Origin of the sequence: Psychrobacillus vulpis (assembly GCF_006861825.1) — a bacterium.
Lineage (GTDB): Bacteria > Bacillota > Bacilli > Bacillales_A > Planococcaceae > Psychrobacillus > Psychrobacillus vulpis.
The window spans coordinates 129,660-187,330 of record NZ_VDGI01000003.1; the positions used below are offsets into that span (position 1 = coordinate 129,660).

63 protein-coding genes (2 of these 63 cut by a window edge) are annotated in these 57,671 nt (G+C 36.5%); 62 read left to right on the forward strand and 1 reads right to left on the reverse strand.

Features of this window, described 5'->3' with window-relative positions:
* The 5 genes in view from pknB to spoVM are tightly spaced (at most 16 nt apart) and all read left to right on the forward strand, a layout consistent with a single transcriptional unit that may run on beyond the window.
* Positions 1 to 774: the final stretch of a Stk1 family PASTA domain-containing Ser/Thr kinase gene (gene pknB, locus FG384_RS04590; RefSeq protein ID WP_142641411.1), read on the forward strand. It extends 1,182 nt beyond the left edge of the window; 774 of the gene's 1,956 nt are visible here — the last part of the coding sequence; the start codon falls outside the window, past its left edge; the stop codon is at positions 772 to 774.
* An 11-nt stretch (positions 775 to 785) separates the two neighbouring features.
* Positions 786 to 1,667 carry a ribosome small subunit-dependent GTPase A gene (gene rsgA, locus FG384_RS04595; RefSeq protein WP_142641412.1) on the forward strand — a complete coding sequence of 294 codons (882 nt, stop codon included), beginning with the start codon at positions 786 to 788 and terminating at the stop codon, positions 1,665 to 1,667.
* A gap of 2 nt (positions 1,668 to 1,669) precedes the next feature.
* Positions 1,670 to 2,338, forward strand: coding sequence for a ribulose-phosphate 3-epimerase (rpe, locus tag FG384_RS04600; RefSeq protein WP_142641413.1), 669 nt, complete (start codon positions 1,670 to 1,672; stop codon positions 2,336 to 2,338).
* Positions 2,335 to 2,991: a thiamine diphosphokinase gene (locus FG384_RS04605; protein ID WP_142641414.1), complete on the forward strand. Its 657-nt coding sequence runs from the start codon at positions 2,335 to 2,337 to the stop codon at positions 2,989 to 2,991. Before rpe ends, FG384_RS04605 begins: the two co-directional genes overlap by 4 nt.
* A 16-nt stretch (positions 2,992 to 3,007) precedes the next feature.
* Positions 3,008 to 3,100 (forward strand): stage V sporulation protein SpoVM, encoded by a 93-nt coding sequence (spoVM, locus tag FG384_RS04610; protein WP_142641415.1) that lies wholly within the window; start codon positions 3,008 to 3,010, stop codon positions 3,098 to 3,100.
* 156 nt (positions 3,101 to 3,256) lie between these two features.
* On the opposite strand, the gene rpmB is transcribed toward spoVM, so the two are convergent.
* Entirely contained in the window at positions 3,257 to 3,445 is a 189-nt protein-coding gene (gene rpmB, locus FG384_RS04615; RefSeq protein WP_093263405.1) for a 50S ribosomal protein L28, read from the reverse strand.
* A 712-nt stretch (positions 3,446 to 4,157) separates the two neighbouring features.
* Between rpmB and FG384_RS04620 the strand changes: the two genes are divergently transcribed.
* The 57 genes from FG384_RS04620 to flhB form a co-directional block, all read left to right on the forward strand.
* Positions 4,158 to 4,520 (forward strand): Asp23/Gls24 family envelope stress response protein, encoded by a 363-nt coding sequence (locus tag FG384_RS04620; RefSeq protein ID WP_142641416.1) that lies wholly within the window; start codon positions 4,158 to 4,160, stop codon positions 4,518 to 4,520.
* Positions 4,521 to 4,537: 17 nt separating this feature from the next.
* Entirely contained in the window at positions 4,538 to 6,193 is a 1,656-nt protein-coding gene (locus FG384_RS04625) for a DAK2 domain-containing protein (RefSeq protein ID WP_142641417.1), read from the forward strand.
* Positions 6,194 to 7,152: 959 nt separating this feature from the next.
* On the forward strand, positions 7,153 to 7,815 hold the full coding sequence (gene sdaAB, locus FG384_RS04630; RefSeq protein ID WP_142641418.1) for an L-serine ammonia-lyase, iron-sulfur-dependent subunit beta: 663 nt from the start codon (positions 7,153 to 7,155) through the stop codon (positions 7,813 to 7,815).
* A gap of 12 nt (positions 7,816 to 7,827) precedes the next feature.
* On the forward strand, positions 7,828 to 8,727 hold the full coding sequence (gene sdaAA, locus FG384_RS04635) for an L-serine ammonia-lyase, iron-sulfur-dependent, subunit alpha (RefSeq protein WP_142641419.1): 900 nt from the start codon (positions 7,828 to 7,830) through the stop codon (positions 8,725 to 8,727).
* On the forward strand, positions 8,717 to 10,765 hold the full coding sequence (recG, locus tag FG384_RS04640; protein WP_142641420.1) for an ATP-dependent DNA helicase RecG: 2,049 nt from the start codon (positions 8,717 to 8,719) through the stop codon (positions 10,763 to 10,765). Before sdaAA ends, recG begins: the two co-directional genes overlap by 11 nt.
* 96 nt (positions 10,766 to 10,861) lie before the next feature.
* The gene (gene fapR, locus FG384_RS04645) at positions 10,862 to 11,428 is read left to right on the forward strand and encodes a transcription factor FapR (RefSeq protein ID WP_142641421.1); all 567 of its coding nucleotides are present in this window, start codon (positions 10,862 to 10,864) and stop codon (positions 11,426 to 11,428) included.
* 15 nt (positions 11,429 to 11,443) lie between these two features.
* Positions 11,444 to 12,439 (forward strand): phosphate acyltransferase PlsX, encoded by a 996-nt coding sequence (gene plsX, locus FG384_RS04650; RefSeq protein ID WP_142641422.1) that lies wholly within the window; start codon positions 11,444 to 11,446, stop codon positions 12,437 to 12,439.
* Positions 12,432 to 13,382 carry an ACP S-malonyltransferase gene (gene fabD, locus FG384_RS04655; protein WP_142641423.1) on the forward strand — a complete coding sequence of 317 codons (951 nt, stop codon included), beginning with the start codon at positions 12,432 to 12,434 and terminating at the stop codon, positions 13,380 to 13,382. The genes plsX and fabD overlap by 8 nt, the downstream gene beginning before the upstream one ends.
* The gene (gene fabG, locus FG384_RS04660) at positions 13,375 to 14,121 is read left to right on the forward strand and encodes a 3-oxoacyl-[acyl-carrier-protein] reductase (RefSeq protein WP_142641424.1); all 747 of its coding nucleotides are present in this window, start codon (positions 13,375 to 13,377) and stop codon (positions 14,119 to 14,121) included. The genes fabD and fabG overlap by 8 nt, the downstream gene beginning before the upstream one ends.
* Positions 14,122 to 14,176: 55 nt before the next feature.
* Positions 14,177 to 14,413: an acyl carrier protein gene (gene acpP / locus FG384_RS04665; protein WP_142641425.1), complete on the forward strand. Its 237-nt coding sequence runs from the start codon at positions 14,177 to 14,179 to the stop codon at positions 14,411 to 14,413.
* A 181-nt stretch (positions 14,414 to 14,594) separates the two neighbouring features.
* The gene (gene rnc / locus FG384_RS04670; RefSeq protein ID WP_142641426.1) at positions 14,595 to 15,353 is read left to right on the forward strand and encodes a ribonuclease III; all 759 of its coding nucleotides are present in this window, start codon (positions 14,595 to 14,597) and stop codon (positions 15,351 to 15,353) included.
* Positions 15,354 to 15,355: 2 nt separating this feature from the next.
* Entirely contained in the window at positions 15,356 to 18,910 is a 3,555-nt protein-coding gene (smc, locus tag FG384_RS04675; protein ID WP_142641427.1) for a chromosome segregation protein SMC, read from the forward strand.
* Positions 18,911 to 18,922: 12 nt separating this feature from the next.
* Positions 18,923 to 19,945 (forward strand): signal recognition particle-docking protein FtsY, encoded by a 1,023-nt coding sequence (gene ftsY, locus FG384_RS04680; protein WP_142641428.1) that lies wholly within the window; start codon positions 18,923 to 18,925, stop codon positions 19,943 to 19,945.
* 237 nt (positions 19,946 to 20,182) lie between these two features.
* A complete protein-coding gene (locus FG384_RS04685) occupies positions 20,183 to 20,512 on the forward strand; it encodes a putative DNA-binding protein (protein ID WP_420849941.1) in 330 nt (109 codons plus the stop codon).
* 13 nt (positions 20,513 to 20,525) lie between these two features.
* Complete coding sequence (gene ffh / locus FG384_RS04690; protein ID WP_142641430.1) at positions 20,526 to 21,881, forward strand: signal recognition particle protein; 1,356 nt, start codon at positions 20,526 to 20,528, stop codon at positions 21,879 to 21,881.
* Positions 21,882 to 21,984: 103 nt separating this feature from the next.
* A complete protein-coding gene (rpsP, locus tag FG384_RS04695; protein WP_053590001.1) occupies positions 21,985 to 22,257 on the forward strand; it encodes a 30S ribosomal protein S16 in 273 nt (90 codons plus the stop codon).
* Between the two features lie 14 nt (positions 22,258 to 22,271).
* Positions 22,272 to 22,505 (forward strand): KH domain-containing protein, encoded by a 234-nt coding sequence (locus FG384_RS04700; RefSeq protein WP_142641431.1) that lies wholly within the window; start codon positions 22,272 to 22,274, stop codon positions 22,503 to 22,505.
* 53 nt (positions 22,506 to 22,558) lie between these two features.
* Positions 22,559 to 23,074 carry a ribosome maturation factor RimM gene (gene rimM / locus FG384_RS04705; RefSeq protein ID WP_142641432.1) on the forward strand — a complete coding sequence of 172 codons (516 nt, stop codon included), beginning with the start codon at positions 22,559 to 22,561 and terminating at the stop codon, positions 23,072 to 23,074.
* Complete coding sequence (gene trmD / locus FG384_RS04710) at positions 23,074 to 23,808, forward strand: tRNA (guanosine(37)-N1)-methyltransferase TrmD (protein ID WP_142641623.1); 735 nt, start codon at positions 23,074 to 23,076, stop codon at positions 23,806 to 23,808. The genes rimM and trmD overlap by 1 nt, the downstream gene beginning before the upstream one ends.
* A gap of 130 nt (positions 23,809 to 23,938) precedes the next feature.
* Positions 23,939 to 24,283, forward strand: coding sequence for a 50S ribosomal protein L19 (gene rplS / locus FG384_RS04715; RefSeq protein WP_142641433.1), 345 nt, complete (start codon positions 23,939 to 23,941; stop codon positions 24,281 to 24,283).
* Between the two features lie 179 nt (positions 24,284 to 24,462).
* The gene (lepB, locus tag FG384_RS04720; RefSeq protein ID WP_142641434.1) at positions 24,463 to 25,023 is read left to right on the forward strand and encodes a signal peptidase I; all 561 of its coding nucleotides are present in this window, start codon (positions 24,463 to 24,465) and stop codon (positions 25,021 to 25,023) included.
* A gap of 331 nt (positions 25,024 to 25,354) precedes the next feature.
* The gene (gene ylqF / locus FG384_RS04725) at positions 25,355 to 26,203 is read left to right on the forward strand and encodes a ribosome biogenesis GTPase YlqF (RefSeq protein ID WP_142641435.1); all 849 of its coding nucleotides are present in this window, start codon (positions 25,355 to 25,357) and stop codon (positions 26,201 to 26,203) included.
* Positions 26,204 to 26,308: 105 nt separating this feature from the next.
* A complete protein-coding gene (locus FG384_RS04730) occupies positions 26,309 to 27,076 on the forward strand; it encodes a ribonuclease HII (RefSeq protein ID WP_142641624.1) in 768 nt (255 codons plus the stop codon).
* 9 nt (positions 27,077 to 27,085) lie between these two features.
* Positions 27,086 to 28,930 (forward strand): hypothetical protein, encoded by a 1,845-nt coding sequence (locus tag FG384_RS04735; RefSeq protein WP_142641436.1) that lies wholly within the window; start codon positions 27,086 to 27,088, stop codon positions 28,928 to 28,930.
* On the forward strand, positions 28,927 to 29,223 hold the full coding sequence (locus FG384_RS04740) for an EscU/YscU/HrcU family type III secretion system export apparatus switch protein (protein WP_142641437.1): 297 nt from the start codon (positions 28,927 to 28,929) through the stop codon (positions 29,221 to 29,223). The genes FG384_RS04735 and FG384_RS04740 overlap by 4 nt, the downstream gene beginning before the upstream one ends.
* A 129-nt stretch (positions 29,224 to 29,352) precedes the next feature.
* Positions 29,353 to 30,513, forward strand: coding sequence for an ADP-forming succinate--CoA ligase subunit beta (gene sucC / locus FG384_RS04745; RefSeq protein ID WP_142641438.1), 1,161 nt, complete (start codon positions 29,353 to 29,355; stop codon positions 30,511 to 30,513).
* A gap of 18 nt (positions 30,514 to 30,531) precedes the next feature.
* Positions 30,532 to 31,434, forward strand: coding sequence for a succinate--CoA ligase subunit alpha (gene sucD / locus FG384_RS04750; RefSeq protein ID WP_142641439.1), 903 nt, complete (start codon positions 30,532 to 30,534; stop codon positions 31,432 to 31,434).
* Between the two features lie 788 nt (positions 31,435 to 32,222).
* Positions 32,223 to 33,125: a DNA-processing protein DprA gene (dprA, locus tag FG384_RS04755; protein ID WP_142641440.1), complete on the forward strand. Its 903-nt coding sequence runs from the start codon at positions 32,223 to 32,225 to the stop codon at positions 33,123 to 33,125.
* A gap of 102 nt (positions 33,126 to 33,227) precedes the next feature.
* On the forward strand, positions 33,228 to 35,303 hold the full coding sequence (gene topA / locus FG384_RS04760; protein ID WP_142641441.1) for a type I DNA topoisomerase: 2,076 nt from the start codon (positions 33,228 to 33,230) through the stop codon (positions 35,301 to 35,303).
* 18 nt (positions 35,304 to 35,321) lie between these two features.
* A complete protein-coding gene (gene trmFO, locus FG384_RS04765; protein ID WP_142641442.1) occupies positions 35,322 to 36,632 on the forward strand; it encodes an FADH(2)-oxidizing methylenetetrahydrofolate--tRNA-(uracil(54)-C(5))-methyltransferase TrmFO in 1,311 nt (436 codons plus the stop codon).
* Positions 36,633 to 36,702: 70 nt separating this feature from the next.
* Complete coding sequence (gene xerC, locus FG384_RS04770; RefSeq protein ID WP_142641443.1) at positions 36,703 to 37,596, forward strand: tyrosine recombinase XerC; 894 nt, start codon at positions 36,703 to 36,705, stop codon at positions 37,594 to 37,596.
* 19 nt (positions 37,597 to 37,615) lie between these two features.
* Positions 37,616 to 38,164, forward strand: a complete 549-nt coding sequence (gene hslV, locus FG384_RS04775; protein ID WP_142641444.1) for an ATP-dependent protease subunit HslV — start codon at positions 37,616 to 37,618, stop codon at positions 38,162 to 38,164.
* A complete protein-coding gene (gene hslU / locus FG384_RS04780) occupies positions 38,161 to 39,555 on the forward strand; it encodes an ATP-dependent protease ATPase subunit HslU (protein ID WP_142641445.1) in 1,395 nt (464 codons plus the stop codon). Before hslV ends, hslU begins: the two co-directional genes overlap by 4 nt.
* A gap of 82 nt (positions 39,556 to 39,637) precedes the next feature.
* The gene (codY, locus tag FG384_RS04785) at positions 39,638 to 40,417 is read left to right on the forward strand and encodes a GTP-sensing pleiotropic transcriptional regulator CodY (RefSeq protein ID WP_142641446.1); all 780 of its coding nucleotides are present in this window, start codon (positions 39,638 to 39,640) and stop codon (positions 40,415 to 40,417) included.
* A gap of 313 nt (positions 40,418 to 40,730) precedes the next feature.
* The gene (gene flgB / locus FG384_RS04790) at positions 40,731 to 41,123 is read left to right on the forward strand and encodes a flagellar basal body rod protein FlgB (protein WP_142641447.1); all 393 of its coding nucleotides are present in this window, start codon (positions 40,731 to 40,733) and stop codon (positions 41,121 to 41,123) included.
* Position 41,124: 1 nt separating this feature from the next.
* Positions 41,125 to 41,586, forward strand: coding sequence for a flagellar basal body rod protein FlgC (gene flgC / locus FG384_RS04795; RefSeq protein WP_142641448.1), 462 nt, complete (start codon positions 41,125 to 41,127; stop codon positions 41,584 to 41,586).
* Positions 41,587 to 41,610: 24 nt separating this feature from the next.
* On the forward strand, positions 41,611 to 41,916 hold the full coding sequence (gene fliE, locus FG384_RS04800) for a flagellar hook-basal body complex protein FliE (protein WP_142641449.1): 306 nt from the start codon (positions 41,611 to 41,613) through the stop codon (positions 41,914 to 41,916).
* A 57-nt stretch (positions 41,917 to 41,973) separates the two neighbouring features.
* Positions 41,974 to 43,563 carry a flagellar basal-body MS-ring/collar protein FliF gene (fliF, locus tag FG384_RS04805; RefSeq protein ID WP_142641450.1) on the forward strand — a complete coding sequence of 530 codons (1,590 nt, stop codon included), beginning with the start codon at positions 41,974 to 41,976 and terminating at the stop codon, positions 43,561 to 43,563.
* A gap of 16 nt (positions 43,564 to 43,579) precedes the next feature.
* Entirely contained in the window at positions 43,580 to 44,590 is a 1,011-nt protein-coding gene (fliG, locus tag FG384_RS04810; protein WP_142641451.1) for a flagellar motor switch protein FliG, read from the forward strand.
* Entirely contained in the window at positions 44,574 to 45,353 is a 780-nt protein-coding gene (gene fliH, locus FG384_RS04815; protein WP_205961744.1) for a flagellar assembly protein FliH, read from the forward strand. Before fliG ends, fliH begins: the two co-directional genes overlap by 17 nt.
* Positions 45,354 to 45,358: 5 nt before the next feature.
* Entirely contained in the window at positions 45,359 to 46,681 is a 1,323-nt protein-coding gene (gene fliI, locus FG384_RS04820; protein ID WP_142641453.1) for a flagellar protein export ATPase FliI, read from the forward strand.
* Between the two features lie 2 nt (positions 46,682 to 46,683).
* A complete protein-coding gene (gene fliJ, locus FG384_RS04825; protein WP_142641454.1) occupies positions 46,684 to 47,133 on the forward strand; it encodes a flagellar export protein FliJ in 450 nt (149 codons plus the stop codon).
* 8 nt (positions 47,134 to 47,141) lie between these two features.
* Positions 47,142 to 47,741, forward strand: coding sequence for a MotE family protein (locus FG384_RS04830; protein WP_142641455.1), 600 nt, complete (start codon positions 47,142 to 47,144; stop codon positions 47,739 to 47,741).
* Between the two features lie 53 nt (positions 47,742 to 47,794).
* On the forward strand, positions 47,795 to 48,988 hold the full coding sequence (locus tag FG384_RS04835) for a flagellar hook-length control protein FliK (protein WP_142641456.1): 1,194 nt from the start codon (positions 47,795 to 47,797) through the stop codon (positions 48,986 to 48,988).
* A gap of 12 nt (positions 48,989 to 49,000) precedes the next feature.
* On the forward strand, positions 49,001 to 49,636 hold the full coding sequence (flgD, locus tag FG384_RS04840) for a flagellar hook assembly protein FlgD (RefSeq protein ID WP_142641625.1): 636 nt from the start codon (positions 49,001 to 49,003) through the stop codon (positions 49,634 to 49,636).
* Between the two features lie 14 nt (positions 49,637 to 49,650).
* A complete protein-coding gene (locus FG384_RS04845) occupies positions 49,651 to 50,031 on the forward strand; it encodes a TIGR02530 family flagellar biosynthesis protein (RefSeq protein ID WP_142641457.1) in 381 nt (126 codons plus the stop codon).
* 78 nt (positions 50,032 to 50,109) lie between these two features.
* A complete protein-coding gene (locus tag FG384_RS04850; protein WP_142641458.1) occupies positions 50,110 to 51,369 on the forward strand; it encodes a flagellar hook-basal body complex protein in 1,260 nt (419 codons plus the stop codon).
* A 59-nt stretch (positions 51,370 to 51,428) separates the two neighbouring features.
* Complete coding sequence (locus FG384_RS04855; RefSeq protein ID WP_142641459.1) at positions 51,429 to 51,650, forward strand: flagellar FlbD family protein; 222 nt, start codon at positions 51,429 to 51,431, stop codon at positions 51,648 to 51,650.
* Positions 51,640 to 52,071, forward strand: coding sequence for a flagellar basal body-associated protein FliL (fliL, locus tag FG384_RS04860; protein WP_142641460.1), 432 nt, complete (start codon positions 51,640 to 51,642; stop codon positions 52,069 to 52,071). The genes FG384_RS04855 and fliL overlap by 11 nt, the downstream gene beginning before the upstream one ends.
* A 29-nt stretch (positions 52,072 to 52,100) precedes the next feature.
* Positions 52,101 to 53,099, forward strand: coding sequence for a flagellar motor switch protein FliM (gene fliM / locus FG384_RS04865; RefSeq protein ID WP_142641461.1), 999 nt, complete (start codon positions 52,101 to 52,103; stop codon positions 53,097 to 53,099).
* Positions 53,092 to 54,237 carry a flagellar motor switch phosphatase FliY gene (gene fliY / locus FG384_RS04870; RefSeq protein ID WP_142641626.1) on the forward strand — a complete coding sequence of 382 codons (1,146 nt, stop codon included), beginning with the start codon at positions 53,092 to 53,094 and terminating at the stop codon, positions 54,235 to 54,237. Before fliM ends, fliY begins: the two co-directional genes overlap by 8 nt.
* An 18-nt stretch (positions 54,238 to 54,255) precedes the next feature.
* Positions 54,256 to 54,618 (forward strand): response regulator, encoded by a 363-nt coding sequence (locus FG384_RS04875; protein WP_142641462.1) that lies wholly within the window; start codon positions 54,256 to 54,258, stop codon positions 54,616 to 54,618.
* Positions 54,590 to 55,312, forward strand: coding sequence for a flagellar biosynthetic protein FliO (locus tag FG384_RS04880; protein ID WP_142641463.1), 723 nt, complete (start codon positions 54,590 to 54,592; stop codon positions 55,310 to 55,312). Before FG384_RS04875 ends, FG384_RS04880 begins: the two co-directional genes overlap by 29 nt.
* Positions 55,305 to 55,970, forward strand: coding sequence for a flagellar type III secretion system pore protein FliP (fliP, locus tag FG384_RS04885; RefSeq protein WP_142641464.1), 666 nt, complete (start codon positions 55,305 to 55,307; stop codon positions 55,968 to 55,970). Before FG384_RS04880 ends, fliP begins: the two co-directional genes overlap by 8 nt.
* A 12-nt stretch (positions 55,971 to 55,982) precedes the next feature.
* On the forward strand, positions 55,983 to 56,252 hold the full coding sequence (gene fliQ, locus FG384_RS04890) for a flagellar biosynthesis protein FliQ (RefSeq protein WP_142641465.1): 270 nt from the start codon (positions 55,983 to 55,985) through the stop codon (positions 56,250 to 56,252).
* A 4-nt stretch (positions 56,253 to 56,256) separates the two neighbouring features.
* On the forward strand, positions 56,257 to 57,033 hold the full coding sequence (gene fliR, locus FG384_RS04895) for a flagellar biosynthetic protein FliR (protein WP_142641466.1): 777 nt from the start codon (positions 56,257 to 56,259) through the stop codon (positions 57,031 to 57,033).
* A 1-nt stretch (position 57,034) separates the two neighbouring features.
* Positions 57,035 to 57,671, forward strand: the 5' portion of a protein-coding gene (gene flhB / locus FG384_RS04900) for a flagellar biosynthesis protein FlhB (protein ID WP_142641467.1). The gene runs 449 nt beyond the window's last position; only the first 637 of its 1,086 coding nucleotides appear in the window; its start codon is at positions 57,035 to 57,037; the stop codon falls past the right edge of the window.

Here is a 57,671-nt window from a genome sequence, read left to right on the forward strand (position 1 = left end):
GTAGAAGAAAATTTCATCATTCGAACGACTCCAGAAGCTGGAAAACTCCGTGAAAAAGGAACGGAAGTTCACTTATTCGTTTCATCTGGTAAAGAGACTTCTTCAATTGGAGATTATACAGGTAGAAATATTGAGCAAGTAAAAGTATTATTGCAAAACCAAAACCTACGCTCTATTGAAGAAGATCCACAACATTCTCCTGAGCCAATTGGTACTATTTTAAAACAAGATCCACCAGGTGGAACAGAAATAATTCCATCCGAAACAGATTTGGTATTTACGGTTAGTAAAGGACTGGACCTAAGAGCAGTGTATGACTTAAAAGACTATAATGGAAAAGCATTAAGTGACTATGAAAGATCTTCCGGATTCAAGATTAAAGTAGTTGGAAGTGAGAATTCGGAGACAATTGCTAAAGGAAATGTGGTTAGACAAGCTCCGTTAGCAAATGAAAAAATCGCACCTGGAAGTACCATTGAAGTTGTTCTTTCAGATGGGCCGAAAGCTAAACCTACAAAGCTGTTTGTCAAGTCAGTAACAATTCCATTCGAGCCAGCCGTAGATGGTGAAGTTGAAGCAGAACAAATCGTTCGGATTTATGTAGATGACAAAACAAGAACGATGGCTGAACCAGTTGAAGAATTTGTGCTAACGGAAACAGTAGTAAAACAATTAAAATTAGAAATAAGTGAAGGAAAAAAAGCTGCTTACCGAATAGTAATTGGGTCAACAGTTTTTGCGGAAGAAACAATTGCATACGAAGATTTAGAATAGGGAGGTTTCGGATGCCAACAGGTCAAATTAGAAAAGCGTTAAGCGGATATTATTATGTGTACGATAATGATCAATTAATACAATGTAGGGGTAGAGGTGTTTTTAGAAATAGAGGAGAATCACCACTAGTTGGTGATTTTGTAGACTATACAGTTGAGGGTGAAAATGACGGCACAATTACTGTCATTCATGAGCGGAAAAATAGTCTCGTACGTCCTCCTATTGCGAATATAGACCAAGCCATTCTTGTCTTCTCTGTTAAAGAGCCTGACTTTAATACGATATTATTAGATCGTTTCTTAGTCGTTCTGGAGTCTTTTCATATTCAACCCATTATTTGTTTAACGAAAAGTGATTTGTTAGATGAAAAGATGGAACTAGAACTTCTTCAATATAAGAAGGAGTATGAACAGATCGGATATACAGTCTTAATGACTTATAAAGATGACCCGAAATTTGATGAAAAGATTGCTCCGATTTTAAGTGGGAAAACAACCGTGCTTGCGGGACAATCAGGTGTAGGAAAATCAACGTTATTGAATACAATATTGCCGTCATTAAATTTAAAAACTGGTGTAATTTCGGATGCATTAGGTCGTGGGAAGCATACAACAAGACATGTGGAACTAATTGAAGTTTGTGAAGGTCTACTTGCAGATACACCTGGGTTTAGCTCGTTCGAGTTTGATCTGATGGAAAAAGAGGAGCTTTCCAGCTGTTTCCCTGAATTTGTGGAAATTCAAGATTCGTGTAAATTTCGAGGATGTATGCATGTGAAAGAGCCAAAATGTGCAGTAAAAGAGGCTATAGAAGTAGGAGATATAAAAGAATATCGATATGATCACTATTTACAGTTTTTAAATGAAATTATGGATAGAAAGCCGAGGTACTAAATATGGTTAAAATTGCTCCATCTATTTTAGCAGCAAACTTTGCAAAGCTTGGAGAAGAAGTATTAGAAGTAGAAAAAGCAGGTGCAGAACTCATTCATATCGATGTAATGGATGGTCACTTTGTACCGAATATTACAATGGGGCCAATAGTTGTGGAAGCGCTAAGACCACTTACAAAGCTGCCACTAGATGTTCATTTGATGATTGAAAATGCCGACTCATATATAGAATCATTCGCAAAAGCTGGTGCTGATTATATTACAGTACACGTAGAGGCTTGTCCGCATCTTCACCGCACGATTCAATTGATTCGTTCATTTGGAGTGAAACCGGGCGTAGTATTAAATCCACATACTCCAATTGAGTCGATTCAACATGTGTTAGAAGATATCGACATGGTTCTATTTATGACCGTAAATCCAGGTTTTGGAGGTCAAAAATTTATTCATTCCGTAGTACCAAAAGTGAAACAATTAGCGGATATTATTAAAGAAAGAAACTTATCTATCGAAATCGAAATTGATGGTGGAATAAATGAAGAAACGATCATTCCTTGTGTAGAAGCAGGAGCTACTATATTGGTAGCAGGCTCTGCAATCTATAATGCTGAAGATAAAGGGAAGGCTTTACAAGCAATTAAAGAAGCTGGGTTAAGTGTAGCTGGAAAATGAAAAGCGTGATTGTTTGCTCGGGAGGTCCAGTAGAGGAAGTTGTTGATTTTAAACAACTTCCTCTTTCAAAAGAAGACACAATTTTTATCGGAGCTGATCGTGGAGCTCTTCATTTATTGGCGAGTGGAATTACGCCAGATGAAATAATAGGAGATTTCGATTCACTATTAGAGGATGAATATCGCTTTCTTGAACAATCTGTAGATAAAATGACAGTATTACAAGCTGAAAAAGATGAAACAGACACGCATATAGCAATACTTCGTGCACTAACTTATAAACCAGATGCAGTCATTTTAACTGCTGTAACTGGTGGCAGACTCGATCATTATGAAGCAGTTTTACATGATATGGTCCGTTTTCAAATGAAGTATCCTGAAATTAATTTTTACATACGAAACAAGCAAAATATTATTCGATTTTTATTACCTGGAAAACATCAAATAGAGCAAGATAAACATTTTAACTATATTTCATTTTTCTCTTTTGGTGAAACAGTCAAAAACGTTTACTTAAGAGGATTCTTATATGAAGTAACGAATGAAGATATTTCGATTGGCAATGCAAAATTCACAAGTAATGAAGTAAGTGGACGAAATGGTACTATCTCTTTTACTGCTGGCATATGTTTAATGATAAGAAGCAGCGACTAAAAGGGAGGAATTGTGTGTGAAGGTATACACATTTAGATTGCCTAAATCACTAAGTAGTTTTGTGAGAGTTTGTATTCGCATGTTTAGAAAAGAAGAAGTGAAGAAGTAAAAGTTTTTCGATGACTCCATCATTGGGGTCTTTTTTTTGTTGCATTATTGTCACTGAAGAGTTTTGGTTATGAAATAAGTAAATATAAGAATGATTCTCTAAAATGAAAAAATGCCAGGTCGACTATTATCGACCTGGCATTAATTATGAGTGCGATTAAACGCGCTCAATTTTTCCTGATTTCAAAGCTCTAGCAGAAACCCATACACGTTTTGGTTTACCGTCTACAAGAATGCGGACCTTTTGAAGGTTTGCCCCCCACGTACGCTTGTTAGCGTTCATTGCGTGAGAACGAGCATTACCAGAACGAGCTTTACGCCCAGTGATTGCACATACTTTTGGCATTATATTTCCTCCTTTAAAAAAGAAGCTGAAAGATTTTTCAGTTCGATATTTCACATACTTTAATAATTTACCACAGACACCTCGTATGTGCAACACTTATCAAGAAAAAAACCTTTACACTAAGAAATGTGGAAGACACCGTATAGCTGCGACAAGCAAATGCCAGTTCCCGAGGAGGCAGCCCCACAGCCACCGCAGGAAACTGGCATTTGACCCCGAGCGACTAAGAGGCGAAACTAGACACATAGAAATGCGCAAGCGCCTACTTCTGCCCTGACAGGCAAATGAGGAAAAGCGAGGAGGCAGTTCCTCAGCCACCACAGCAATATCCCATTTAACCCCGAGGAGCAAGTCGCTGGAGCTGGACATAAAGAAATGTGGAAGACACCGTATAGCTGCGACAAGCAAATGCCAGTTCCCGAGGAGGCAGCTCCACAGCCATCCTAACGATTTTGTTTTCGACAAGCAGTAGATCGATTTCTTTTGAAAAATTATTAGAATAAATATAACATAACAATGTTGCTATAATTAGAGATCTTGTTTGTTTCAATTGAATTTGTTAAGACTATTATTCCCTAGTATTTGTTTCCTAATTCACGAACATAACTTATACTATATGGTGATATACGATAGAATGTAATCGCTCTCTTTTATAATTTCGATGGGTGTAGTACAATTAGGGGTAGTCAAAAAGGACTTGGGAGGTTTCATCATGTCAATTGAATTGAAAAATGAATTCGGACAAATTGATATATCGCAAGATGCAGTCGCACAATTTGCAGGCGGAGCCGCGATGGAATGCTATGGAATAGTTGGTATGGCATCTAAACATCAAATTAGAGATGGTTTAACGGATATTTTAAGAAAAGAAAATTTTGCAAAAGGTGTCATCGTTAGACAAGAGAAAGAAGATTTACATATTGATATGTATATAATTGTTAGTTACGGAACAAAAATTTCTGAAATAGCTTATCAAGTGCAATCGAAAGTGAAATATACACTTCATAAATCTCTTGGTATGTCAGTGAAATCCGTAAATGTGTTTGTACAAGGAGTTCGCGTGGCAAACGTGTGAGTGAGGGAGAGAAAATAATGAAATCAATCAATGGTATACAATTTGCGGATATGATTAAAATGGGAGCGCATCATCTTTTTCAGAATGCAGATTACGTAGATGCTTTAAATGTGTTTCCTGTTCCAGATGGAGATACAGGTACAAATATGAACTTATCCATGACTTCTGGAGCGAAAGAAACAGCTGCACATACGGTAGAGCATATTGGAAAAACAGCTCAAGCTTTATCGAAGGGGTTGTTAATGGGAGCTAGAGGAAACTCTGGAGTCATTTTATCTCAATTGTTCCGTGGCTTTGGAAAGTCTGTTGAGCAACAAGGAACATTAGATGCAAAACAATTTGCGCAAGCATTAAACTATGGTGTAGAAACTGCCTATAAAGCAGTAATGAAGCCAGTAGAGGGTACTATTTTAACGGTAGCAAAAGACTCTGCAAAGAAGGCTGTTGAAGTAAGTGAAAAGGAAGAAGATATTCGTTTACTAATGGAAGCGGTTGTGAAAGAAGCAAAACAATCTTTGAACAGAACACCAGACTTACTTCCTGTTTTAAAAGAAGTAGGTGTAGTAGATAGTGGTGGACAAGGGCTTGTATTTGTTTATGAAGGATTTTTGGCAAGCTTAAAAGGTGAAGCCTTACCTGAAAAAACAGTAAATACGTCAATGGATGACTTAGTAAACGCGGAACATCATAAAAATGTCCAAGGTTTCATGGATACAGCAGATATCGAGTTTGGCTTCTGCACAGAATTCATGGTTCGATTAGATCATGGCAAAAAAGCTTTCGATGAAACTGATTTTCGAAATGTTTTAAGTGCATATGGAGATTCTCTCTTAGTTATATCTGATGAAGAAATGGCTAAAGTCCATATTCACTCGGAAACTCCTGGCGAAGTTTTAACATATGGTCAACAATTTGGAGAACTAATTAAAATAAAAATAGAAAATATGCGTCAACAGCATACTGAAATCGTTGGAGAGGGTTATTCGAAAGAGGTTCCGACGAAAAAAGCAGAAGTACATCCTTATGCGGTAGTAACAGTTGCAATGGGATCAGGTGTTTCGGAACTACTAAAAAGTCTTGGAGCATCCGTTGTCATTGAAGGCGGACAAACGATGAACCCTTCCACAGAGGATTTTGTAAAAGCAATTGAAGCTGTTGGAGCTGAACGGGTGTTAATTCTACCAAATAATAAAAACATTATTATGGCGGCAGAACAAGCAGCAGAAGTTTTAGGCATTGAAGCGGCTGTTGTACCGACAAAGACAATACCTCAAGGAATGTCTGCTATTTTAGCGTTTAATGGACAAGCTTCAGTGGAAGAAAATAAAAAGTATATGACGGAAGCATTTGCACATGTGAAAACTGGCCAAATTACTTTTGCGGTTCGAGATACATCCATTGATGGTGTTGAAATTAAAAAAGATGATTTCATGGCAATTGCAGAAGGTAAAATTATTCTTTCTAATTCTTCTAGAGAAGAAGCTGTAACGAAGCTCGCACAAGAATTGATTGATGAAGATGCAGAAATAGTTACAATCATTTACGGTGAAGATGTGACGGAGGAAGAAGCAACAAAACTAGCTGCATTTATTGAAGAACAATTTGAAGATGCTGAGATTGAATTGTATAACGGTAAACAACCTCTATATCCATACATCTTATCTGTTGAGTAAATTAAAGCCACGGGAAACAACAAGTCCCGTGGTTTTTCTATGTGATTTTTGAGATGTAGCTAATCGGAATTACTCAGAAAATAAGTCATGTATATTTCGATAATTTCCAATTGTTCTAGAGTGAATTCTATTGCTAAGCATTTTGGTAATCGTATGGCTGTAATCTGGCCATCGCAATCCACGATACAATTTTTGGCTACTTAGGCGACATGCAAATCGTGGAATCACATTACACGAACTATCTAAATTGTAAATCCATTATGTCATTAATTTGGTTAAGGATATTATCTTTTGGCACAAATTATTTAGTTCTGTATATGGGATTGTCTCTTCCACAATTTCCTCCACGCTATTTATTTATTTCTAGAAAATCGTTGAAAAGGGCAACACCCGTGGAAAGAGAGGGCCTGAAAAACTCTAAAAAGTATTTTGGTAGGAACTATTTGCTGTATTTATTTAAGAGAATTTAGCGCGACGCATGAGACTCCTGCGGGAAATCGAGACAGACGAGACCCCGCACGAAGCAGAGCGAAGGAGGAGGCTCGTCGCTCGCCCGCGGAAAGCGAATGCCAAAGCGATAAATTCTCTTAAAAACTATTTGATAGAAATTATTAGAATAAAACTTTTTCAGGACCCCGCGGAAAGGGAGCCGTTTCAACGATTTTCTTATCTATTGGGTTATTGTACAACTCCGTCTGTCAAAGCTAATTATGGAGACTTTTTCAGTACACTCTAAGTGAGGAGAGGACAGAAAAGTTGTCAATTTTTTAAGATAAACCTTTTTCATTTCTCCCAAAACGAACCGAAAACGTACATTTACAAAAGAGTCTAGCTTTTTTCTTAGAGATCTTTGATGGAATAAATTATCCAACTAAGCCTTGTAATTTAATACTTTTGTTAAATTCGTATATTAAGTGTAAAATAGAAAGTAAATATATTTTTAAATGGAGGTCTATGAATTGAAATTCAAATCCGTTTTTGACATAATTGGACCCGTTATGATTGGACCATCCTCTTCACATACAGCTGGGGCAGCTCGTATAGGTAGAGTAGCGAGAGATTTATTTGGAAAACAACCAACATGGGCTAAAATCTATTTATATGGATCTTTTGCAGAAACGTATAAAGGTCATGGGACAGATGTAGCTATCATTGGTGGATTATTAGATTATGATACATTTGATGAACGAATAAAAACTGCATTTGAAGATGCTGAAAAAGCTGGACTTTCATACGAATTTATTCCTGAAACAGCAAACACAGAACATCCAAATACAGCTAGAATTGTCATTGGCGATGGAGAACAAGAAATGTCAATGGTCGGTATATCAATTGGCGGAGGGAAAACAGAAATTACGGAGTTAAACGGTTTTCCTCTTCGTCTATCTGGTAACTTAGCCGCAATTCTAGTAGTACATGAAGACCGTTCTGGATGTATAGCAAATGTAGCTAACTGTCTAGCGAAATATGATATTAATATAGGTCATATGGAAGTTTCTCGAAAAGAAAAAGGAAATATGGCGTTAATGATTATCGAAGTAGATCAAAATGTTGATGAGAATATACTAGAAGAAATTACCAAATTACCTAATATAACGCAAGTAACAAGAATTGCAGACTAAGGAGGATTACGAATGGAAGTTTTATTTCATAATGTTCGTGAATTAGTTGAATTAGCTAATAGCGAAAATAAACTGATTTCAGAAATCATGATTGAGCAAGAAATAATGATTACAGGACGTTCGCGTGAAGAAATTATTGCGCAAATGGATCGTAATTTAACCGTGATGGAAGAAGCAGTTGAAAAAGGATTAAATGGAGTTCGATCTACTTCTGGTTTAACTGGTGGAGATGCAGTACTTCTTCAAAATTATATGAAGCAAGGAAACACGTTATCTGGTGAATTAATGCTAGATGCTGTAAGTAAAGCGGTTGCTACAAATGAAGTTAATGCGGCAATGGGAACTATTTGTGCAACTCCTACTGCAGGTTCAGCTGGGGTAGTGCCTGGTACACTCTTTGCAGTAAAAAACAAGCTGAATCCAACGAGAGAACAAATGATTCGTTATTTATTTAATGCTGGTGCATTTGGTTTTGTAGTTGCTAATAATGCATCTATTTCAGGTGCGGCGGGTGGCTGTCAAGCAGAGGTTGGTTCTGCAGCAGGTATGGCAGCGGCTGCGATTGTGGAGATGGCTGGTGGAACTCCCGAGCAAAGTGCACAAGCGTTCGCTATTACACTAAAAAATATGCTTGGATTAGTTTGTGATCCTGTAGCTGGTCTTGTAGAAGTGCCTTGTGTAAAACGTAATGCGATGGGCGCTTCCAACTCTTTAGTAGCTGCAGATATGGCGCTTGCTGGTGTTACTAGTCGTATTCCATGTGATGAAGTTATCGATGCGATGTATAAAATTGGTCAAACAATGCCAACATCTTTGAAAGAAACTGCTCAAGGCGGACTCGCTGCAACTCCTACTGGAAAATGGTTAGAAGCTAAAATTTTTGGTGGAGCTGTCTTGAATAGTGGTAACTAAGAAAGATGAGTTAGTTACTTCCTTAAAAGGAGTGGGGAGTGGAACGGCTAACGCGTTAGAAGAATTAGGGATAGTCACGTTAGAAGATTTAATAGAGACATTCCCTTATCGTCATGAAGATTTTCGGTTAAAAAATTTAGCTGAAACCGCACATAATGAAAGAGTAACAGTAGAAGGAAGGGTCGAAAGTGAGCCTTCTCTTCTTTTTTTAGGAAAAAATAAATCTAGAATGCAAGTACGTCTATTAGCAGGACAACATCTTATTAAAGCAGTATTTTTCAATCAAGCGTATTTAAAAACAAAAATTGTTCCTGGTTCCATCATTACAGTTACAGGGAAATGGGATAGAGGTAGACAAGTTATTAATGTTTCTACTTTTACAGCAGGTCCTAAAACAGATCAACAAGACTTTGAACCTGTATATTCTTTAAAAGGCTCAATTAATCAAAAGACTTTCCGAAAATTTATGAGACAAGCTTTAGATGAAATGAGTGGACATTTAATCGATCCATTACCTGAGTCCATACGAACAACCTACCGTTTACCAAATATTGCGGATTCGTTAGAAGGGATTCATTTTCCACAAAATGTGGAGCATTCCAAAAATGCAAGACGTCGTTTTGTATACGAGGAGCTACTTGTTTTTCAACTTAAAATGCAAGCTATAAAAAAAGCCCGGAAAGAACAAAACGTTGGAAACAGTATTTTGTTCCATAATGACTTATTGAAAAAGTTAATTGATTCTCTACCGTATGAGCTTACAAATGCGCAAAAACGAGTGGTCAACGAGATTTGTCGTGATTTAAAAGAACCACATCGTATGAATCGGCTTTTGCAAGGAGATGTAGGTTCAGGGAAAACAATCGTTGCAGCTATTTGTTTGTATGCTGCCATTACTGCAGGCTATCAAGGAGCTCTTATGGCTCCTACTGAGATTTTAGCGGAGCAGCATGCAAGCTCGCTAGATGAGTGGCTTTCTCCGATTGGGGTAAAAATTGCTTTACTTACTGGTTCAACAAAAGTGAAAGCAAGGCGAGCAGTTCTAGAAAACCTTGCAGCAGGGAACATAGATTTGTTAATCGGAACGCATGCACTCATACAACCTGATGTAACATTTAAACAACTTGGGTTAGTCATTACGGATGAACAACATCGATTTGGTGTCGAACAACGTAGAGTTTTAAAGGAAAAAGGGGAAAATCCTGATGTTCTGTTTATGACGGCGACCCCAATACCAAGAACGTTGGCCATAACTGCTTTTGGAGAGATGGATGTATCAATAATTGATGAAATGCCAGCTGGACGAAAAAAAATTGATACGCATTGGATGAAACATGATCAACTGCATAAACTGATCGTGCGGTTAAAAAAAGAGTTGGCAAACGGTCGACAGGCCTATATTATCTGTCCTCTTATTGAAGAGTCGGAAAAACTAGATGTACAAAATGCAGTAGATGTATACAATATGATGGCAGCTGATTTAGGAGATGGGTATAAGGTTGGGTTAATGCATGGCCGACTTCATCCTGATGAAAAAGAAGAAGTAATGAGAGATTTTTCTGAAGGAAAAGTGCAAGTTCTTGTTTCTACAACAGTAGTTGAGGTTGGAGTGAATGTACCGAACGCTACTTTTATGATTATTTTCGATGCAGAACGTTTTGGACTTGCGCAACTTCATCAACTCCGTGGTAGAGTAGGGCGTGGTGAACATCAATCTTACTGTATTCTTCTTGCTGATCCTAAATCTGAAGAAGGAAAAGAACGAATGGTGTCCATGACTGAAACGAATGACGGATTTGTTTTAGCAGAAAAAGATTTAGAGTTGCGAGGTCCAGGTGATTTCTTTGGACGAAAACAAAGCGGATTACCTGAATTTAAAGTGGCAGATCTTGTACACGACTATCGTGCACTTAATACAGCAAAAGTTGATGCGGAAAGACTTTTGAGCTCTGATGAATTTTGGAAATCGGAGGAAATGGAAGGTCTTCGAACGATATTAATAAACTCAAAAGCATTGGACGGAGAACGAATTGATTGAGGAGAATGCAAGAGTGATTATGAATCAATTCTTGCATTCTTTTTTTAATGTTTATATACTGATATTAGTACCAAGTGCTAAAATGGTGGTGATTGGATGAAATACTCAAAAAAAGAACGACAAAAACTACTTTTAGAAACGCTAGAGAAAAACCCATTTATCACAGATGAAAAATTAGCGTCCTCATTTAATGTAAGCGTTCAGACGATACGTTTAGATCGAATGGAACTAGCTATCCCAGAATTGCGAGAGCGCATAAAAAATGTAGCAGCACATAATTTTGGAGAAGAGGTTAAATCTCTTCCGATAGATGAAGTGATTGGAGAAATTATTGATATTGATTTAGACAGACAAGCCATTTCTTTATTAGATATTACACAAGACCACGTCTTTGCAAGAAATGGAATAGCGCGTGGACATCATTTATTTGCACAAGCGAATTCATTGGCAGTTGCGGTTATAAATGATGAATTAGCTTTAACGAGAAAGTCTAATATAACATTTGTAAAACCAGTAAAAGCTGGTGATCGAGTAATTGCTAAAGCTATTGTAGTTTCCAGTGATACGGAAAAGAATAGCACACTAATCGAAGTGACGAGTAAGGTAGAAAATGACACGGTGTTTGTTGGTCATTTTAGTATGTATCGAGTAACAAAGTCTTAAAAAAGGTGATGACTAATGAAAATTTCCATTGATGCGATGGGTGGAGACAATGCCCCACACGAAATAGTAAAAGGTGTATACGAAGCATTACAAGCATTTGATGATATAAACATCCAGTTATACGGTGATGAGGGGAAGTTAACTCCATTAATAACTGCGCATGAGCGATTAACGGTTATACATACAGATGAAGTAATTGAAGGGACGGATGAGCCAGTAAGAGCTGTTCGAAGAAAGAAAAATTCTTCTATGGTGAGAATGGCGGAATCCGTAAAAACTGGAGAAGCAGATGCATGTGTTTCTGCTGGGAATACAGGGGCTCTAATGGCTGCAGGATTATTTGTAGTTGGTCGTATTGACCAGGCAGATCGTCCAGCATTAGCACCGACATTACCTACACTCGATGGTAAAGGATTTGTTATGCTTGATTTAGGAGCAAATTCGGATGCTAAACCAGAACATTTGCAACAATTTGCAGTTATGGGTAGCGTTTATGCGGAAAAAGTTCGCGGCATCGAAAACCCACGAGTTGGACTATTGAATATTGGGACAGAAGATAATAAAGGAAATGAACTTACAAAAGAGGCTTTTTCTTTATTAAAAGAAGCTCCAATAAACTTTATCGGAAATGTGGAATCTAGAGATTTGTTAACAGGGGCTGCGGATGTAGTCGTAACCGATGGATTTACAGGGAATATGGTATTAAAAACAATCGAAGGTACTGCGTCTGGTATTTTTACGATGTTGAAACAAGCATTTACTGCTTCAACGAAAGCTAAAATTTCATCGCTTTTAGTAAAAGATGAACTTAGAGGTCTAAAACAAAAATTAGATTACACGGAATACGGTGGAGCTGGATTGTTTGGCTTGAAAGCTCCAGTTATTAAAGCGCATGGTTCTTCCAATGCAAATGCTATTTTTCATGCTATTCGACAAGCCAGAACAATGGTAGAATATGATGTTTGTGGCATTATACAAAGTACTTTACGAAAGGAATCTTCCAATGACTAAAATTGCATTTATCTTTCCAGGACAAGGTTCACAATCTGTTGGAATGGGTCAACCATTCATTGAAAATGATACAGAAAGTAAAAAATACTATGAACAAGCAGACGAAGTATTAGGGTTTTCCTTATCTAAGATTATGTTAGAGGGACCTGCTGAAGAGTTGACGAAAACATATCATGCACAACCTGCATTACTTACGACAAGTACTATGATTGCCAAAAAGTTATTGGCAGCGGGTATCTCTCCAGGCTATACTGCTGGTCATAGCTTAGGAGAATATACAGCGCTAGTTGCATCCAATGTATTGAGTTTTGAAGATGCGGTTTTATTAGTTCATAAAAGAGGTTTATTTATGAATGAAGCAGTACCTGCTGGAGAAGGCGCAATGGCTGCGATTTTAGGGTTAGATAAAGAATCGTTAACTGAAGTAACGAAAGAAGTTTCTAGTAAAGGTGAAACTGTACAAGTAGCGAATCTGAATTGCCCAGGCCAAATTGTAATATCAGGAACGGCTGCAGGAGTAGAACAAGCTTCCGTAAAAGCGAAAGAAGCAGGAGCAAAAAGAGCTATACCGCTAGTTGTAAGTGGACCATTCCATTCAGAATTGATGCGACCAGCAGCACATAAATTAGATGACGCCATATCATCACTTGGATTAGAAGACGCAGTAACTCCAGTTATTTCAAATGTTACTGCTAATCCAGTATCATCTGCCTCAGAGATTAAAAACCTATTAGTAGAACAGTTATATTCGCCAGTTCGATGGGAAGAATCCGTACAAAAAATGATCGAGCTTGGAGTTACTGTATTTATCGAATGTGGACCTGGCAAAGTACTCAGCGGATTAGTGAAAAAAATCGATCGCTCAGTTACTACTTATTGCGTGTACGATGAGGAAACTTTGCAACAAGTAATTACTGAAATAGGAGAGGTTATAAATGGGTAAATTAGACGGAAAAACTGCTATAGTAACAGGCGCGTCTCGTGGAATAGGAAAAGATATTGCGCTTTATCTTGCTAAAGAAGGCGCGAAAGTTGCTGTAAACTACAGCGGTAGTAAAGAAAAAGCAGAAGCAGTAGTAGAAGAAATTAAGTCTCTTGGTGGAGAGGCATTTGCGATTCAAGCAAACGTGGACCAAGCGGAGGATGTTCAAAACTTAGTAAGTGCGACTTTAGAACATTTTGGTTCGATTGATGTTTTAGTAAATAATGCGGGAATTACACGTGATAATTTATTAATGCGAATGAAAGAACAAGAATGGGACGATGTACTAAACACGAACTTAAAAGGTGTATTCCTATGTACGAAATCCGTTACTCGTCAAATGATGAAGCAGAGACACGGGCGTATTATTAATATCACTTCTATCGTAGGGGTATCAGGTAATCCTGGACAAGCAAACTATGTAGCTGCTAAAGCAGGAGTAATTGGTTTAACAAAAACGACAGCTTTAGAGCTTGCGAGCCGTAATATTACTGTTAACTCTGTTGCACCAGGCTTCATTACAACAGATATGACAGAAGCTCTACCTGAAGAAGTAAAAACTCAAATGTTAAGTCAGATTCCACTAGCTAAGTTTGGGAATCCAGAAGATATTGCAAAAGCAGTTGCATTTTTGGCTTCTGATGATGCAAATTACATTACTGGCCAAACGATTCATGTAAACGGTGGAATGTTCATGTAATAGACTTTTATTGAGCAAAGAAATTCTGTATAATCATTGAGGGGAGGTGACAAATGTGTCAACAGTTTTAGAACGCGTAACAAAAGTAATCGTTGATCGTCTAGGTGTAGACGAGAGCGAAGTAAAATTAGAAGCATCTTTCCGTGAAGATCTAGGTGCTGATTCTCTAGATGTAGTAGAATTAGTTATGGAACTTGAAGATGAGTTCGATATGGAAATTTCAGATGAAGATGCTGAAAACATTTCAACTGTAGGAAGTGCAGTTAGCTATATTGAAAGCAAACAAGGCTAATTTAAATAGCGGAAGAGACGTTCTACCTATTCCATGTGAATAGAGATAGGACGTCTCTATTTCTTTTTGCACAAAGCCATAGAAACAGGTAAACTAAAGAGCATAGATGATAATGCATGAAAGCAGAAGACACCGCCAATCTGGTGTATAAAGCTAGACAAGTTAGGAAGGCAGATTATTCATGAAAGTAAATCGTAAAAGTATTCATCCGAAAAAAATAGTTTTTCCCGATAATGTGAAGGAACAATTTGAACACTTTCAAAAGCATTTCCAAGTTCAATTTGAAAATCCCACGTTATTGTATCAAGCCTTTACCCATTCATCCTATGTGAATGAGCATCGTCGAAAATTTTTTACCGATAATGAAAGATTGGAATTTCTGGGAGACGCGGTTCTAGAATTGTCTGTATCTCAATTTCTATTTCAGCAATATACAACTATGAGTGAAGGAGAGCTTACAAAGCTTCGTGCTGCAATTGTTTGTGAGCCATCACTTGTACTATTTGCGAATGAACTTAACTTCGGAAAATATGTGTTGCTTGGAAAAGGGGAAGAACAAACAGGCGGTCGTGAAAGACCTGCGTTGCTTGCAGACGTATTTGAGGCATTTATCGGTGCTTTATATTTAGATCAGGGATTATCAACGGTTGTTTCATTTTTAGAAAAAATCGTCTTCCCGAAAATCGAACTCGGTGCTTTTTCGCATGTGATGGATTATAAAAGTCAGCTACAAGAAGTTATTCAACAACAAAACAATGGTATGCTAAGCTATGAAATTGTCGAGGAAAAAGGTCCCGCGCATAATCGCACCTTTGTTTCTCGTGTCATGTTAAACTCGAAAGAACTAGGGATTGGCAATGGTCGATCAAAAAAAGAAGCGGAACAACAAGCAGCAAGACTAGCAATTCTTGCATTAAAGGATTATGAACGGGAGGAATAATATTGTTCCTTAAAAGATTAGAAATAGTTGGATTTAAATCATTTGCTGACCGAATTGGAATAGATTTTGTCCCAGGGGTTACAGCAGTTGTTGGTCCAAATGGTAGTGGAAAAAGTAATGTAACGGATGCGATTAGATGGGTTTTAGGAGAACAATCTGCTAAATCACTTCGTGGTGCAAAAATGGAAGATGTTATTTTTGCTGGAAGTGATTCAAGAAAAGCGTTAAATTTTGCAGAAGTTACATTAATATTAGATAACTCGGATAATCGAGTTGCACTTGATTTTGCAGAGATTAGTGTAACAAGGAGGGTTTTTCGATCTGGGGATAGTGAGTACCTGTTAAATAAGCAAACGTGTAGGTTGAAAGATATCACCGATTTATTTATGGACTCTGGACTCGGAAAAGAAGCGTTTTCGATTATTTCTCAAGGTCGTGTGGATGAAATATTAAATAGCCGTCCAGAAGATAGAAGAACTATTTTTGAAGAGACTGCAGGTGTACTTAAATATAAACAGAGAAAAAAGAAAGCGGAATTCAAGCTAATTGAGACAGATGATAATTTAAATAGAGTGTTAGATATACTACACGAATTAGATGGACGTATGGAGCCACTTCAAATTCAATCATCTCTTGCATCTGATTACTTAAGAATGTCTGAAGAACTCAAAGATATCGAAATTGCAGTAATTGCACACGATTTAAGACTGTTCGTTCAGGAAAGTTCTGATTTACATACAAAACTACAAACATTGGAAGAAAAAAAACAAGTTCTTCTATCGAAAATAAAAGAAATCGAAACGAGTATTCAAAAAGACAGAAAAGTAATGTCTGAAATAGATGAGCAATTGGATTCCGAGCAAAGTGAGCTAGTAGAGGCAAGCTCCGAATTAGAGCGTTTGGAAGGTAGAAAATTGTTGCTTGCGGAAAAAAAGCAAAATGCTAGTCAACAAATTTCTCAGTTGCGAGGAGCATTGGAAGAAGAACAGGAAAGACTGGAGTTACTCAACCAGCAGCTGGAAGAAAACAATGTATCTAAATCAGAAAAACAAACTCTTCTAAAGGAACTTCGCTCGAAAAAGCTTCAAATAGAAAATGTATTAAGCAAATCAGCTTCAGAAGTAGAAGAAGAAATAGAGGATTTAAAAAGTACGTATATCGATCTTTTAAACGAAGAAGCAACTATGAAGAATGAAATGAAGCATATGGAGCAACAACTTCATCTCGAATTAGTATCTTCAGAAAAAATGATTGAAGAATATACAGAAATAAAAGAAGAACTTGAAAAACTGACGAAACGAAAAATCGAATCAGATCAGATGTTGGTTATTTGTCAGTCGGAACTTGAACAAAAATTATTAGATTTTAAAACGAAGCGGGAAGCATCTGAACGTCTAGAAAATGCATTTGAAGAGCAACAAACTATGCTTCAACAAGCTTATCAAATGAAGCATCAAATGCAAGCACGGAAGGATTCACTAGAGGAGCTTGAATCTGAGTTTTCTGGGTTCTTCCAAGGAGTAAAAGAGGTGTTGATTGCCCGAGACAAGAAAGAACTGAGTGGGATTCATGGTGCAGTAGCGGAATTAATCCAAATACCGCATGAGTATATGAATGCCATTGATACAGCAATTGGGCAACAGTCTCAGCATATTATTACAGATTCAAGTCAAGATGCGCGATTAGCGATTGAATGGTTGAAAAAGAAGAGAGTAGGAAGAGCTACTTTCCTTCCACTCCAAGTTATGAAGTCTCGTAAACTAAATGAGCAAACATTAGCGATGATTAAAGAACATCCTTCTTTTGTAAATACTGCGGATAAGCTAGTTCATTATAATGAAGGTTATCAAATTATTGTAGAAAATTTGCTCGGAAATATTGTTGTTGCAAAGGATTTAAAAGGTGCAAACGAGATGGCATCCAGAGTGCAATACAAATTTCGCTTTGTCACTTTAGAAGGCGATGTTGTAAATGCAGGTGGTTCATTAACGGGTGGTTCTGTTAAACAACAATCTTCTTTATTCACGCGTAAAGTAGAGCTTGAGCAGTTAAATGATAAGTTAGTAGAGTTAGAAAAGTCTGTATTACAAGCAGAAAAATCTGTTGCTTCTAGAAAACAAGAAGTACAGCTCTTGAAAAAAGAGTTGGAAGATACAAGGCTCGCTGGAGAAACTTTACGGGAGCAAGAACATAAATTACTTTCGGAGACAAGAGAATACGCTGCAATTATTTCCCGTCTGACAAATCAAATACTTGGATACGATGAAGAAAAAACAGAAAAAAATAATTTGCATGAGGACTTGTTACGTAAAAAAGAACAAACTGCAACAAGAAATGCAGAGATTAAGGAATCACTAGCATCTATTCAACAGACGATTGATCAGCTGCAAATGCTAAAACAGCAATCAATTGAAGAGAAAGATAAATTTCAAAATGAGCTTGGTGAGCTGTTATCGCTTATTGCAGTAGTCAATGAACAAGTCTCACAGCAAGAAAAAGAAAAAGTGCAATTTGTCAATTCCATCCAAACGAGCAATCAAAAAATAAGTTCGCTACAAAAAGAGATTGCATGGTATGAAAATGATGACTTGGGAGGCACTTCAGTAGAAGAACTAACAAATCTAATTGCTCGACACAAAACGACAAAAGATCATTTAATCGAGCAAATTCAAATTGGTAAAACAAAGCGAATAGAGCTTGTTCAAAATATTGGAAACTCAGAAGACTCACTAAAACAATTACAACATCAAGCGGGAATCCAAACAAATGAAGAACGTTCTATCGAGATAAAACTAAGTAAATTAGAAGTAGAATTGGACACTTTACAAACTCATCTAGAAGATACGTATGAATTAACTTTAGAAGAAGCAGAACGCGACTTCCCATTTGAAATGGAGGAGGAGCTTGCACGTAAAAAAGTAAAGTTACTTAAACGTTCTATTGAAGAACTTGGACCGATTAATCTAGGCTCTATCCAAGAATTTGAACAAGTAAGTGAACGTCATTCATTCTTAACAGAACAACGGGAAGATTTACTTTCCGCACAAGAAACGTTGCATGAAGTGATAAGAGAAATGGATGAGGAAATGACCATTCGATTTGAAACGACATTCAATGAAATACAGCGACATTTTAAAGTTGTTTTCCGCGAATTATTTGGTGGTGGTCAAGCGGATTTAGTTCTAACGGATCCAACTTCGTTGCTTGATACTGGTATTGATATTGTGGCACAACCTCCTGGTAAAAAATTACAAAATCTTTCTCTGTTATCCGGAGGAGAGCGTGCTCTAACAGCGATTGCTTTATTGTTTTCTATACTGCATACTCGTCCCGTGCCATTTTGTATTTTAGATGAAGTGGAAGCAGCACTTGATGAAGCAAATGTTACTCGCTATAGCGATTACCTGAAAAAATTCAGTCATGATACACAATTTATCGTTATTACGCATCGAAAAGGTACTATGGAAGGAGCGGATGTATTGTATGGTATTACAATGCAAGAATCCGGTATTTCCAAATTAGTTTCTGTAAAATTAGAAGAGCAATTAGTAACGTAAAGGAGCTTAAAAATGAGTTTTTTTAAAAAGTTTAAAGAAAAAATGATGGGAACAACTCAAGAAAAAGAAGAAACGATTTCTATTACAAATAAATTTAAAGAAGGTCTGGCTAAAACTAGAAACCAATTTACTTCTAAAGTAAATGATCTTGTTGCAAAATACAGAAAAGTAGATGAAGACTTTTTCGAAGAGTTAGAAGAAATATTACTTCAAGCAGACGTAGGTTTTGAAACAGTTCTGGAGTTAATGGACTCCTTACGCTTTGAAGTACAACGCAAAAATATTAAAGATACTGCCGGTATTCAATCCGTTATCTCTGAAAAGCTTGTAGAAATATATGAGGCTGGCGAGGACAATGTAACGGAGCTACAACTAGAAAAAGAAGGGTTATCCGTAATATTGTTCGTTGGTGTAAATGGAGTAGGAAAAACTACTACAATTGGGAAGCTTGCACACCGTTTAAAAAGTGAAGGTAAAAAAGTGATGCTTGCAGCAGGTGATACATTCCGTGCAGGCGCAATTGATCAGCTTCAAGTTTGGGGCGATAGAGTAGGCGTAGAAGTGATTAAACAAGCGGAAGGTTCTGACCCTGCTGCGGTAATGTATGACGCTATTAGAGCGGCAAAAACAAGAGATGCAGACGTTTTAATATGTGATACTGCAGGACGTCTTCAAAATAAAGTGAACTTAATGAATGAATTGGAAAAAATTCACCGCGTTATTTCTCGGGAAATACCGAGTGCTCCTCACGAAGTATTATTAGCGCTTGATGCAACAACTGGCCAAAATGCCCTTGTCCAAGCGCAAACTTTTAAAGAAGCAACGAACGTTACAGGTATTGTATTAACGAAGCTAGATGGTACTGCAAAAGGTGGTATCGTTTTAGCCATTCGCAATAAGCTACATATTCCTGTCAAATTTGTAGGCTTAGGTGAACAAATGGACGATTTACAACCATTTGATGCAGAGAAATATGTGTATGGACTTTTTGCAGATGGACTAGAACTTGAAAGTGAAAATGAAGATAAAGAATAAAATTTTGTCTTGATAGTTTTAAGAAGAGGTTGAGACAAGTAAAAATACTTGACAGATGTATGTTCTATTACTAAACTAGAGGATGACAATTAATTTTGTGAATTACAAAACACTCACATAATTACAACCCACCGGCGGATGTCACAGATTTTGAAAGGAATCAATTGTGCAAGCACAATTCAAAATCTGGACGCAATTACTCCGAGGCGTAATTGATTTTGGTAAGGAGAGATGGGAATGATTGAAAAAACAACTCGTATGAATTTTCTCTTCGATTTTTACCAGGCTTTATTAACAGATAAACAAAGAAGCTATATGGAGCTATATTATTTAGATGATTTATCACTTGGAGAAATAGCAGAAGAATACGAAGTTTCGAGACAGGCAGTTTATGATAATATTCGTCGAACAGAGGCAATGCTAGAAGAGTATGAAGAAAAGTTGAATCTGTTTACGAAATTTGATAAACGGCAAGAAACGATTGAGCAGTTGCTCCAAGTAGAGGTGAATCAATCATCTGAAGAAACACTAATTCAACTCATTAATCAATTAAAAGAATGGGATTAGGAGGCGGGCATGCATGGCGTTTGAAGGATTAGCTGAGCGACTCCAAGGGACGATTCAGAAAATCAAAGGAAAAGGAAAAGTTTCTGAAGCAGACGTAAAAGAAATGATGAGAGACGTTCGTTATGCGCTTCTTGAAGCGGACGTTAACTTAAAAGTAGTTAAAGAATTTGTTAAAAACGTATCAGACCGAGCAGTAGGCCAAGAAGTGATGAAAAGCTTAACTCCTGGTCAACAAGTCATTAAAATAGTAAAAGATGAGTTAACGGAGTTAATGGGTGGAGAGCAAAGTCATATTGCTTTTTCACAGAGACCGCCAACTGTTATTATGATGGTAGGTCTTCAAGGTGCTGGTAAAACAACAACTACTGGTAAGCTTGCGAATGTACTACGCAAAAAGTACAACAAAAAGCCTTTATTAGTAGCGGCAGATATTTATCGTCCAGCAGCTGTAAAGCAGCTTGAAACACTAGGTAAGCAGCTATCTTTACCTGTATTTGCTTTAGGAACAGATATTTCACCTGTCGAAATTGTAAAACAAGCAATGGAGCATGCAAAAGCAGAGCATCATGATGTAGTAATCATCGATACTGCAGGTAGACTTCATATTGACGAAACACTTATGCAAGAGCTTAAAGATATTCGTGCAATTAAAGAGCCAGATGAGGTGTTCTTAGTTGTAGATGCGATGACCGGGCAGGATGCAGTCAACGTGGCCAATAATTTTAATGAAACTATTGGTATTACTGGCGTTGTATTAACGAAGCTTGATGGGGATACTCGAGGTGGAGCAGCTTTATCTATCCGTTCTGTAACACAAAAGCCTATAAAATTTGTAGGTATGGGTGAAAAGATGGATGCTTTAGAACCATTCCATCCCGAGCGAATGGCTTCCCGTATTTTAGGTATGGGAGATATGATGTCTCTTATCGAGAAGGCGCAAGCAAATGTAGATGAAGAAAAAGCGAAGGAATTAGAAGAAAAATTCCGTACGCAGTCTTTTACATTCGATGATTTTTTAGAACAAATTAGCCAAGTGAAAAAAATGGGACCATTAGATGAAATCTTAAAAATGCTTCCAGGAGCAGGTAAAATTAAAGGTCTTGAAAATGCCAAGGTCGATGAAAAGCAAATGGATCGTGTAGAAGCGATTATTTACTCGATGAATACGCAAGAAAAAACAACACCTGAAATTATAAATGGCCCAAGAAAAAAACGAATTGCAAAAGGTTCTGGTACGACTATACAGGATGTTAACAGATTGTTAAAACAATTCGAAGATATGAAAAAAATGATGAAACAGATGACGAACATGCAACAAAAAGGGAAGAAAAAGATGAAAATGCCAGGTTTGGACTCCCTTTTCAAATAATTTTTCCAGAAAAAAATAGGGTGTTAAGAAAAAACACTTTACAAACAAATAAAAGCTTGATAATATACTATCTTGTGTGAAACTATTCGGAGGTGCAATAAAAATGGCAGTTAAAATTCGTTTAAAACGTATGGGAGCAAAAAAATCTCCTTTCTATCGTATTGTAGTAGCAGACTCTCGCTCACCACGTGATGGTCGTCAAATCGAAACAGTAGGTACTTACAATCCACTTACTAAACCAGCTGAAGTTAAAATTAACGAAGAATTAGCGTTAAAATGGCTTCAAGACGGTGCGAAACCATCTGATACAGTACGTAACTTGTTCTCAGAACAAGGAATTATGGAAAAATTCCATAACGCAAAACTCGGCAAATAATCGGAGGGGACAATGTGGAGCAGCTGATCGAAGCAATCGTAAAACCATTAGTTGATTATCCGGATAAAGTTCAGGTTGAAAAAGAAGAAAATGTGAACCGTATAGTTTACAAGCTTTCTGTTCATCCTGAAGATATGGGAAAAGTAATTGGCAAACAAGGGCGAGTAGCGAAAGCAATTCGTACTATTGTTTACTCAGCAGCAGGCAGTCACCAGAAGAAAAAAACATATGTCGACATTTTAGATTAATGGTCAAAAAGGAAGAACACTGTGTTCTTCCTTTTTTGTTAGGAGGTATCTTGATGGAATGGTATAACGTTGGAAAGATTGTGAACACACATGGAATATGGGGTGAAATCCGTGTGATTTCAACAACAGACTTTGCAGATGAACGCTATGAAGTAGGCAGTGAGCTAGCTATTTTTAAAGCGGATGGATCGAAACCAATCCTTGTTAAAGTAGCAAGCCATCGTAAGCATAAAAACTTTGATTTATTAACATTTGAAGGTTATTCATTGTTAAAAGATGTAGAAGTTTTTCGTGATGCAACATTAAAGGTTTCTGAAAAAAATCTTTCTGATTTAGAAGATAATGAGTTCTATTATCATGAAATCATCGGCTGTACAGTTGTATCGACGGAAGGTGAAGAAATCGGAAAAGTTACGGAAATTATTCAAACTGGAGCAAATGACGTATGGGCAGTGCAACCAGCGAAAGGGAAAACTCATTACATTCCATATATTGAGGATGTAGTAAAAAACGTGGATGTTAACAACAAAAAAATCATTATAGAAGTTTTAGATGGTTTATTATCATGATGAACATTCATATTCTCTCGCTTTTCCCTGAAATGTTTACTGGTGTCTTTGGGTCATCTATTTTGAAAAAAGCGCAGGAAAAGAATGAAGTTGCTCTAAATGTAGTAAATTTCAGAGATTTCTCTGGCAATAAACATCATAAAGTGGATGACTATCCATACGGCGGTGGTGCAGGGATGGTTTTAAAGCCAGAACCACTTTTTAACGCAATTGATTCTCTAACTACGAATAAAGAGCAAAAGCGACGAATAATCTTACTTTGCCCTCAAGGGGAGCGATTCACGCAACAAAAAGCGGAAGAACTTGCTAAAGAGGAAGAACTTATTTTTATATGTGGACACTATGAAGGCTACGATGAGCGAATTCGAGAGCATTTAGTAACTGATGAGCTTTCCATCGGAGATTTTGTACTTACCGGTGGAGAATTAGCTGCAATGACAATCGTGGATAGTGTCGTAAGATTATTACCAAATGTTTTAGGGAATGCTGAATCGCATGAAAAAGATTCTTTTTCTACTGGCCTTCTTGAACATCCGCAGTATACGAGGCCAGTTGAGTACCGTGGACACAAAGTTCCGGATGTTTTATTATCAGGCAATCACGCAGAGATTGAAAAATGGAGAAGAGAACAATCTTTGCAACGCACATTAAATAGAAGACCTGAATTATTGGATCAAGTAGACTTGAGTGATTTAGATATGAAAGTAATCAAATCATTAAAAGAACAACAATAAAAAATTACCTTGCATATAGAAAAAAGTTATGATATATTCTACTATGTACTTTTATGTAAAGTACTGATTTTGGGTGTTCCGCTGCAACAGTTTATGTGTGTATGAGCATTCTATAGAAGGAGAGAAAATGATGCAAAACATTATTTCAGAAATCACTAAAGAACAATTACGTACGGATCTTCCTACTTTCCGCCCTGGTGACACAGTTCGTGTACACGTTAAGGTTGTAGAGGGTACTCGTGAACGTATCCAAATGTATGAAGGTATTGTTATTAAACGTCGTGGTGGCGGAGTGAGCGAAACTTTCACAGTTCGTAAAATCTCTTACGGTGTAGGTGTTGAACGTACATTCCCTGTACACACACCAAAAATTGCAAACCTAGAAGTTGTACGTCGTGGTAAAGTTCGTCGTGCTAAATTGTACTACTTACGTGAACTACGTGGTAAAGCAGCTCGTATTAAAGAGCGTCGCTAATAGTAAAAAAGTAAATGTTGTAGTGAAGGTGGTTCACCTTTGCTACAACATTTTTTCTTTTCAAACCGCACACTCGAAACAGAGTCTATTAATAATTTCATACATAATTTTGTTCTTTCTTTTTGCTTGAATGAGATTTTCCTTGTACAATATAAGGAGTATATAAAGGGGGCAAGTTGATGGAACGAGTGAAGAAAGAGAAGAACGAATTGTGGGAATGGTCCAAAGCATTGCTGATTGCATTTGGTATCGCTGCGATTATTCGTTTCTTTTTATTTACACCAATTGTTGTAGACGGTGAATCAATGATGCCGACTTTAAAAAATGGTGATCGAATGGTTGTTAATAAGATTGGTTATATGGTTGGTGAACCAGATCGTTTTGATATTGTAGTATTTCATGCACCAGAGCAAAAAAATTACATCAAACGTGTAATTGGTCTACCTGGTGATCATGTCGAGTATAAAAATGATCAGCTATATATTAACGGAAAAGCAATTGAAGAACCATATTTAGATCGATACAAAAGTGAGATTACTGAAGGTTCTTTAACAGATGACTTCACATTGGAAGACATTACCCAGGAGAATGTAATTCCTGAAGGTTATATTTTCGTAATGGGGGACAATAGAAGGTACAGTAAAGATAGTAGACATATCGGTCTTGTTGCCATTGATGAGGTAATTGGAAATACGAACCTCGTTTTTTGGCCAATGAAAGAAATCGGCTTTGTTAAATAATACAAAGCGTTAGAAGAATGAACTTGTAAAAATAAAAAAGTATATACTCAGTTTGAAGACAAATCTATATTCGAAGATGTCACATTAGACTGTCTTGAGAACACTTTTCGGTCAAGGTGGCTAGGATGACCTAAGGATTACAGCATAACTTTGCCACATCATTTGGCAAAGGCTGTATGTTTTACTTCCTGGGAGCTCATAAATAGAACTTCTATTTATGACCTTACAACGAAGTGCAAGCAATTCTCGTGTCTGACGCAACGAAGAATTCGAACGTTTGTCATCAGTCTGAAGTATATACTTTCTTTTTCTTTGCAAAAGGAGGTACGTAATGGCAATACAATGGTTTCCGGGTCATATGGCCAAGGCAAGAAGAGAAGTAACCGAAAATTTAAAGCTAGTGGATATTATATTTGAATTAGTGGACGCGCGTTTACCATTATCCTCAAGAAATCCAATGATTGATGAAGTAGTTCATCAAAAAACGAGATTGCTTATTTTAAACAAAATGGATATGGCAGACGAAGTAGAGACGAAAAAATGGATAGCCTATTTTGACTCAAAAGGACTCCCTGCTGTGGCGATTAACTCTTTAGAAGGAAAAGGTCTCCAAACTGTTTTCAAGGCTGCTAAAGAGCTTCTAAAGCCGAAATGGGATCGAATGAGAGAAAGAGGTATAAAACCTCGAGCAATTCGAGCAATGATAGTTGGGATTCCAAACGTTGGGAAATCTACTCTTATTAATCGATTTGCAAAAAAGAATATTGCGAAAACAGGAAATACACCTGGGGTTACGAAAAGACAGCAATGGATAAAAGTCGAAAAGGAAATTGAATTACTAGATACTCCTGGTATTCTTTGGCCAAAGTTTGAAGACCAAGAGGTTGGCTATAAACTTGCATTAACTGGTGCTATTAAAGATGCAGTGATAAATATGGAAGATTTAGCTGTATACGGTCTTCGATTTCTACAAGAACATTATCCGAATCGAATGGAAGAAAGATATCAAATGACAGAAGTTAGTGAAGATTTAGTGGAGACTTTCGATCATATCGGAAAGTTAAGAAGATGCTACGCTAGTGGTGGAGAAATTGATTATGACCAAGTAGCTGAACTTATTGTCCGTGATGTTCGTAATCTTCATTTGGGACGACTGACTTTTGATTATGTAACAGAATAGAACATAGAATTTACCCTTTTTGCCATATGGTGAGAAGGGTTTTCTCGATTTTTTTTCATAATTGCCGATACATATATTAAGAAATGGAAAGTTGATGTGAATGATGTGTTAAGTTTAAAAGAAATAAAAGAAAAATTGGAGATTGCTGCTGCTTGGGAGCCATGGATGAGGGAACTAGAAAGTGATAGCAGAATTGGTGCTAATAAGTTATTGCAAACATGGAAGAACAAGCAAAATCATTTGGAAATTGAAAAGTTGGAACATAAAGAGAAGATTTTATTTGATGGTAGTTATTGTAAAAGTGAAAATGATTTAGTCGCTGGAGTTGATGAGGCGGGTCGGGGTCCCTTAGCGGGTCCGGTAGTAACTGCGGCAGTTATTTTAAGGAAGAATACGGAAGAATTGATAGGTTTAAATGATTCCAAGCAAATTTCAAAAAAGAAGCGAAGCGAGCTTGCAAATAAGATCAAGAATAATGCTATAAGCTATTTCATCCATTTTCAATCAGTTGAAAAAATAGACCAATTGAATATTTATGAAGCTACAAAGCAGTCGATGACCGAGTCTGTTTTATGCTTACAAAAGCAACCTTCCGTTGTTTTAGTTGATGCAATGGAGCTCCCTATAGACATCGAAACACATTCGATTATTAAAGGGGATGCAAAGAGTTTAGCCATCGCAGCTGCTTCTATTTTAGCTAAAACAGCACGAGATGAGTATATGGATCAATTACATGATGAATACCCTCAATATTTATTTAATAAGCATGCAGGGTATGGAACTAAACAACATATTGAAATGTTACATAAATATGGTCCAACGATACATCACAGAAAAACATTCGAGCCTATTAAGTCTTTACTAATAAAATGAGGTGAATAAATGACTTCTACATCTTTTTCGTCTATACAATCACAAACATCTCAATCCATTGCTTCGAGTATTCAAGCACAAATGAAAGAAGGGCAGGTAATCCACGGAACTATTAAACAATTGTTTCCAAATCAAATGGCAGAAGTGCAAATAGGTAACCAAAAGATAATTGCAAAACTTGAAACTCCGTTAAAAGCAGGAGACGCACACTTTTTCCAAGTTACTAAATCTGAGCCGGAACTTCAATTAAAAGTTGTCAGTGGACCATTGACAACAGGAAATAGCATTTCCCAACAAGCACAAAAGTTGTTGCAAGCTATGAATTTAACAAAAACTACCGAAATGCAAGCGGCTATTCAGTTTTTCTTAAAAGAACAAATACCAATTTCAAAAGAATTACTAGTGCAAGTAGAACAACTACTCAAACAATTGCCTCCCGATGTATCGATGAAATCAGCATTAGAAGCTATTCAAAAAATGATGGAACTTAAGATCCCTTTAACGAAACAACTTTTTGAATCTGTAATTAGTGGAAAAAGTACGAATGGACTACTCTCCATCATAGATAATTTTAGCCAAGCTCTGCAACTGGATTCATCTATTTCTTCTAGTACAAAAAATAATTTATTTCAAAGTTTGCAAAAGGTGGCAGAACCTTTTAGATTACCGGTAGCAGGCTCGATACTCGGTAAACTAATTGAAATGATTCAAAATCCGCAAACAAGTATGTCAACTAAGTTATCTATATTACAAGATTTAAAAGGTGTAGCAGTTTTACCATCACAGGCGACTTTAACGAATCTAAATCCTATGTTGAATCAGGTTTCTATACCAAATTCTGCAGGCGAATTTATAACGCAGCTCTTACAATCTGCTCCTAGTGAAAAAGTAGTAGTAATGGAGGGTCTACGAAATTGGGTAATTGATCAAACATTATTAACTAGTCAACAAAAGAATGATATATTGACTTTGCTAAAAAATACTGGACAACCACTAGAGGTGAATAATGCACTTGTCAAAGTTTTTGCAGAACAAAGCCAACAAGCTATTTTTTCAAAGGATTCAAATGGCCTTTCCGCGAAAGATCATCTAATATCATTGCTTGGTAAAGGTCCAACAAGCGAAGCAATATCTCAAACATTACAGCATGTAGCAACATTAAGTAAAAATAGTAATAGTATAGTCTATCAACAAGTAATAGAGTCTGAGCAAACTGTAATGAATCAACTAAATGGTAAAGCTTTTGAGCATGCGATGAAGGATGTATTAACATCACTTGGTTTTAGTTATGAAGCGAAACTTAGTAGTAATAGCGAGGAAGTTAGACAATTGGCATCACAGCTAAAGCCGCAGTTAGTAGAGTTATTACAAAATCAAACAATTTCACTCCCACTAAAGGATCAAGCCAATCAACTACTAAATAGGATGAATGGCTTACAAATATTATCAAGTGAAAATGGTCCTCAGCATCAATTATTAATGCAAGTTCCTTTAGAATTTTTAGGAAAGAAAATGGATGCTACTTTAGAGTGGAACGGCAGAATGAAAGAGAATGGTAAAATAGATTCAGATTTTGCGCGGATTATGTTTTATTTGCAGTTAGACTCCTTAGAAGAGACAGTTATAGATATGCAGGTTCAAAACAGAGTTGTTACGATTTCATTGTTCAATAATGACACACGATTGCAACCTATAGCGAATACATTCAAAGATTCTTTAAAAGACGGTCTCATATCTATTGGTTATCAATTATCAGGTGTGTTTGTGAAAACATTCGAAAATCATAAACTAGCCTCACAAATGAAGGTCAAATTACCTGGGATAGAGTCGCAAGGAGTAGATATTAGAATATGATGGATGAAAAACATACTCGAAAAGAAGCGGTCGCTTTAAGTTATAAGCCAGGTGTCATTCATGCGCCATCCGTTGTAGCAAAAGGAAAAGGGAAGATTGCAGAAAATATTTTGCTGAAGGCGAAAGAGCATAATGTTCCGATACAAGAAGATGCAAGTTTAGTAGAACTTCTTGGTCAATTAGATATAAATCAATCCATTCCAGAGGAATTATTTCAAGCAGTTGCAGAAGTATTTTCATTTGTATATAAAATAGATAAAGAAAAAGGAAAAAACACGAAATCATTCTTGTAAATTCGACAAAATTTCCGAATATTCGTTGTTTCAGTGAAATAGATTACTTATGTAGACAAGATGTGACGGTTTTATTACAATGGGATAGGTAGTAAATTACTTGACACAAGTTTGATTGGAGGATGCAAGATGAATATCCATGAATATCAAGGGAAACAACTCCTCAGACAATATGGCGTAGCAGTTTCAAACGGAATTGTTGCTTTTTCACCTGAAGAGGCAGTTAAAGCAGCAAAAGAGTTAAACTCAAGCGTTTATGTTGTTAAAGCTCAAATTCACGCGGGTGGTCGTGGTAAAGCTGGTGGGGTAAAAATCGCAAAAAGTTTAGATGAGGTACGTGAGTACGCGAAGGAACTATTAGGAAAAGTGTTAGTAACACACCAAACAGGTCCTGAAGGTAAAGAAATTAAACGTCTACTTATCGAAGAAGGTAGCGATATTAAAAAGGAATATTATGTAGGTTTAGTATTAGACCGCGCAACTTCTCGTGTTACATTAATGGGCTCTGAAGAGGGCGGTATGGACATTGAAGAAGTAGCAGCTAATTCTCCTGAGAAACTTTTCTATGAAGAAATCGATCCGGTTGTAGGTTTAACAGGCTTCCAAGCTCGTCGTATGGCTTTCAACATGAATATTCCTGCGAAACTTGTCAATAAAGCAGCGAAATTTATGCTTGGTTTATATCAAGTGTACAAAGAAAAAGATGCTTCAATCGTTGAGATTAACCCGTTAGTAGTAACTGCGGATGACAACGTATTAGCACTTGATGCTAAATTTAACTTCGATGCAAATGCTTTATATCGTCACGCTGACATTCTTGAAATGCGCGATTTTGACGAAGAAGATGCAAAAGAAATCGAAGCTTCTAAATACGACTTAAGCTATATTTCATTAGACGGAAATATCGGTTGTATGGTTAATGGAGCAGGACTAGCAATGGCTACAATGGATACTATTAGCTATTACGGCGGTTCACCCGCAAACTTCCTTGACGTTGGGGGCGGTGCTACAGCTGAGAAAGTTACTGAAGCGTTCAAAATCATTCTTTCTGACCAAAACGTTAAAGGTATTTTCGTTAATATCTTTGGTGGTATTATGAAGTGTGACGTTATCGCAGAAGGAGTTATTATTGCTGCGAAAGAAGTTGGACTTGCTGTACCATTAGTAGTTCGTCTAGAAGGAACAAACGTAGATCTAGGTAAAAAACTATTAAATGAATCTGGCTTAAACATTATCGCTGCTGACTCTATGGCAGACGGTGCTCAAAAAATCGTTAATCTTGTAGGATAAGAAAGGCAGGGACATAAAATGGGCGTATATATTAATAAAGATACGAAAGTAATCGTACAAGGAATTACGGGCTCAACTGCTCTTTTCCATACAAAACAAATGCTTGAATACGGTACTAAAATCGTTGCTGGGGTTACTCCTGGTAAAGGTGGTACTGAAGTAGAAGGCGTTCCAGTATTCAACACAGTTGAAGACGCTGTTAAAGCAACTGGCGCTAACGTTTCTGTAATTTATGTACCAGCACCATTTGCTGCTGATGCGATTATGGAAGCTGTAGATGCTGAACTAGATATGACAATTTGTATTACTGAACATATTCCAGTACTAGACATGGTTAACGTTAAACGTTACATGGAAGGAAAGAAAACTCGTTTAGTAGGACCAAACTGCCCAGGTGTTATTACAGCTGACGAATGTAAAATCGGTATTATGCCAGGATACATTCATACAAAAGGTCACGTAGGCGTTGTATCACGTTCTGGTACATTAACTTACGAAGCTGTTCACCAATTAACACAAGCTGGAATTGGTCAAACAACAGCTGTTGGTATCGGTGGAGACCCTGTAAACGGGACTAACTTTATTGATGCATTAACTGCATTCAATGAAGATGAAGAAACATATGCAGTAGTTATGATTGGTGAGATCGGTGGAACAGCAGAGGAAGAAGCTGCAGCATGGATTAAAGCTAACATGAAAAAACCAGTAGTAGGATTTATTGGTGGTCAAACTGCTCCTGAAGGTAAACGTATGGGACATGCTGGAGCAATTATCTCTGGTGGTCAAGGTACTGCTGAAGGAAAAATTCAAGCGATGAAAGATGCAGGAATGAAAGTTGCTGCAACTCCATCTGTTATCGGTGAAACTTTAATCGAAGCAATTAAAGAAGCAGGTCTTTACGACGCTTGTAAAACACATTAATATAAAAGTACGGCACATCTAATGGTGTTGCCGTACTTTTTTTTTAAGATAAGAAAGTACCCAGTATTCATGGTCTTTTGTTAAAGGATTCCGTTACAAGCGGACGCTTTCCGCGGGCGAGCGACGAGCCTCCTCCTACGCTTCGCTACGTGCGGGGTCTAGTCTGCCTCGCTTTCCCCCGCAGGAGTCGCCGCTTTTCACTCCATCCATGGAATCATGTTCTGTCTATTTATTGGTTTTACGGAGTACTTCCATCTGAATATTATTGTGATCATTGTATATATTCAGCGATGAGTCGATCTTCTGAGCAAGTTGTTCTCTTTTAGAAATAGAGTAAAAGAAGTAATCAGTCTATCTTTGTTACGCTCAGGATTCAAATGATCGTCATTCTACTTATAAACAGCTGCAATTATAATAGATCCATATAAGTTGATTAGAGCGTAGGCGGCGACTTCTGCGGGAATAGCATATGTTTTCTGCACCGAAAGCGAAGTGACAGGTGCATGAGCATAAGGCCCCGTAGGAAAGACACTGGCCGAACTTTGTTTGGCCAGTGTCTTTGCGACGAGTAACCGCAGGAGCACATGTTTTTACAGTGACGAGGAGACTGTAGCCATGCCCGCGAAAAGCGTCCGCCGTAGCGAAAATCGACGGTATTTCTACGGTTACTCTTCTTATAAGGACAGGGCGTCTTTTACCCGGTTTTTCTTATTCGATGAGAAAGTAGAACCAGCAATAACTACTCATAGTAAAAACTTTTACCACTTTACTACTAACGGAGGGAAGATATGCGTAACAATGAGCAATGGTTAAATCGTTTTTTAGCACTACATTATGTGTTTCCTGTTCCAATGAATAAGGTGTCCCCATTATTAGAATATGACCCCGAACTTTCTCATTTAGTTAAAATGGAACTAAGTTTGCTTTCTAGCATACTTAAGATTTCACAAAATCGTGCGTTACAATTGCAAAAAATGTATCAAAAATTTGTTGACACCCCATTTCTACAAATCTATGAAAAACATCACATTACCCCTATTAGCTATACCAATCCAAATTATCCATTAAGTTTAAAAACTCTCTTTGATCCGCCTTCAATGATATACACAAAAGGAAATATTAACCTATTAAATAATCCGAAAAAACTAGCTATTATCGGTTCAAGAGATGCTACTGACTATTCTAAACAAAGTATAGAAAAGATTTTACCTCCATTAATAGAGCAAAATTTTGTTATAGTAAGTGGTCTTGCAAAAGGGGCAGATACGTTTGCACATGAAATTACTATGAATCTAGGAGGAAAGACAATAGCTGTACTAGGTACGGGATTACTTCATATATACCCTAAACAAAATGTAAATCTTGCAGAAAAAATGTCGAAAAATCATTTATTAGTAACAGAATATCCCCCGTATATAACACCAAAAAAGTGGAATTTTCCAATGAGAAATAGAATAATTAATGGATTATCAAGAGGTGTTGTTATTACAGAAGCAAAACAAAAGAGTGGTACAGTTTATACAATGGAGCATGCATTGGAAAATGGAAAAGAAATATTTGCAATTCCAGGATCTATTCATTCACCATTATCAGAAGGTCCACATCTCCTTATTTTAGAAGGCGCAAAGCCTGTTTGGAATGGTTATCAAATCCTTGAAGAACTAAAAGATTATGAACAAATCACCAATTAAAAAATGAAAAGCCTTGCAATTCTAGGAAATCTGTTATACATTTTGCAACAGGTATTTGTTTTGTAGAGTAAAGCGAGTTACCTTCTATAAGGAGGCATATTTATGTCGGATTATTTAGTGATTGTAGAATCGCCAGCAAAGGCAAAAACAATTGAGCGTTATCTTGGGAAAAAGTATAAAGTTAAAGCATCCATTGGTCATGTGAGAGATTTACCAAGAAGTCAGATGGGTGTAGACGTAGAAAATAACTATGAACCAAAATATATTACAATACGTGGAAAAGGTCCCGTATTACAGGATTTGAAAAATGCTGCAAAAAAAGCGAAGAAAGTTTATCTCGCGGCCGATCCCGACAGAGAAGGGGAAGCGATTGCTTGGCATTTGGCTAATTCTTTAAACGTCGATATCGATTCCGATTGTCGTGTAGTATTTAATGAAATAACAAAAGATGCGATATTAGAATCATTTAAACATCCGAGACCTATTAATATGGATTTAGTAGATGCACAACAAGCGCGAAGAATTTTGGACCGCCTAGTTGGTTACAACATTAGTCCTATTCTTTGGAAAAAAGTAAAAAAGGGACTTTCAGCAGGCCGAGTGCAATCTGTCGCATTACGACTAATCATTGACCGAGAAAATGAAATAAATCAATTTGTCCCAGAAGAGTATTGGTCTATCGAAGGACAGTTCGAAAAAAGTAAAAAAGCATTTGATGCTCTTTACTACGGAACTGAAAAAGATAAAGTGAAACTTTCCAATGAGGATGAAGTAAAAGAAGTATTAAATGTAATGAAAGGCAAAAAGTTTGAAGTGACAAATGTAGTAAAAAAGGAACGTAAAAGAAATCCAGCGCCGTCTTTTACTACATCATCACTTCAACAAGAAGCTGCTCGTAAACTAAACTTTAGAGCAAGAAAAACAATGATGCTTGCCCAACAATTGTACGAGGGAATTGATCTTGGGAAAAAAGAAGGAACTGTTGGGTTAATAACTTATATGCGAACAGATTCTACTAGAATTTCGGACAGTGCAAAGGCAGATGCACTTACTTACATTCAAAATGAATACGGTTCGGAATATATAGCAAGTAAGAAAGCAGAAAAACAATCGAAAAAAGCACAAGATGCCCACGAAGCTGTTAGACCTACTAGTGTTTTAAGAACACCAGATCAAGTGAAAAATATTTTATCAAGAGATTTATTTCGTTTATATAAATTAATCTGGGAACGATTTGTTGCAAGTCAAATGGCTTCAGCAATATTAGATACTGTTGCGGTTGATTTGAAAAGCGGAGAAGCGATATTTCGTGCGAACGGTTCACAAGTAAAGTTTTCTGGGTTTATGAAGGTTTATGTAGAAGGAACAGACGATAAAACAGATGATAAAGATAAGCTATTACCCATTTTAGAAGTTGGAGACAAAGTAAATGCTTTATCGATCGAACCAAAGCAACATTTTACACAGCCGCCACCAAGATACTCAGAAGCTAGACTCGTAAAAACGCTTGAGGAACTTGGCATAGGAAGACCGTCCACATATGCTCCAACATTAGATACGATTCAAAAAAGAGGCTATGTTGCACTAGAAACGAAGCGATTTGTGCCAACTGAACTTGGAACAATAGTACACCAACTTGTTTTAGAATTTTTCCCTAACATACTGGATATCGAGTTTACAGCTCAAATGGAACGAGATTTAGATAGTGTGGAAGAAGGACAGGTAAAATGGGTCCAAGTAATAGATGGCTTTTACAAGGACTTTGAAAAACATGTTGAGCATGCGGATAAAGAGATGGAAAAAATAGTTATCAAAGATGAGCCGACAGGTGAGGATTGTGAAAATTGTGGCTCGCCAATGGTATATAAATTAGGCAGATTTGGAAAATTTATGGCTTGTAGTAATTTCCCGGATTGCCGAAATACGAAAGCAATCGTGAAAGAAATCGGAGTCCCGTGTTCATCTTGTGGAGAAGGGCAAATAGTGGAGCGTAAAAGTAAAACAAAACGTATTTTTTATGGCTGTGATCGCTACCCAACTTGCGATTTTGTTTCGTGGGACAAACCAATAAATAGACCATGTCCTAAATGTAATGATATGTTAGTAGAGAAGAAATTGAAAAAGGGTATTCAAATTCAATGTGTTTCATGTGACTATAAAGAAGACCCACAGAGTTAAAGGAAAGAAGGATTCAACATGACTGAACTAGTGAACGTAATTGGTGCAGGACTTGCAGGTAGCGAGGCTGCTTGGCAAATTGCAAAGAGAGGTATAAAGGTTCGACTTTATGAAATGCGTCCTGTTAAACAAACACCAGCCCATCATACGGATAAATTTGCAGAGTTAGTATGCTCTAATTCACTACGTGCAAATAATTTAACGAATGCTGTAGGCGTTATTAAAGAAGAAATGCGAATGTTAGATTCTCTAATTATTCAATCTGCTGATAATAGTAGCGTACCCGCTGGTGGTGCATTAGCTGTAGACAGACACGATTTTGCAGGGAGAGTAACGGATGCAATTCGAAATCATCCTTTGATCGAAATTGTGAATGAAGAAGTAACTGAAATTCCTAGCGGTATTACAGTTATTGCTACTGGACCATTAACTTCACCTGCTCTAGCAGAAAAGGTTAGAGAAATAACAGGTTACGATTATTTATACTTCTACGATGCGGCAGCTCCAATCGTGGAAAAAGATAGCATTGATATGGAAAAAGTGTATTTGAAATCGCGTTATGATAAAGGGGAAGCTGCGTATTTAAATTGTCCAATGACAGAAGAAGAGTTTAATCGTTTTTACGATGCACTAGTAGCAGCAGAAGTAGTACCTTTAAAAGAATTTGAAAAAGAGGTATACTTTGAAGGTTGTATGCCAGTAGAAGTAATGGCTGAGAGAGGTCGTAAAACGTTACTGTTTGGACCGATGAAGCCAGTCGGCCTAGAAGATCCAAAGACAGGAAAACGTCCATATGCAGTAGTTCAATTAAGACAAGATGATGCTGCTGGTACACTCTACAATATTGTTGGATTCCAAACGCATCTTAAATGGGGACCACAAAAAGAAGTGCTTCGTCTAATTCCAGGATTAGAAAATGTCGAAATCGTTCGTTATGGTGTTATGCATCGTAATACGTTTATTAATTCCCCATCGGTATTGCAACCGACGTATCAACTAAAGGCAAATCAGCAAATTTTCTTCGCAGGTCAAATGACTGGTGTAGAAGGATATGTTGAATCTGCAGGAAGTGGACTACTAGCCGGTATTAATGCTGCTAAGCTTGCAAAAGGGGAAGAGTTAGTAATTTTCCCTAGCGAAACAGCGCTTGGAAGTATGGCTAGATATATTACTGAAGCTAATCCTAAAAGCTTCCAACCTATGAATATTAACTTTGGTTTGTTCCCAGAGTTACAACCGAAAGTTAGAGACAAAAAAGTAAGAACAGAGCAGTTAGCTAATCGAGCATTAACAACAATTCAAAATTTTATGAAAAATACATCGATTTAATTGCTTTAAGCCTCTAAAGGTTGTATACTTTTAGAGGCTTTTACTATGGAAAAGAATCGGAGTTGTTTAGATGATTGGAATAAATGAACTACATTCATTTATTGATTATATTCAATTGGAGAAAAATTACTCTATTCTAACTGTACGTGAATATAAAAAAGATATTGAACAGTTTTTAAACTTTTTGGAAACAGAAGGTGTTGGTCATTTAAATGACGTGGAATATGTGCATGCAAGATTATTTGCGACAAAGCTCTATGAAACTAAATTAGCGAGAACTTCCATATCTCGAAAGATTTCTTCTATTCGTTCTTTTTATAAATTTTTGCATAAAGAATACAATATTAGTGAAGAAGCATTTAGATCTTTATATCATCCTAAAAAAGAAGGTAAATTACCTCATTTTTTTTACGAAGAAGAGATGGAAAAATTGTTTGAAGGGAATAGAGGAAAAGACCCGCTATCTATTCGAAATATAGCATTACTTGAATTATTATATGCAACTGGAATACGCGTAAGCGAACTTATTTCCATCGAATTGAGTCATATAGATATGAGTTATGGGATTGTCCGTGTAATGGGGAAAGGAAGAAAAGAACGATATGTACCTGTGGGAGATTATGCGCTTTCTGCCATTGAGGAATATATTGCAAATAGTAGATCTAAATTAATGAAATCTACTTCTCATCCATTTCTATTTGTGAATAGTAGAGGTGCGCATTTAACTGCGGGTGGGGTTGCACATATTCTGAATGAAATGATGAAGAAAGCATCTCTTCATTCTACCATTTATCCACATATGCTAAGACATACTTTCGCTACGCATTTATTAAATAACGGAGCAGATTTAAGAAGTGTGCAAGAATTATTAGGACATTCTCATCTAACTTCTACTCAAGTTTATACGCATGTCACAAAGGAACATTTAAGAAAAACGTATATGAATGCTCATCCAAGGGCATAAGTATGGGAGGTATAGAAATATGGCTGGAATTCATGCAACAACAATCTTTGCAGTAAGCCATAAGGGAAGCTATGCAATGGCGGGAGATGGTCAAGTTACGCTAGGTAATCAAGTAGTAATGAAGCATACTGCCAAAAAAGTAAGAAGGCTATTTAATGGTCAGGTTGTTGCTGGTTTTGCTGGTTCTGTAGCAGATGCTTTTACATTGTTTGAAATGTTTGAAGGCAAGCTATTAGAATACAACGGTAATTTACAACGAGCAGCAGTGGAATTAGCAAAACAATGGCGTGGAGATAAAATGCTGCGTCAATTAGAAGCCATGCTTTTAGTGATGGACAAAAGTAATTTATTGCTTGTTTCGGGTACTGGGGAAGTAATAGAACCAGATGATGGCATACTTGCGATTGGCTCCGGCGGCAATTATGCTCTAGCAGCAGGAAGAGCCCTGAAACAATACGCAGGTGAAAAAATGACTGCGAAAGAAATAGCAGTCGCTTCTTTAACTACTGCTGCAGATATTTGTGTATTTACGAATCATCAAATAATCGTGGAGGTTTTAGGTGAATGAAAGAAAATAACTTAACACCAAAGCAAATAACAGAGCATTTAAACAAGTATATTGTTGGGCAGGAAGCTGCAAAAAAAGCAGTCGCTGTTGCTCTTCGTAATAGATATAGAAGACAATTACTAGACGAAGATATAAAAAATGAGATAATTCCTAAAAACATTTTAATGATAGGTCCTACTGGAGTAGGGAAAACAGAAATAGCAAGAAGAATTGCAAAGCTAACTAAAGCACCTTTTGTAAAAGTGGAAGCAACTAAATTTACGGAAGTTGGGTATGTAGGTAGAGATGTTGAATCGATGGTGAGAGATTTAGTCGAAGCAGCGATTCGAATTGTGAAAGAAGAGAAAATGGAAGAAGTGAAGGATCAGGCAATCCGATTAGCAGATGATGCTATTGTAAAGCTACTAGTCCCTTCCTTAAAGAAGAAGAATGCTAACCAAAATCCATTTGAAGCATTATTTGGAGGTAAAGTAGAAGAAGAAACTTCGGATAAAGATGATACAGAAGTTCGTTTAAAACGCTCTCAAATAGCAGAAGATTTAAGAGATGGTAAGTTAGAAAATGAAATCGTCACAGTAGAAGTTACAGAACAAGCTCCATCCCTATTTGACGCTTTACAAGGCGGCGGTATGGAAAGTATGGGGATGAATATGCAAGATGCCCTTTCTAGTCTAATGCCAAAGAAAAAAAAGAAAAGAAAAATGAAAGTAAAAGATGCTCGTAAAGTATTAATGCATGAAGAAGCGAGCAAATTAATGGATAACGATGAGTTATCTCAAATTGCAATCGAAAAAACAGAACAGTCAGGTATTATTTTTATTGATGAAATGGATAAAATAGCGAGTAGAAGTGGAAGTGGTTCTTCTGCCGATGTTTCGAGAGAAGGTGTTCAGCGAGACATTTTACCAATAGTCGAGGGCTCTACCGTTAGTACGAAATATGGGGCCGTTAAAACGGATTATATCCTATTCATAGCAGCAGGAGCATTTCATATGTCTAAACCATCTGATTTAATCCCAGAGCTGCAAGGGAGATTTCCGATTCGTGTTGAGTTAGAGAAGCTCACAAAAGAAGACTTCGTACGGATTTTAAAAGAACCTCAGCATTCTTTAACGAAACAATATGAAGCATTGCTTCGAACGGAAGGTATAACTATTTCGTTTTCGGATGATTCTATAGAGAGAATCGGCGAAATAGCTTATGAAGTGAATCAAGAGACCGATAATATTGGTGCAAGACGACTTCATACAATATTGGAGAAGATTTTAGAAGAGCTTTCGTATGAAGCATCCGACATTTCTCCAGCACATATCCAAATAACACCAGCATATATCGACCAAAAACTTGACAATATTGTGAAAAATAAAGATTTATCGCAATTTATACTGTAAAATAGAATTTTATCGGTTCCCAAAACAATTGAAAACCTTTAGAATATTAAAATAAATATGAAAATTATTGGAGGATCTACTCATGAATTTATTAGACAAAACAAGAAAGATTAACTCAATGTTACAAGCATCAGCTGGAAAACCGGTTAATTTTAAAGAAATGGCAACAACACTAAGTGATGTTATCGAGTGTAATGCGTTTATCGTAAGTAGAAAAGGGAAGTTACTTGGATTTGAAGTTCATCAGAAAATCGAAAACGATCGTATTATTAAAATGATGGAAGAGCGTCAATTTCCAGAAGAATATACAAAAAACTTATTTAGTGTGAGTGAAACTTCTTCCAACCTAGATGTGTATAGTCAACATTCTGTATTCCCAGAGGATAATCGCGAATTATTTAAAGATGGTCTTACGACTATTGTACCAATCATTGGTGGTGGTGAGCGTCTAGGAACATTAGTACTAGGACGTTTTAAGCAGGAGTTTCATGATGATGATTTAATCCTTGGTGAATATGGTGCAACTGTAGTAGGGATGGAAATTTTACGCGAAAAATCAGAAGAGATTGAAGAAGAGGCAAGAAGTAAAGCGGTAGTACAAATGGCTATCAATTCTCTTTCATACAGTGAATTAGAAGCTATCGAGCATATTTTTGAAGAATTAGATGGGCACGAAGGTTTACTTGTTGCATCGAAAATTGCTGACCGAGTTGGTATTACTCGCTCTGTAATCGTAAATGCACTACGTAAATTAGAAAGTGCTGGAGTTATTGAGTCACGTTCGTTAGGGATGAAAGGAACATATATTAAAGTATTAAATGATAAATTCCTACCTGAATTAGCGCACTTAAAAATGAAATAATTGAAGAAACAGTCAAAAACCTCCTACTTACCGTAGGAGGTTTTTTTTGATGTTTATAATTTCATTAACTTCCCTTAATTATATTAACCTCCATTTATTAGAAAAAATCATCTGAATAGGTTGTAAGAATCACTTAATCTACATTTTCGACACATGATACCGAAAAATATCGAAAAAAAAGGAAAAATGTACTATTAATTATGGAAAAAGAGAATAGACACTATGTTACATTTTCATTACAATTAAATTATTATGATATTCACAGATAATTATTAAAAATATGTCGCTAAGAAACAAAAAGAGGGTGTAATTTTTGGGGATTTTTGGTGGAACAATATCGAATTTAGAACGAGGATTGGCTTTTTCTGCGACGAAGCACAAAGCGATTGCGCAAAATATAGCAAATGTCGACACGCCGAATTATAAAGCTAAAAGTGTTAGTTTTGAAGAAATCTTTTCAGAAGTAAAACGAAATGGGATCTCTGCAAACCGTACGGAAGAAAAGCATTTTAATTTTCAAATGCGTGGAAATTCTCCGGGAGTTTTTAATTATGCGAATTTCAGGTACAGTCATAATGGGAACGGGGTAGACATGGACAAAGAGCAAGCTAACCTTGCTACGAACCAAATTTACTACAATGCATTAGTTGATCGAGTAAGTGGTAAGTTAAATACATTACAAACAGTAATTAGAGGAGGTAGCTAATATGTCGATTTTTACCGGGATGAACACTACGGCATCTGCATTAACTGCTCAACGACTTCGTATGGACGTTATCTCTTCTAATATGGCCAATGTAGATACTACTCGTGCGAAACTTGTCGATGGTGAGTGGCAAGCATATAGAAGAAAAACAGTAACGCTACAGCCCTTAGAAGGTAAATTCTCCAGTTTTTTAAACTCAGCAATGGGTACACACAATAATAAGGCTACTGGTAACGGTGTAAAAGTTACACGAATCAAAGAGGATACAGAAACTCCATTTAAACTAGTTTATGATCCTACACATATAGATGCGAACGCAGAAGGATATGTGGCAATGCCAAATGTAGATCCACTAAGAGAAATGGTAGATTTAATATCTGCTACACGCTCTTATGAAGCAAATGTAACAGTGTTCAATGCAAATAAATCAATGCTATCAAAAGCTTTAGAGATAGGTAAATAGATATGAAGGAAGGTCCAACTAATAATGGCAATTGAATCTATTTCGTTATTTAATCCTGCACAAGTAAATGTCACTACTGCTCCTAAAAAAATGACATCTTTCGAAGCTCAACAAAACTTTGGAGATTTTTTGAAAAGTGCAATTGAATCCGTTAACGAAGATCAAAAAGCTTCAGATGTAATGACGGAGAAGTTAATTCGCGGTGAGGATGTAGAATTGCATGATGTAATGATTGCTTCTCAAAAAGCTAGTATTACTTTAAATGCAACATTAGAAATTAGAAATAAAGTAATTGAAGCGTATCAAGAAATAATGCGTATGCCAGTATAAACCCTCGGTTATCGCTAAATATCGAGCCAAAATATTCACCATAGCCGGAGGATACAAATGAATGAACGTATAAAAAAAATCACAAGTGATGTTTCAGCATTTTGGACAAGTAGGTCAAAAGCACAAAAAGGAACAATTATTGGTAGTGGAATTGCTGTCATTTTGATAGCTGCAATTATAACATTTTTTTCGACAAAGACTGAGTTTGTTCCTTTATACTCGGATGTTGCTCCTTCAGAGATAGGTCGAATAAAGGAAACATTAGATGCACAAGGTGTTCAAAACAAAATAGCTCCTGGAGGAACGTCTATACTAGTCCCTTCTAATCAGGTTGATTCATTGTTAGTGCAACTTGCAGCGGAAGGATACCCACAATCAGGCATGATCGATTATAGTTTTTTCTCACAAAATGCTGGGTTTGGTATGACAGATAATGAATTTAATGTTTTAAAATTAGCATCTACTCAAACAGAGATTGCTAATCTAATGAAGGGTATTAAAGGTGTAAAAGATGCAAAAGTAATGATTTCGTTACCAGAAGAAGGGGTATTTTTATCACAAAGCAATCAAAAGGCGAGTGCCTCTATTGTGTTAAATACCGAACCAGGTTATCAATTTACTGATACAGAAATACAGACATTATATAATTTAGTTTCAAAATCAGTACCTAATTTATCGACTGAAGATATTGTTATAACAAATCAATACTTCGAATACTTTGATATTCAAACAGCATCTTCTAATTCAAATGGAGCAAATGTTACCGATCAAATGTCGATAAAAAAGAATATCGAACGTGACTTACAAAGACAAGTACAAACGATGTTAAGTACTTTAATGGGGCAAGATAAAGTAGTAGTTTCTGTAACAACAGATATTGATTTTCAACAAGAAAAACGAGAAGAAAATTTAGTAGAGCCAGTAGATGTAGAAAATATGGCAGGCATCCAAATAAGTGCTCAACGTATTTCCGAAACATTTACAGGTAATAACCCAATTGCTGGTGGAACTCCACAAGGAGAAGATGCTACGGATAATTTTACAAATTATGTAGAAGGATCGACAGCAAATGGTGATTATGAAAGAATCGAAGATACGATTAATAATGAAGTAAATCGAATTCGAAAAGAAATCGTAGAAAGTCCATATAAAATAAGAGATATTGGAATTCAGGTAATGGTAGAACCTCCAACACCTGATGATATTACTTCTATGCCAGCTGGGGTTCAAGGAGATATCGAACAAATACTTTCAACGATTATTCGAACTTCCATCGACAAAGATGCAGTTGGTGAACTTACCGAACAACAGTTGCAAGAAAAAATTGTTGTATCTGTCCAACCGTTCAACGGTAAAGCTCAAACAATTGTTGCGCAAAATTCTACAATACCATGGTGGATATATGTAGTCGTAGGTATTCTACTTGCTGCAATAATTCTATTAGTAATCTTTATGATTAGATCTAGAAGAAACCAAGAGGAAGAACTTGTGATTCTAGAGGAGCAAAAAGAAGAACTAAAAGTGGATGATATTAATAATGAAAAAGAGACAGAAGCTAGCTTAAGACGCAAACAACTAGAAAAAATGGCGAAAGATAAGCCAGAAGATTTCGCTAAATTGTTACGTACTTGGATAGCAGAGGATTAATGGAGGGACGGCTAAATTGAAGAAAGATAAAGATCTAAGTGGCAAACAAAAAGCCGCGCTCTTATTGATTTCTCTTGGACCAGAAGTGTCAGCTTCCATTTATAAACATTTAAATGAAGAAGAAATCGAGCGTTTAACATTAGAAATTTCAGGTGTTAAAAAGGTTGAACCTGAAATAAAAGAAGATATTATTGAAGAATTTCATAATATAGCACTTGCACAAGATTATATTTCCCAAGGTGGTATTGGGTACGCTAAAACAGTTTTGGAGAAAGCGCTTGGAACAGAACATGCTCAAGCGATTATTAATCGCTTGACTTCTTCCTTGCAAGTTAGACCATTTGATTTTGCAAGACGAGCTGAACCATCGCAGTTACTTAACTTTATTCAGCATGAGCATCCACAAACAATTGCACTTATTTTGTCTTACTTAGAAGCTCAACAAGCTGGTATTATACTTTCTTCTTTACCGCAAGAAGTGCAAGCGGATATTGCGAAGCGGATTGCAACAATGGATTCTACATCGCCGGAAGTCATTAGTGAAATTGAATCTGTACTTGAGCGGAAATTGTCTTCTACAGTTACGCAAGACTACACAGAAACTGGCGGAGTCGATGCAGTGGTAGAAGTATTGAATGGCGTAGACCGAACAACAGAAAAAACAATCTTAGATGCGTTAGAAATACAAGATCCAGAACTTGCAGAAGAGATTAAGAAAAGAATGTTTGTATTCGAGGATATTGTTACGTTGGATAATCGTTCGATTCAACGGGTTATTCGTGATTGTGAAAACGAAGATTTAATTCTTTCTATGAAAGTATCTAGTGAAGAAGTAAAGGATATTATTTTCCGTAATATGTCTTCGCGTATGGCGGAAACATTTAAAGAAGAAATGGAAATTATGGGGCCAGTACGATTGCGAGATGTAGAAGAGGCACAGTCTCATATTGTCGCTGTCATTAGAAGACTGGAAGATGCTGGTGAAATCATTATCGCACGTGGTGGAGGAGATGACATTATTGTCTAGAATTTTCCGAAGCGTTCAAATGAAAGAAAACAGTGAACAGATTCGACCGATTCAAATTATAAATCTTAATGAGCCAAAAGACTTGCAAATAGATCAAAATCTTTCTCTAGATGTAATTCTGAAAGAAAGAGACAAAATGGTTCGTGAGGCAAACGAAGAAATTGACTTTCAAAAAGAAGAGCTTGCGAAGGAAATAGAACAAAGCAAGCAATTTATATCCGATCAACTAAACGCTTGGGAAGAACAAAAATCAGTATTTCAACAAGCTGCTTATGACGAAGGTTTTGCACTAGGACAAGAAGAAGGAAGAAACAAGGCGAAGGCAGATATGCAGCAAGATTTAGCGCTAGCTAATGAAACAATTCAAACTGCTCACGAGAATGCCGCGAACTATGTAAAACATCAAGAACAGGTTATTTTAGAACTTGCTATTCGTACAGCAGAGCGAATTATTGGAGCGAAGCTTGAGGAAAACGAGGAACTCTTTTTATCCATTGTAAAAAGAGGAATCAAAGAGGCAAGAGAGATGAAAGAAATCAAGTTGTATGTTTCACCAACTTATTTTGCTTTAGTATCAAGTAATCGTGACGAACTTGCTTCTATTTTTCCAGTTGATGTTCCATTTATGATATTTGTGGATGAAGATATGAACTCAAGAGACTGTTATATAGAAACAAACCACGGAAGAATTGTTGTTAGTATAGATGAACAACTACAAGAATTACGACTAAAACTAGTTGATATGCTAGATAGCATGGAGTGAAAGTGATGAAAGCAGTAGATTTAATTCAACATATCCCGAACTTGTCTACATTTAAAAAATATGGGCGTGTGAATCGCGTAGTTGGATTAATGATAGAATCACAAGGTCCAGAAAGCTCGATAGGTGACGTTTGTAAAATTCATATTAATTCTTCGAAAAATGGATATTCAGTCATTCTTGCTGAAGTAGTTGGGTTCAAAGAAGAAATTGTAGTATTAATGCCATATACAAATATACGTGAAATTTCTACAGGTTGTTTAGTGGAAGGGACTAATCGTCCATTAGAAGTAAAAGTTGGTCCTGAGTTAATCGGAAAAGTTTTAGATTCCATGGGAAATCCAATTGATGGAACAGTATTACCTAAAGGGTTGAGGACAGTTGGTACAGAACAAGATCCCCCTAACCCACTAACAAGGCCACCAATTCATGAGCGAATGGAAGTAGGAGTTAAAGCAATAGATGGGATGCTAACAGTTGGTAAAGGACAAAGGGTAGGTATTTTTGCTGGATCTGGTGTAGGGAAAAGTACATTACTTGGAATGATTGCTAGAAATACAAATGCAGACTTAAATGTCATAGCACTCATTGGTGAACGTGGAAGAGAAGTGCGGGAATTTATTGAGCGGGACTTAGGTAAAGAAGGCTTAGCAAAATCTATCGTAGTTGCAGCAACCTCTGATCAACCTGCATTAATGCGTATAAAAGGTGCTTTTACAGCAACAGCTATTGCAGAGTATTTCCGAGATAAAGGTTTGAATGTCATGCTAATGATGGACTCGGTTACCCGTGTTGCAATGGCTCAAAGGGAAATTGGGCTAGCTGTAGGGGAGCCCCCTGCAACAAGAGGATATACTCCATCTGTATTTTCCATTTTACCGAAATTACTTGAACGTACAGGTACAAATGAGCACGGTTCTATTACAGCGTTTTACACCGTTTTAGTAGATGGTGACGACATGAATGAACCGATAGCTGATACCGTTCGTGGAATATTAGATGGCCACATAGTACTGGATCGGTCCCTTGCTAATAAAGGACAGTATCCTGCCATAAATGTACTAAAAAGTATTAGTCGGTTAATGAATCACATTTCGGAAGAAAAACATATAAAAGCTGCAGAGCGTTTACGAGATTTATATTTCACATATAACAAATCCGAGGACTTGATCAATATTGGAGCATATAAGCGTGGTACATCAAAAGAAATTGACGAAGCGATTCTATATGAGCCTTTGATTACTTCCTTTTTAAAACAAGGTTATATGGACAAAGTGTCACTTGTGGAAAGTGTGAATGAATTAGTGACTTTATCTGATGGTGGTGTATAAGCATGGTCGTTTTTCATTATAAATTTGATAATGTTTTAACTGTTCGGGAACAAGAAAAGTCAGAGACAGAAATAGCTTATAAAGAGTCTGTCATGACCTTTGAAAGAATTGCTACTGAGCTATACGATCTTTTAAAGAAAAAAGAAGACACAACAGACTTTCATAATAGCATGCTTACTCAAGGTTTATCTGTAGATAGTATTCATCACTATACGAGTTATATAGATGGATTACAGAAAAGAATAGATGTTGTCCAAAAGGATGTAATTCAAGCGCGTTCTAAAATGAACTGGTTTGAAGAAAAACTTCTAGAGAGAACATTAGAAGTTCGTAAGTTTGAAAAAATGAAAGAAAAAGACTTTGATCATTTCCAGCAAGAACAACAAAGACTTGAGACAATTCAATTGGATGAAATATCTTCCTTAAAGTTTCAAAACAAAGAGATTAGGTGAGTAGAAGCATGGCTACACGGAACAAACCGATTAAAAGCATTAATATAGTTAAAGATGAGTCAAAAGGAATAGGAAAAATGAAAATGTTTTTATATTTGTTTATTATTCCTTTACTTTTTGCTATAGCTCTCCTATTGATTGGTGCACAAATATACAATGTAAATGTTTTTGAAAAAGCGAAAGAACTTACTGGTAGCGGCAAACCACCAGTAGTAACAGAAGAAATAAAAACAGAACGTTTAGAAAAACAAGTTGTTTCGCTACAAGCTGAAATACAAGAAAAAGAAGCGAAAATTGATAAATTACAAATAGAAATAGATAACTCTGCAAAAACAAATGAAGCATTATTAGTTGAGCAACAACGACTGCTAGACGAAATAGAAGCGCTTCAAAGAGAGCAATCAAGTACTCAGCAAGAATATACTGAAATTGTTTCTACTTTCGAAAAAATGTCTGCTAAAACGGCAGCACCTGTGCTGACTAAAATGAGCGATGCGGAAGCATTACGAATTTTAACAAGTTTAAAACCTGATACCGTAGCAAAGATTTTTGAAAAAATGTCTCCTGAGGCTGCTGCTAAATATACAGAGCTAATGTCGAAACAATAGGATTCTTTTAAACGAGTATTTTTCGAATTTCAAACTTGGAAGGAGGTGAAATATTGAATATCGCAGCAGTTGTAAATATGGGGAATAATATTGCGGTCCAATCAAAAGGGCAGCAACAATCAAATCCAGCAAGCAATCAATTGTTTGGAAATGTTTTCGGCCAAGTATTATCCAATCAACAAGTACAGCAATCACTTACGAAAATTCCAAATAGTTCAGAACAAAATCTTATAGAAGAGTTAATTTCTATTTTAAATTCTGAATCAATGGAAGAAGTAGAAACTTTACTGGGTGTAAATGAATTGACAGTCAATCCAAAAGAACTGAAAGAGTTATTGAATGAGCTTTTAGCGGAAGAAACTAATTCTCAGGAAGAACTGACAGAATCGAATGTTTGGGATATTTTAGCAGGTACCAACGGACAAGCTAACCAACTTGTTGAAGCAGTCATTAGTTCTCTAAATGGCCAAGGACCTACCACTCCTGTAGATTCAAAACGAGCATTACAATTACTGAAAGTTGTGCAACTCATAGGCAATAAATCAGATTTGACATTAAAACAAGAATCTACCCTATTCGATTTGAAACAATTATTAGACGATGTGAAAGAATCGGTTGCGAAAGCGGGATCAATGACGACTCAAAATCCTGTAATCATTCAAGGTATGAAACCAGTTGTTCAACAAGTAATCATTAAGCAAATGACTAATCATACTGATACGGTTGTAGAGACAAAAGAAGTAACAACAAATACACAAGGTCCAACTTCTACTATTATACAAACAAAAGTAGAAACAGTATCTGTAACTTTGCCAACTGAAAAACCTGCTCAATCAGAAGAATTCGTGAAGGAACTTCAAAAAGCGATGAATCGTGTGCAGTTTGGTCAAGCAGGCGGAGCAAATCGTCTAGTCATTAAGCTTTACCCAGAACAGCTTGGAACAATTCGAATTGAATTAGTTCAAAAAGATGGAATGCTTACTACTAAAATGCTTGCTTCAACAGCGCTTGGAAAAGAATTATTAGATTCCAACTCGAATCAATTAAAACAAGGCTTAGCAAATCAAAATATTCAAGTAGAAAAACTTGAAATTACACAAGCTTTACAAGATCCTACAAGACAGCAACGGAATCAATCATTCCAAGAATCATTTAGACAGCAACAACAAGAACAGCAGGAAACGAATACTGAAGAGCATGAGGATATTGCTACTTTCGAAGACTTTTTAAAAGAAATGGAGGTTTAAATAGTGGCAGGAATGAATCCTATTAGTAAAGATATGTATCTGTCTAACAAGCAGCAAGCAGGCCGAAAAACTGGGAATAGTACACTTGGAAAAGATGATTTTTTGAAAATTTTAATGGCTCAGCTACAAAATCAGGACCCAACAAACCCAATGAAAGACAATGAGTTTATCGCACAAATGGCTCAATTCTCCTCTTTAGAGCAGATGACAAACTTAACACAAGCATTTGAAAAGTATGCTGCAGCGCAGGATCAGACTCAAATGATTCAATATAGTAACTTCGTTGGAAAAGGTGTGAAATGGCACGAACTGACAGATAAGGTTGATGAAAAGGGTAAACCAGTAATTATTGAAGGAACAGGTAAGATTGTTGGTGTTAAGTTTGTAAAGGGTGGCGTAGAATTCACTCTTGAAGATGGAAAAGTCATTAATCCAGGTAATATTTCTGAAATTTTGTCTAGCAATTCCAATTCGAATAACCTTGTAGAAGCTAGTATGATGATTGGAAAAACTGTTACTTACAATGACGGTACAGCAGACATAACTGGACAAGTTGAGTCAGTATCTACAAAAGATGGGAAGATTGTCTTTAATTTAGCAGGTGGAGCAACAATTACTTCTGACCAAATTATATCTATTAGTAAATAGAACGGAGAAGAGCGATGGGCAAAATTAATATAAATCGCGTCCCGCTGCAACCTAGTATCCGTCAACCGATCACAACGAAACAAGTAACTTCACCTAAACAATCGTTTTTACAGCATTTGCATGAAGCAACTGTTAAAACGGAATTAAAGGTAAGTAAACATGCTAATCAGCGTTTAGCTGAAAGAAATATTCACATATCAGATGCAGAATGGCAACTTGTGAGTGAAAAAGTAGCAGAAGCACGCTCAAAAGGTGTGAATGACTCATTAGTATTGATGGATCAAGCAGCATTAATCGTCAGTGCAAAAAATGCAACAGTGATTACTGCAATGGATCGCACGGAAGCGAAAAATCAATTATTTACAAATATTGATGGCACAATTGTGCTGAACTAATAATAGCAGGACCTGCAAAGGATGCTATGTGCAGCTGAATGATAGACGCTAGCACTTAATTTGAAGGGAGAACACATAATGATTCGCTCAATGTACTCAGGAATTTCAGGTTTAAAAAACTTCCAAGTAAAACTAGACGTAATTGGTAACAATATTGCCAATGTAAACACATATGGATTTAAAAAAGGTCGTACCATTTTTAAAGACTTAATCTCACAAACGACATCTGGAGCATCTGGGGCTACTGCAAATCGTGGAGGAGTTAATCCAAAACAGGTCGGACTTGGTTCTCAAATCGCTGCAATTGACACAATTCATGCAGGTGGGTCCACTCAAACTACTAATAATACGTTAGACCTTGCAATTTCAGGAGACGGATTTTTCCAGGTAGCTGACTCTACCAATGCTAATCGTGACGGATTTGTTAATCCATTATATACACGTGCTGGTAACTTCTATATGGATAATCAAGGTTACTTAGTAAATGGAGATGGATTGTTTTTAGTTGGTGGCGTTACTAAGGTAGATCCTACAATTCTGGGACAAGCACAAGCAGACCTTGCTACTGCAGAAACTGATTACACTACTGCAGCAGAAGCGGCTGCTTTAGCAGCAAAAACATTTGCTGATGCATTAGGATTATTAGAAGTCGATCTTGCGACAGCAAAAGCAGCCCTTGCAGCAGACCCTACTAATACGGGGTTACAAACTGCAGTTGCCGATGCTGAAAAAGCAATAAAAGACTACAAGGATCCTACTTTAAGTACAGATGCAGCAGATGTTGATACTACGGCTAAAGCTGCAGACGCAGCGTCTAAAGTTTTAAAAAATGCGGAAGCAGCTGTCGCTAATTTAATTAATCCAGAACCTAAAAATGTGATGAAAAATCCGCTAGCAAATGGTAATTTAGATACTGGTGGCGGTTATTTACCGGACGTACCTCTTACTGTAGGTGGAGAGTATAGACCAATCAAAATACCTACCGATGCGCAAAGTATGAACATTGGACAAGATGGTACAGTTACGTTTGTTGATAAGGAAGGAACATTACGTTGGGCTGGCCAACTTGTTCTTGCGAAGTTTCCAAATCCAGGTGGGTTAAATAAAGTTGGCGCTAACTATTTCAAAGATACCTCGAATTCAGGGGCACCAATTATCCAAACTGCTACTTCTTCGGGTATTGGTACGGTTAACTCAGGTTTCCTAGAAATGTCGAACGTTGACTTATCTGAAGAATTCACTGATATGATTGTTGCACAACGTGGATTCCAAGCAAATACACGTATTATTACAACATCTGACCAGATTTTAGAAGAGCTTGTAAACTTAAAACGTTAACTTATTAAATTTATTTGTAAGGGAGGGTTGGGCCGTTCCTTTATGGCCCGGCCCTTATCATGATTAACTTAACACGTTTAAACGGCAGTGAGTTTACGTTAAATGCTCTATACATAGAAAAAGTAGAGTCCTTTCCAGATACGACGATAACACTAACAACTGGAAGTAAATACGTTACGTTAGATACTAGGGAAGAAGTAGCTTATAAAATTGCTCAATTTTATAAAGAAATACATATATTATCGAACCCCCATATAAGAGGTGAAGAACATGCAGAATAGAAATAAGCTCCTAACCATCATGCTAATTATATTAGTTTGTATAACTTTAATAGGTGTTGTTGCATTACTCATTGTGTCTCAATTAAAAGAAAAAGATGAAAATGCAGAACCTACAATAGACGAAATTGTGGAATCTTCGATAGATATACCTGAAATTACGACAAATCTAACCGGCAATAAATTCATTCGAATTTCGTTGAAAGTGCAAACGGATAGTCCTGAAGCGGCAGAAGAATTAACAAAACGAGATTTCCAAATAAAAAATATAGTTATTGCAGAGCTTTCCGAGATGACTCCACAGGATTTAGAAGGAAAACAAGGAAAATCAACGTTCCAAGCATCAATTAAAACTAAAATAAATGAGTTAATGGATGATGGAGAAGTTCAACAAGTTTATATAACTTCTTATATCATTCAGTAAAGAAACTTTTTTGAATGGAGGTGGGCAGATTGGCAGGAGATATATTATCTCAATCAGAAATAGATGCGTTGTTAAGCGCGCTTTCGACGGGGGAAATGACCGCAGATGAAATGAAAAGCGATCAAGAATCACGAAAAGTAAGAGTATATGACTTTAAACGTGCGCTTCGTTTCTCTAAAGATCAAATCCGAAGTTTAACTCGTATACACGAAAATTTTGCCCGATTATTAACAACATTTTTTTCTGCCCAGTTAAGAACTTATGTACAAATTTCTGTAGTGTCCGTAGATCAAATTCCATTTGAAGAATTTATTCGATCGGTACCTCATATGACACTAATAAATGTTTTTGAAGTTCCGCCACTCGAAGGTAATATTTTAATGGAGATTAACCCGAATATTGCTTATTCCATGTTAGATTTTCTTATGGGTGGAAAGGGAGATACACATACAAAAGTTGATAATTTAACCGAAATTGAAACGAAAATTATGACTAACTTGTTTGAACGTTCATTTGATAATCTTCGTGAAGCGTGGGCTAATATTGCGGACATAGATCCTATCCTTTCGGAACTTGAAGTTAACCCGCAATTTTTACAAATGATTTCACCAAATGAAACAGTTGTTGTTATTTCGTTCAATACAGTTATTGGAGAAACAAGTGGGATGATTAATATTTGTATACCACATGTCGTTTTAGAGCCTATTGTCCCGAACTTATCTGTTAGATACTGGATGCAAACTAACAAAAAAGAAGTTTCTCCTGAACAGCTAAAAGTATTGGAGAGACGTGTAAAAGCAGCTGAGATTCCAATCGTTGCAGAGTTAGGAAATACAGAAATATCGATGGAAGACTTACTGTATTTGCAATTAGGTGATGTCATTCAATTGAATGCTAAAATTGATGATTCATTACTGATAAAAGTTGGAGATATTCCAAAATTTAAAGCACAACCTGGTAAACTAAAAAAACGAATGGCTGTACAAGTCATCGAAACTTTGAAAGGAGGAGAGGATGATGATGAGTGATGATATGCTCTCCCAAGAAGAAATTGAAGCCCTCCTTAGAGGAACGACAATTGAAGAAGAAAGAAAAAATGATGTAAGCGAGATAAATGTAGAAGATTATTTAGATACTTTTGCACAAGATACGCTTGGGGAGATAGGTAATATCTCTTTCGGGAGTTCTGCAACAGCATTATCTGCTCTTTTAGGGCAGAAAGTTGAGATTACAACTCCTAATATCAATATGATTAATCGATCCAAGTTAAAAGAGGAGTTCCCTCATCCTTATGTGGCGGTCCAAGTGCAATATACTGCTGGACTAATTGGGATGAACCTGCTTGTTATAAAGCAATCTGATGCAGCGATTATCGCGGATTTAATGCTTGGAGGAGATGGTACTAACCCAAATCCTGAACTAAGTGAGATTCAGTTAAGTGCCGTGCAAGAAGCAATGAACCAAATGATGGGTTCTGCAGCAACTTCTATGTCGACAGTATTTAATAAAAAAGTGGATATATCCCCTCCTTCAATCGATTTGATGAATCTTCAAGTTGATGAAGGTGTAGATGCTCTTCCAAATGAAGATTTACTTATTAAAGTGTCTTTCCGATTAAAAATAGGAGAACTAATTGATTCTAATATTATGCAATTATTGCCGCTTGATTTTGGATTAAAACTAGTAAAATCTTTAATGGGGGCAGATGAAGATCAGCAAGAAGTAGCTGCAACGCTTGTAGAAGAAAGAGTAGAAACTAGACCGGTTGCAACGCAAAAGGTTCAGGAAAAAGCTGCGCCACAAGTGCAAATGCAGTTTACTCAACCCCGTGCACAAACACCACAAGTGGAAGTGCAGCAAGCTCAATTTGCTAGTTTTGATGCACCTAGCTTAACACAAAATGAATCAAGAAATTTGAATTTACTACTTGATATACCACTTCAAGTAACAGTAGAATTAGGTCGTACAAAACGAACTGTGAAAGATATTCTGGAACTTACGAATGGATCCATCATTGAACTTGATAAACTAGCAGGCGAACCGGTAGATATTCTAGTAAACAATAGACATATTGCTAAAGGTGAAGTTGTTGTCATTGATGAGAATTTTGGAGTTCGAATTACAGATATTTTAAGCCAAGCAGAGCGTATTCATAATTTAAGATAACACTGGAGGAGACATAATATGTCGAAAAGAATTTTAATAGTTGATGATGCAGCATTTATGCGCATGATGATCAAAGATATTTTATCCAAAAATGGTTTTGAAGTAGTTGGAGAAGCTGGAGATGGTGTTCAAGCAGTTGAAAAATATGCAGAATTAAAACCAGATTTAGTAACAATGGATATTACAATGCCTGAAATGGATGGAATTGCTGCTTTAAAAGAAATTAAAGCAAAAGATCCAAATGCTGTTATTATTATGTGTTCTGCTATGGGACAACAAGCGATGGTTATTGATGCAATCCAAGCTGGTGCAAAAGACTTTATCGTAAAACCATTCCAAGCAGATAGAGTAATTGAAGCTATTTCAAAAGCTATCGGGTAATGAAATGAAGAGGAAGACTACCCTCATATATAGTATCATTTGTATTCTATTAATATTTTCGTTTCAGGTGGAGGTTCATGCAGCAACTGATCCAACTGAAACGGTTGAAGAGAATCTTAAAAAGCTACAAAATAAGACAGATAAAGACTCTACTCCAGTAATAGAAGATGAACCAACGACAGAAACAGATATTCCTTCTGAAGGAGTTTCTGTTTCAGTCTGGGATTATGTGAAAATAATTTTTGCATTATTATTTGTTATTTTATTGCTGTATGGGTTGTTACGTTTTGTTAATAGTAAAAATAGAAGCTTTCAACAAAATCAGCTTATTCAAAACCTTGGTGGAGTCGGACTTGGTCAAGGGAAATCTGTACAGCTGCTTCAAGCAGGAAACTCATTGTTTTTAGTAGGTATTGGGGAGGATATTTATTTGTTAAAAGAAATATCGGATCCTGATGAGATAGACAAGCTCACGAAAATTTATGAGGATAAGCAAGATATCGGAAAGTCGATACCATATATAGCTGAACTTTTTAGTCATTTAAAAGGTAAGAATCTTTCTAAAGGAAAGAATAACGAAAAAAACAATTCTTCATTTAACGAAACGTTCCAAAAAAGATTACAAGAAATCAAAAAAGACCGTAGCGATGTATTGAACGATTGGAAGACAAAGGAGCGAGAAAAAAATGAATGATTTCGTCCAGTTTTTTTCGGACAGTGATCCGTCAAATGTCTCCACTTCCATCAAATTGATGCTATTGCTTACGGTTTTATCTTTGGCACCTAGTATTCTCATATTAATGACTTCTTTTGCTAGAATCGTCATAATACTATCATTTGTTAGAACGGCACTCGCTACTCAGCAAATGCCCCCGAACCAAGTAATTGTAGGACTAGCATTATTTTTAACTTTTTTCATCATGGCACCAACATTCCAGCAAGTGAATGAAGAAGCACTAACACCTCTTTTTAATGAAGAGATAACATTGGAAGAGGCGTATGAGAATGCAAGCGGTCCATTTAAAGAATTTATGAGTAAACATACTAGGCAAAAAGATTTGGAACTGTTTTTAAGGTACGCAGAAGCAGAACAACCAGAAACAATAGACGATATTCCATTAACTGTTATGGTTCCTGCATTTGCGTTAAGTGAAATTAAAACGGCATTTCAAATTGGTTTTATGATTTTTATACCTTTTTTAGTTATTGATATGATTGTGGCCAGTGTTTTAATGTCTATGGGTATGATGATGTTGCCGCCGGTAATGATATCTTTACCGTTTAAAATATTATTATTTGTTTTAGTAGATGGTTGGTATTTAGTCATGAAATCCATCTTACAAAGTTTTTAGGAGCTGATCGTAATGAGTAATGAAATGGTAATTTCGATTGCAGAGCGAGCGATTTGGGTCATTCTTCTTACATCAGGTCCCCTACTTTTAATCGCATTAATAACTGGTCTTGCCGTAAGTATTTTCCAAGCAACGACGCAAATTCAAGAGCAAACGTTAGCATTTGTCCCGAAAATTGTCGCTGTATTAGTTGCCATCGTCTTTTTTGGACCGTGGATGTTATCGCAAGTGACATCCTATGCTTCGGATATCTTTGAAAATTTAATAAGATACATTGGTTGATTCTATGGAAGAAATATTACCAAAGTTAACTGTATTATTGCTTGTTATTGCACGTGTTTCTGCCTTTTTCGTAACATTACCACTCTTTTCACATCGTACTATCCCTGCTACACATCGTATTGCCTTTGCTGTAGTTATTTCTTGGATGATGTACTATACAATCGATGTGGAACCATTTGAAGTAAATGGAGATTACATATTATTAATAATGAAAGAAGTAATCGTTGGATTATTCATCGGATTACTTGCTTATATCATCATGTCTGCGATTCAAATCGCCGGTGGATTTATCGACTTTCAAATGGGCTTTGCCATTGCGAATGTAATAGATCCACAAACCGGAGCACAAAGTCCGCTTATAGGACAATTTTTGAATACGTTAGCACTCCTACTATTATTAGCGTTGAATGGGCATCACCTATTATTAGATGGAATTTTTTATAGTTATCAGTTTGTACCAATGGAGCTATCCTGGCCTCCTTTTGGAGAGGAACATTATGTTGAATTTATTGTGAAAACTTTTGCTGGTGTATTTGCGGTAGCATTTCAAATGTCTATACCGGTTGTAGCAACTCTTTTCTTAGTAGATATTGCATTAGGTATTACAGCAAGAACAGTACCCCAATTAAATATCTTCGTCGTAGGTTTTCCTATTAAAATTGGCGTTAGCTTTTTAGTGCTTCTTGTGATGATGGGGGTCTTAATGGCGCTTGTTCAAAAATTATTTAATATTATGGTCATAAGTATGCGTGATTTAATGATAATTTTAGGTGGTGGCTAATATGTTCATGCTCCGATTGGATTTACAATTTTTTGCCGGGGAAAAAACGGAAAAAGCGACACCTAAAAAGCGACAAGACTCTCGTAAAAAAGGACAAGTACTAAAAAGTCCTGATGTAACAAGTGCGATTGTATTATTATCCGTTTTCTTGTTTCTATTTTTCAGTGCAGGATTTTTAAGAACAGAAATATTTTCTTTTTTCAGTGTTACCTTTACAAAATATATGTTAATAGAAACTCTTTCTATTGAAACAACTGTACAAATATATAAAGATTTACTGATGGAAATGGCCGTTATTTTACTACCAATAATGGGGGTTGCAGTTGTTGCTGCTATTGCAGCTAATTTCTTTCAATTCGGGTTATTGTTTACAACGGAGCCATTAAAGTTTGATTTGAAAAAAATTGATCCAATTAAAGGATTAAAAAGAATATTTTCGCTTAAAGCGATTATTGAACTTTTGAAGTCTATACTAAAAATATCTTTTATCGGTTCCGTTACAACTCTTGTTTTATGGATGAATTTAGAACAAGTACTTTCATTATCATTTAAAACGCCTTGGGATACTCTTTCTACAGTTGGTTGGTTAACAGGAATGATGGGAATAGCTGCTTCTATTGTTTTATTATTTATCTCTG

What these genes read in the sequence shown, in the direction of transcription:
- rsgA (WP_142641412.1), top strand. Translation starts at nt 786, where the DNA reads ATGCCAACAGGTCAAATTAGAAAAGCGTTAAGCGGATATTATTATGTG.
- rpe (WP_142641413.1), top strand. Translation starts at nt 1,670, where the DNA reads ATGGTTAAAATTGCTCCATCTATTTTAGCAGCAAACTTTGCAAAGCTT.
- FG384_RS04605 (WP_142641414.1), top strand. Translation starts at nt 2,335, where the DNA reads ATGAAAAGCGTGATTGTTTGCTCGGGAGGTCCAGTAGAGGAAGTTGTT.
- rpmB (WP_093263405.1), bottom strand. Translation starts at nt 3,445, where the DNA reads ATGCCAAAAGTATGTGCAATCACTGGGCGTAAAGCTCGTTCTGGTAAT.
- FG384_RS04620 (WP_142641416.1), top strand. Translation starts at nt 4,158, where the DNA reads ATGTCAATTGAATTGAAAAATGAATTCGGACAAATTGATATATCGCAA.
- FG384_RS04625 (WP_142641417.1), top strand. Translation starts at nt 4,538, where the DNA reads ATGAAATCAATCAATGGTATACAATTTGCGGATATGATTAAAATGGGA.
- sdaAA (WP_142641419.1), top strand. Translation starts at nt 7,828, where the DNA reads ATGGAAGTTTTATTTCATAATGTTCGTGAATTAGTTGAATTAGCTAAT.
- fapR (WP_142641421.1), top strand. Translation starts at nt 10,862, where the DNA reads ATGAAATACTCAAAAAAAGAACGACAAAAACTACTTTTAGAAACGCTA.
- plsX (WP_142641422.1), top strand. Translation starts at nt 11,444, where the DNA reads ATGAAAATTTCCATTGATGCGATGGGTGGAGACAATGCCCCACACGAA.
- fabD (WP_142641423.1), top strand. Translation starts at nt 12,432, where the DNA reads ATGACTAAAATTGCATTTATCTTTCCAGGACAAGGTTCACAATCTGTT.
- fabG (WP_142641424.1), top strand. Translation starts at nt 13,375, where the DNA reads ATGGGTAAATTAGACGGAAAAACTGCTATAGTAACAGGCGCGTCTCGT.
- rnc (WP_142641426.1), top strand. Translation starts at nt 14,595, where the DNA reads ATGAAAGTAAATCGTAAAAGTATTCATCCGAAAAAAATAGTTTTTCCC.
- ftsY (WP_142641428.1), top strand. Translation starts at nt 18,923, where the DNA reads ATGAGTTTTTTTAAAAAGTTTAAAGAAAAAATGATGGGAACAACTCAA.
- FG384_RS04685 (WP_420849941.1), top strand. Translation starts at nt 20,183, where the DNA reads ATGATTGAAAAAACAACTCGTATGAATTTTCTCTTCGATTTTTACCAG.
- ffh (WP_142641430.1), top strand. Translation starts at nt 20,526, where the DNA reads ATGGCGTTTGAAGGATTAGCTGAGCGACTCCAAGGGACGATTCAGAAA.
- rpsP (WP_053590001.1), top strand. Translation starts at nt 21,985, where the DNA reads ATGGCAGTTAAAATTCGTTTAAAACGTATGGGAGCAAAAAAATCTCCT.
- rimM (WP_142641432.1), top strand. Translation starts at nt 22,559, where the DNA reads ATGGAATGGTATAACGTTGGAAAGATTGTGAACACACATGGAATATGG.
- trmD (WP_142641623.1), top strand. Translation starts at nt 23,074, where the DNA reads ATGAACATTCATATTCTCTCGCTTTTCCCTGAAATGTTTACTGGTGTC.
- rplS (WP_142641433.1), top strand. Translation starts at nt 23,939, where the DNA reads ATGCAAAACATTATTTCAGAAATCACTAAAGAACAATTACGTACGGAT.
- lepB (WP_142641434.1), top strand. Translation starts at nt 24,463, where the DNA reads ATGGAACGAGTGAAGAAAGAGAAGAACGAATTGTGGGAATGGTCCAAA.
- ylqF (WP_142641435.1), top strand. Translation starts at nt 25,355, where the DNA reads ATGGCAATACAATGGTTTCCGGGTCATATGGCCAAGGCAAGAAGAGAA.
- FG384_RS04735 (WP_142641436.1), top strand. Translation starts at nt 27,086, where the DNA reads ATGACTTCTACATCTTTTTCGTCTATACAATCACAAACATCTCAATCC.
- FG384_RS04740 (WP_142641437.1), top strand. Translation starts at nt 28,927, where the DNA reads ATGATGGATGAAAAACATACTCGAAAAGAAGCGGTCGCTTTAAGTTAT.
- sucC (WP_142641438.1), top strand. Translation starts at nt 29,353, where the DNA reads ATGAATATCCATGAATATCAAGGGAAACAACTCCTCAGACAATATGGC.
- sucD (WP_142641439.1), top strand. Translation starts at nt 30,532, where the DNA reads ATGGGCGTATATATTAATAAAGATACGAAAGTAATCGTACAAGGAATT.
- dprA (WP_142641440.1), top strand. Translation starts at nt 32,223, where the DNA reads ATGCGTAACAATGAGCAATGGTTAAATCGTTTTTTAGCACTACATTAT.
- topA (WP_142641441.1), top strand. Translation starts at nt 33,228, where the DNA reads ATGTCGGATTATTTAGTGATTGTAGAATCGCCAGCAAAGGCAAAAACA.
- trmFO (WP_142641442.1), top strand. Translation starts at nt 35,322, where the DNA reads ATGACTGAACTAGTGAACGTAATTGGTGCAGGACTTGCAGGTAGCGAG.
- xerC (WP_142641443.1), top strand. Translation starts at nt 36,703, where the DNA reads ATGATTGGAATAAATGAACTACATTCATTTATTGATTATATTCAATTG.
- hslV (WP_142641444.1), top strand. Translation starts at nt 37,616, where the DNA reads ATGGCTGGAATTCATGCAACAACAATCTTTGCAGTAAGCCATAAGGGA.
- hslU (WP_142641445.1), top strand. Translation starts at nt 38,161, where the DNA reads ATGAAAGAAAATAACTTAACACCAAAGCAAATAACAGAGCATTTAAAC.
- codY (WP_142641446.1), top strand. Translation starts at nt 39,638, where the DNA reads ATGAATTTATTAGACAAAACAAGAAAGATTAACTCAATGTTACAAGCA.
- flgC (WP_142641448.1), top strand. Translation starts at nt 41,125, where the DNA reads ATGTCGATTTTTACCGGGATGAACACTACGGCATCTGCATTAACTGCT.
- fliE (WP_142641449.1), top strand. Translation starts at nt 41,611, where the DNA reads ATGGCAATTGAATCTATTTCGTTATTTAATCCTGCACAAGTAAATGTC.
- fliF (WP_142641450.1), top strand. Translation starts at nt 41,974, where the DNA reads ATGAATGAACGTATAAAAAAAATCACAAGTGATGTTTCAGCATTTTGG.
- fliH (WP_205961744.1), top strand. Translation starts at nt 44,574, where the DNA reads ATGACATTATTGTCTAGAATTTTCCGAAGCGTTCAAATGAAAGAAAAC.
- fliI (WP_142641453.1), top strand. Translation starts at nt 45,359, where the DNA reads ATGAAAGCAGTAGATTTAATTCAACATATCCCGAACTTGTCTACATTT.
- fliJ (WP_142641454.1), top strand. Translation starts at nt 46,684, where the DNA reads ATGGTCGTTTTTCATTATAAATTTGATAATGTTTTAACTGTTCGGGAA.
- FG384_RS04830 (WP_142641455.1), top strand. Translation starts at nt 47,142, where the DNA reads ATGGCTACACGGAACAAACCGATTAAAAGCATTAATATAGTTAAAGAT.
- flgD (WP_142641625.1), top strand. Translation starts at nt 49,001, where the DNA reads ATGAATCCTATTAGTAAAGATATGTATCTGTCTAACAAGCAGCAAGCA.
- FG384_RS04845 (WP_142641457.1), top strand. Translation starts at nt 49,651, where the DNA reads ATGGGCAAAATTAATATAAATCGCGTCCCGCTGCAACCTAGTATCCGT.
- FG384_RS04850 (WP_142641458.1), top strand. Translation starts at nt 50,110, where the DNA reads ATGATTCGCTCAATGTACTCAGGAATTTCAGGTTTAAAAAACTTCCAA.
- FG384_RS04855 (WP_142641459.1), top strand. Translation starts at nt 51,429, where the DNA reads ATGATTAACTTAACACGTTTAAACGGCAGTGAGTTTACGTTAAATGCT.
- fliL (WP_142641460.1), top strand. Translation starts at nt 51,640, where the DNA reads ATGCAGAATAGAAATAAGCTCCTAACCATCATGCTAATTATATTAGTT.
- fliY (WP_142641626.1), top strand. Translation starts at nt 53,092, where the DNA reads ATGAGTGATGATATGCTCTCCCAAGAAGAAATTGAAGCCCTCCTTAGA.
- FG384_RS04875 (WP_142641462.1), top strand. Translation starts at nt 54,256, where the DNA reads ATGTCGAAAAGAATTTTAATAGTTGATGATGCAGCATTTATGCGCATG.
- fliP (WP_142641464.1), top strand. Translation starts at nt 55,305, where the DNA reads ATGAATGATTTCGTCCAGTTTTTTTCGGACAGTGATCCGTCAAATGTC.
- fliQ (WP_142641465.1), top strand. Translation starts at nt 55,983, where the DNA reads ATGAGTAATGAAATGGTAATTTCGATTGCAGAGCGAGCGATTTGGGTC.
- fliR (WP_142641466.1), top strand. Translation starts at nt 56,257, where the DNA reads ATGGAAGAAATATTACCAAAGTTAACTGTATTATTGCTTGTTATTGCA.